45 protein-coding genes and 1 pseudogene (1 of these 46 running past the window's edge) are annotated in these 57,671 nt (G+C 71.8%); 39 read left to right on the top strand and 7 right to left on the bottom strand.

Going from position 1 to position 57,671, the window contains the following annotated elements; all coding sequences use genetic code 11:
• From KHA85_RS04475 to KHA85_RS04390, 18 genes and pseudogenes are all read left to right on the top strand, one after another.
• Positions 1-404 carry the 3' portion of an MCE family protein gene (locus KHA85_RS04475; protein WP_213184926.1) on the top strand. It extends 1,033 nt beyond the left edge of the window, so 404 of the gene's 1,437 nt are visible here — the last part of the coding sequence; its start codon lies off the left edge, out of view; its stop codon occupies positions 402-404.
• Positions 401-1,492: an MCE family protein gene (locus KHA85_RS04470; protein WP_131885318.1), complete on the top strand. Its 1,092-nt coding sequence runs from the start codon at positions 401-403 to the stop codon at positions 1,490-1,492. The genes KHA85_RS04475 and KHA85_RS04470 overlap by 4 nt, the downstream gene beginning before the upstream one ends.
• Positions 1,489-2,511, top strand: coding sequence for an MCE family protein (locus tag KHA85_RS04465; protein ID WP_131885317.1), 1,023 nt, complete (start codon positions 1,489-1,491; stop codon positions 2,509-2,511). Before KHA85_RS04470 ends, KHA85_RS04465 begins: the two co-directional genes overlap by 4 nt.
• Positions 2,511-3,740: an MCE family protein gene (locus KHA85_RS04460; RefSeq protein WP_131885335.1), complete on the top strand. Its 1,230-nt coding sequence runs from the start codon at positions 2,511-2,513 to the stop codon at positions 3,738-3,740. The genes KHA85_RS04465 and KHA85_RS04460 overlap by 1 nt, the downstream gene beginning before the upstream one ends.
• Positions 3,737-4,990 carry an MCE family protein gene (locus KHA85_RS04455; RefSeq protein WP_131885316.1) on the top strand — a complete coding sequence of 418 codons (1,254 nt, stop codon included), beginning with the start codon at positions 3,737-3,739 and terminating at the stop codon, positions 4,988-4,990. The genes KHA85_RS04460 and KHA85_RS04455 overlap by 4 nt, the downstream gene beginning before the upstream one ends.
• Positions 4,987-6,231 (top strand): MCE family protein, encoded by a 1,245-nt coding sequence (locus KHA85_RS04450; protein ID WP_131885315.1) that lies wholly within the window; start codon positions 4,987-4,989, stop codon positions 6,229-6,231. The genes KHA85_RS04455 and KHA85_RS04450 overlap by 4 nt, the downstream gene beginning before the upstream one ends.
• 53 nt (positions 6,232-6,284) lie before the next feature.
• Positions 6,285-7,034, top strand: coding sequence for an Rv1363c family protein (locus KHA85_RS04445; RefSeq protein WP_236885166.1), 750 nt, complete (start codon positions 6,285-6,287; stop codon positions 7,032-7,034).
• Positions 7,035-7,053: 19 nt separating this feature from the next.
• Positions 7,054-7,728 (top strand): hypothetical protein, encoded by a 675-nt coding sequence (locus KHA85_RS04440; RefSeq protein ID WP_131885314.1) that lies wholly within the window; start codon positions 7,054-7,056, stop codon positions 7,726-7,728.
• A 418-nt stretch (positions 7,729-8,146) separates the two neighbouring features.
• On the top strand, positions 8,147-11,653 hold the full coding sequence (gene rpoB, locus KHA85_RS04435) for a DNA-directed RNA polymerase subunit beta (RefSeq protein WP_070721832.1): 3,507 nt from the start codon (positions 8,147-8,149) through the stop codon (positions 11,651-11,653).
• Between the two features lie 123 nt (positions 11,654-11,776).
• Positions 11,777-15,736 (top strand): DNA-directed RNA polymerase subunit beta', encoded by a 3,960-nt coding sequence (locus tag KHA85_RS04430; RefSeq protein ID WP_070721834.1) that lies wholly within the window; start codon positions 11,777-11,779, stop codon positions 15,734-15,736.
• Positions 15,737-15,948: 212 nt separating this feature from the next.
• On the top strand, positions 15,949-17,322 hold the full coding sequence (locus KHA85_RS04425; RefSeq protein ID WP_213184925.1) for a glycosyltransferase family 4 protein: 1,374 nt from the start codon (positions 15,949-15,951) through the stop codon (positions 17,320-17,322).
• Positions 17,316-18,035 (top strand): class I SAM-dependent methyltransferase, encoded by a 720-nt coding sequence (locus KHA85_RS04420; RefSeq protein WP_213184924.1) that lies wholly within the window; start codon positions 17,316-17,318, stop codon positions 18,033-18,035. Before KHA85_RS04425 ends, KHA85_RS04420 begins: the two co-directional genes overlap by 7 nt.
• A gap of 57 nt (positions 18,036-18,092) precedes the next feature.
• Complete coding sequence (locus tag KHA85_RS04415) at positions 18,093-19,199, top strand: prenyltransferase (RefSeq protein ID WP_308936850.1); 1,107 nt, start codon at positions 18,093-18,095, stop codon at positions 19,197-19,199.
• An 88-nt stretch (positions 19,200-19,287) separates the two neighbouring features.
• A pseudogene (locus KHA85_RS04410) lies at positions 19,288-19,778 on the top strand (TIGR03619 family F420-dependent LLM class oxidoreductase); the annotation flags it as partial.
• A 72-nt stretch (positions 19,779-19,850) separates the two neighbouring features.
• Positions 19,851-20,207, top strand: coding sequence for a hypothetical protein (locus KHA85_RS04405; protein ID WP_213184922.1), 357 nt, complete (start codon positions 19,851-19,853; stop codon positions 20,205-20,207).
• Positions 20,204-21,232 (top strand): pirin family protein, encoded by a 1,029-nt coding sequence (locus KHA85_RS04400; protein ID WP_213184921.1) that lies wholly within the window; start codon positions 20,204-20,206, stop codon positions 21,230-21,232. The genes KHA85_RS04405 and KHA85_RS04400 overlap by 4 nt, the downstream gene beginning before the upstream one ends.
• A gap of 12 nt (positions 21,233-21,244) precedes the next feature.
• Positions 21,245-21,601, top strand: a complete 357-nt coding sequence (locus KHA85_RS04395; protein ID WP_213184920.1) for a GNAT family N-acetyltransferase — start codon at positions 21,245-21,247, stop codon at positions 21,599-21,601.
• 1 nt (position 21,602) lies between these two features.
• Positions 21,603-22,058 carry a carboxymuconolactone decarboxylase family protein gene (locus tag KHA85_RS04390; RefSeq protein ID WP_213184919.1) on the top strand — a complete coding sequence of 152 codons (456 nt, stop codon included), beginning with the start codon at positions 21,603-21,605 and terminating at the stop codon, positions 22,056-22,058.
• A 69-nt stretch (positions 22,059-22,127) separates the two neighbouring features.
• On the opposite strand, the gene KHA85_RS04385 is transcribed toward KHA85_RS04390, so the two are convergent.
• Positions 22,128-22,544: a YccF domain-containing protein gene (locus KHA85_RS04385; RefSeq protein WP_213184918.1), complete on the bottom strand. Its 417-nt coding sequence runs from the start codon at positions 22,542-22,544 to the stop codon at positions 22,128-22,130.
• A 46-nt stretch (positions 22,545-22,590) separates the two neighbouring features.
• On the opposite strand from KHA85_RS04385, the gene KHA85_RS04380 reads away from it, so the two are divergent.
• Complete coding sequence (locus KHA85_RS04380; RefSeq protein ID WP_213184917.1) at positions 22,591-23,997, top strand: sigma 54-interacting transcriptional regulator; 1,407 nt, start codon at positions 22,591-22,593, stop codon at positions 23,995-23,997.
• Positions 23,998-24,040: 43 nt separating this feature from the next.
• On the top strand, positions 24,041-26,059 hold the full coding sequence (locus tag KHA85_RS04375) for a vWA domain-containing protein (protein ID WP_213184916.1): 2,019 nt from the start codon (positions 24,041-24,043) through the stop codon (positions 26,057-26,059).
• Between the two features lie 6 nt (positions 26,060-26,065).
• On the opposite strand, the gene KHA85_RS04370 is transcribed toward KHA85_RS04375, so the two are convergent.
• Both KHA85_RS04370 and KHA85_RS04365 read right to left on the bottom strand, forming a co-directional pair.
• Complete coding sequence (locus KHA85_RS04370) at positions 26,066-26,725, bottom strand: class I SAM-dependent methyltransferase (RefSeq protein WP_007631668.1); 660 nt, start codon at positions 26,723-26,725, stop codon at positions 26,066-26,068.
• Positions 26,726-26,809: 84 nt separating this feature from the next.
• Positions 26,810-28,558 (bottom strand): AMP-binding protein, encoded by a 1,749-nt coding sequence (locus KHA85_RS04365; protein ID WP_213184915.1) that lies wholly within the window; start codon positions 28,556-28,558, stop codon positions 26,810-26,812.
• 215 nt (positions 28,559-28,773) lie between these two features.
• Between KHA85_RS04365 and KHA85_RS04360 the strand changes: the two genes are divergently transcribed.
• Genes KHA85_RS04360 through KHA85_RS04345 form a run of 4 tightly spaced genes read left to right on the top strand, consistent with a single transcriptional unit; the run spans position 28,774 to position 33,290 of the window.
• The gene (locus tag KHA85_RS04360) at positions 28,774-30,300 is read left to right on the top strand and encodes a CoA-acylating methylmalonate-semialdehyde dehydrogenase (RefSeq protein ID WP_213184914.1); all 1,527 of its coding nucleotides are present in this window, start codon (positions 28,774-28,776) and stop codon (positions 30,298-30,300) included.
• A 29-nt stretch (positions 30,301-30,329) separates the two neighbouring features.
• On the top strand, positions 30,330-31,493 hold the full coding sequence (locus tag KHA85_RS04355) for an acyl-CoA dehydrogenase family protein (RefSeq protein WP_213184913.1): 1,164 nt from the start codon (positions 30,330-30,332) through the stop codon (positions 31,491-31,493).
• A 3-nt stretch (positions 31,494-31,496) separates the two neighbouring features.
• Positions 31,497-32,402 carry a 3-hydroxyisobutyrate dehydrogenase gene (gene mmsB, locus KHA85_RS04350; protein WP_213184912.1) on the top strand — a complete coding sequence of 302 codons (906 nt, stop codon included), beginning with the start codon at positions 31,497-31,499 and terminating at the stop codon, positions 32,400-32,402.
• Between the two features lie 24 nt (positions 32,403-32,426).
• Positions 32,427-33,290, top strand: a complete 864-nt coding sequence (locus tag KHA85_RS04345; RefSeq protein ID WP_213184911.1) for a LuxR C-terminal-related transcriptional regulator — start codon at positions 32,427-32,429, stop codon at positions 33,288-33,290.
• A gap of 56 nt (positions 33,291-33,346) precedes the next feature.
• Here KHA85_RS04345 and KHA85_RS04340 read toward each other — a convergent pair whose 3' ends face one another.
• Entirely contained in the window at positions 33,347-34,654 is a 1,308-nt protein-coding gene (locus KHA85_RS04340) for a cytochrome P450 (protein WP_213184910.1), read from the bottom strand.
• 54 nt (positions 34,655-34,708) lie between these two features.
• A complete protein-coding gene (locus KHA85_RS04335; protein WP_213184909.1) occupies positions 34,709-35,680 on the bottom strand; it encodes a polysaccharide pyruvyl transferase family protein in 972 nt (323 codons plus the stop codon).
• Positions 35,681-35,745: 65 nt separating this feature from the next.
• Between KHA85_RS04335 and KHA85_RS04330 the strand changes: the two genes are divergently transcribed.
• The 11 genes from KHA85_RS04330 (at position 35,746) to KHA85_RS04280 (ending at position 49,730) form a co-directional block, all read left to right on the top strand.
• Positions 35,746-36,591, top strand: coding sequence for a glycosyltransferase family 2 protein (locus tag KHA85_RS04330; protein WP_213184908.1), 846 nt, complete (start codon positions 35,746-35,748; stop codon positions 36,589-36,591).
• A 73-nt stretch (positions 36,592-36,664) separates the two neighbouring features.
• Complete coding sequence (locus KHA85_RS04325) at positions 36,665-37,585, top strand: glycosyltransferase family 2 protein (protein ID WP_236885165.1); 921 nt, start codon at positions 36,665-36,667, stop codon at positions 37,583-37,585.
• Between the two features lie 52 nt (positions 37,586-37,637).
• Complete coding sequence (locus KHA85_RS04320) at positions 37,638-39,278, top strand: carbamoyltransferase family protein (RefSeq protein ID WP_213184907.1); 1,641 nt, start codon at positions 37,638-37,640, stop codon at positions 39,276-39,278.
• Positions 39,275-40,900 carry an HAD-IIIA family hydrolase gene (locus tag KHA85_RS04315; protein WP_213184906.1) on the top strand — a complete coding sequence of 542 codons (1,626 nt, stop codon included), beginning with the start codon at positions 39,275-39,277 and terminating at the stop codon, positions 40,898-40,900. The genes KHA85_RS04320 and KHA85_RS04315 overlap by 4 nt, the downstream gene beginning before the upstream one ends.
• Positions 40,900-41,961, top strand: a complete 1,062-nt coding sequence (locus tag KHA85_RS04310) for a glycosyltransferase family 9 protein (protein ID WP_213184905.1) — start codon at positions 40,900-40,902, stop codon at positions 41,959-41,961. Before KHA85_RS04315 ends, KHA85_RS04310 begins: the two co-directional genes overlap by 1 nt.
• Complete coding sequence (locus KHA85_RS04305) at positions 41,949-42,920, top strand: glycosyltransferase (protein WP_213184904.1); 972 nt, start codon at positions 41,949-41,951, stop codon at positions 42,918-42,920. The genes KHA85_RS04310 and KHA85_RS04305 overlap by 13 nt, the downstream gene beginning before the upstream one ends.
• Positions 42,917-44,746 carry a glycosyltransferase gene (locus tag KHA85_RS04300; RefSeq protein WP_213184903.1) on the top strand — a complete coding sequence of 610 codons (1,830 nt, stop codon included), beginning with the start codon at positions 42,917-42,919 and terminating at the stop codon, positions 44,744-44,746. The genes KHA85_RS04305 and KHA85_RS04300 overlap by 4 nt, the downstream gene beginning before the upstream one ends.
• A complete protein-coding gene (gene rfaE2, locus KHA85_RS04295) occupies positions 44,736-46,109 on the top strand; it encodes a D-glycero-beta-D-manno-heptose 1-phosphate adenylyltransferase (protein WP_213184902.1) in 1,374 nt (457 codons plus the stop codon). The genes KHA85_RS04300 and rfaE2 overlap by 11 nt, the downstream gene beginning before the upstream one ends.
• Positions 46,099-47,190 (top strand): glycosyltransferase family 9 protein, encoded by a 1,092-nt coding sequence (locus KHA85_RS04290; RefSeq protein ID WP_213184901.1) that lies wholly within the window; start codon positions 46,099-46,101, stop codon positions 47,188-47,190. The genes rfaE2 and KHA85_RS04290 overlap by 11 nt, the downstream gene beginning before the upstream one ends.
• The gene (locus KHA85_RS04285; RefSeq protein WP_213184900.1) at positions 47,187-48,158 is read left to right on the top strand and encodes an NAD-dependent epimerase/dehydratase family protein; all 972 of its coding nucleotides are present in this window, start codon (positions 47,187-47,189) and stop codon (positions 48,156-48,158) included. The genes KHA85_RS04290 and KHA85_RS04285 overlap by 4 nt, the downstream gene beginning before the upstream one ends.
• A 141-nt stretch (positions 48,159-48,299) precedes the next feature.
• Positions 48,300-49,730 (top strand): MFS transporter, encoded by a 1,431-nt coding sequence (locus tag KHA85_RS04280; protein ID WP_213184899.1) that lies wholly within the window; start codon positions 48,300-48,302, stop codon positions 49,728-49,730.
• A gap of 162 nt (positions 49,731-49,892) precedes the next feature.
• Here the strand turns inward: KHA85_RS04280 and KHA85_RS04275 are convergent, their stop codons facing one another.
• Positions 49,893-50,399, bottom strand: a complete 507-nt coding sequence (locus KHA85_RS04275) for a MarR family winged helix-turn-helix transcriptional regulator (protein WP_063971868.1) — start codon at positions 50,397-50,399, stop codon at positions 49,893-49,895.
• 187 nt (positions 50,400-50,586) lie between these two features.
• Between KHA85_RS04275 and scpC the strand changes: the two genes are divergently transcribed.
• Positions 50,587-52,137: a succinyl-CoA:acetate CoA-transferase ScpC gene (gene scpC / locus KHA85_RS04270; RefSeq protein ID WP_213184898.1), complete on the top strand. Its 1,551-nt coding sequence runs from the start codon at positions 50,587-50,589 to the stop codon at positions 52,135-52,137.
• A 36-nt stretch (positions 52,138-52,173) separates the two neighbouring features.
• Positions 52,174-53,661, top strand: coding sequence for an acyclic terpene utilization AtuA family protein (locus KHA85_RS04265; RefSeq protein WP_213184897.1), 1,488 nt, complete (start codon positions 52,174-52,176; stop codon positions 53,659-53,661).
• A gap of 21 nt (positions 53,662-53,682) precedes the next feature.
• Here the strand turns inward: KHA85_RS04265 and KHA85_RS04260 are convergent, their stop codons facing one another.
• Entirely contained in the window at positions 53,683-55,290 is a 1,608-nt protein-coding gene (locus tag KHA85_RS04260) for a class I adenylate-forming enzyme family protein (protein WP_213184896.1), read from the bottom strand.
• Between the two features lie 141 nt (positions 55,291-55,431).
• Here KHA85_RS04260 and KHA85_RS04255 point away from each other — a divergent pair, with 141 nt between their 5' ends.
• Both KHA85_RS04255 and KHA85_RS04250 read left to right on the top strand, forming a co-directional pair.
• Entirely contained in the window at positions 55,432-56,250 is an 819-nt protein-coding gene (locus tag KHA85_RS04255; RefSeq protein WP_213184895.1) for a TIGR03084 family metal-binding protein, read from the top strand.
• Positions 56,247-57,671 (top strand): acyclic terpene utilization AtuA family protein (locus tag KHA85_RS04250; protein WP_213184894.1); only part of this gene is annotated, 1,425 nt, incomplete at its 3' end. The genes KHA85_RS04255 and KHA85_RS04250, both read left to right, overlap by 4 nt.

The raw sequence follows: 57,671 nt of genomic DNA, 5'->3' as shown, positions 1-57,671 counted from the left end.
AACCGGCCCAGGAGCCCGACATCTTCCCCATGGCCCCCGGCGGGGCGATCGCCGACGGCTCCTTCCAGCCGCCGTCGCGTAACCCCGGCCCGCAGAGCATGCCGACGTTGCCCAACCCGCTCGACCTCGACGGTCCGGTCCCGTCGCTCCGGACCAGGGGCTCCGTCCCCGCGGCGCCCGGACGCGCGGTGCCCGAGCAGCCGAACCGGCCGTTCCCGTCGACCGTGACCGCCGGACGGGACGCGGACGTCATGGCCATGGCCTACGCCGGGTCCCCGCTGGAGACCGACACCGTCCGGACGGTCTACGGCGTCGCCTCCGCCCGTGACGCCGCCGAGATCCCGGGCTGGGTCGGTGCCCTCGGCGCCCCGGCGCTGCGCGGGACGGAGGTGGCGTTCGAGTGAAGACCAAACTCAGAGCGCTGTTCCGCGGGGGCCTGCTGTCCTCGTTCGTCAAGCTCGTCATCTTCATCGTGGTCACCGGACTGCTGTCGACGATCCTCGCCACGACCATCCGCGGCGGTACGCGCGAGGACGGCACCGAGTACTCGGCGATCTTCTCCGACGCGACCATGGTCGAGGAGGGCGACGACGTCCGGATCGCGGGCGTGGTGGTGGGTCACGTGACCGGCTTCGAGATCCACGAGCGCGACCAGGCCAAGGTGTACTTCACCCTCGCCGGTGACCGCACCCTGCCGGCGAACGTGCACCTCACCCTCCGGTTCCGCAACATGATCGGCCAGCGGTACATGAACATCTCGCGCGAACCGGGGCCGGTTCAGCCGACGCTTCCCGAGGGCACCACCATCCCCATCGAGAAGACCTCGCCCGCCGTCGACCTCACCGCCCTGTTCAACGGCTTCCGGCCGCTGTTCACCACCCTGCAGCCCGAGGACGTCAACGCCCTCGCCGACTCGCTGGTGCGCGTCCTGCAGGGCGAGGGCGGCACGGTGACGAACCTCGTCCGTCAGACCGGCCAGCTCACCAACCACCTGGCCGACCGCGATCAGGTGATCGGAGAGGTCATCGACAACCTCACCAGGGTCCTGGAGACGATCAACGAGCGCGACGTCCAGTTCCAGCAGCTCGTGGTGACCACCAGGCAGCTCGTCGAGGGACTGGCCGCCGAGCGGGACGCGATCGGCGGTTCGCTCGAGTCGATGGCCGATCTGACGTCCTCGGCCGAGAACGTCGTCACCGCGACGAGGCCGGCCGTCACCGAGTCGCTCGACCATCTCAAGCTGGTCACCGACGACCTCGCCGACAACGAGGACAAGCTCAGCGAGGTCCTCACGAACATGCCGCTCAATACCGACAACCTCATCCGGATGGGTTCGTTCGGTTCCTGGTTCCAGTTCTATCTGTGCGGCGCCGACCTCGTGCACGGCCCGGGAAACAACGTGCCGAACCTACTGCCCAGCGGAGGACCCACCCTCAACCACGTCCTGTACACCAACGTCGCACCGCGATGCCATGAAGGAGGGATCCCGTGAGCAGGCGCACGCCGGGCGAGCCCCGGTTCGGAAACGCCACCATCGGGGCGATCGGCGTGATCACGATCCTCGTGCTCACGCTCGGCTCCTTCCGACTGGACGCCCTGCCCATCGTCGGGGCGGGGCCCAAGTACGAGGCCTACTTCTCCGAGGCGGCGGGTCTCACCGGCGGCAACGAGGTCCGCGTCGCCGGCATTAAGGTGGGCGTGGTCACCGACGTCGAGCTCGAGGGCGACAAGGTGCTCGTGGGCTTCCGGGCGAAGGACGCGTGGCTCGGCGACGACACCCGGGCGAGCATCCAGGTCAAGACCGTCCTGGGGCAGAAGTTCCTCGCGCTCGACCCCGCGGGAACTGGCGAGCTGGACCGGTCCGAACCGATCCCGCTCGAGCGGACGGTGGCCCCGTACGACGTCGTCACGGCGTTCTCCTCCGCGGCCGAGACGCTCGACGAGATCGACGACGTGAAGCTGGCGGAGAGCCTGGACACCCTCACCGACGCGATGCAGGCCTCACCCGAGGAGTTCCGCGGCGCGGTCGACGGCGTCGCGCGGCTGTCCCAGACCATCTCGAGCCGGGATGCCGAACTGCGCCAGCTGCTCGAGGCGACGCGGACGAGCTCGCGGATCCTCGCCGAGCGCAACGACGACTTCCGCCGGCTCATCATCGGCACCGGTCAGCTGCTCGGCGAGCTCAACGAGCGCGCGGAGACCCTCAAGCTGGTCCTGGCGTCGACCCGGGGCCTGTCGAGCGAGCTGCGGCTGTTCGTGGCGGACAACGAGGCGAAGTTCGGCCCGACCCTCGACAGCCTCGACTCCGCGCTGGAGATCCTCACCGACCACGAGGAGGACCTCAAGAAGTCCATCCACAACCTCGCGCCCTTCTACCGGCTGTACGCCAACATGCTGGGCACCGGTCGGTGGTTCGACTCCGTGGTCACCAACCTCATCCCGCCGGGAGCGCCGGAGCCGCCCTTCTACCCGGGCGCCCGGACGCCGGCCCGACAGAGTGGGATCAAGTGATGCACAAGAAGCTGCCGTACTGGCTGGTGGCGCTGCTCCTCGTCGTCGTCGTCGCGGTCGTCGCCGTCACCTACCTCGCGGTGACCCGTCTCGGGCGCACCACCATCACCGCGACGTTCCCGTCCGCGGTGGGCGTCTCCGAGGGCACCGACGTCCGGATCCTCGGCGTGACCGTCGGATCGGTCGAGGAGGTGACCCCCATGGGTGACACCGTCGAGGTGCGACTCCACGTGCGCCGCGGTATCGACATCCCCGCCGACGCCAAGGCCGTCCAGGTCACCCCCTCGGTGATCCCGGACCGCAACATCCAGATCGTGCCCGCGTACTCGGGCGGCCCGACGATGGAATCGGGCGCGCACATCCCGATCGAACGGACGGCGACGCCCGTCGAGGTCGACAAGCTGTACGCGTCGGTCAAGGACCTCACCGAGGCCCTCGGCCCCGACGGTGCGAACCGCGACGGTGCCCTCGACCGCTTCGTCGCCACCTCCGCCGACACCCTCGCCGACAACGGCGCCGCCCTGGGGCGCTCGATCGACGAACTGTCCCGCGCCGCGACCACGCTGGCCGACTCGAGCCAGGACATCAGCGAGACCGTGGTCAACCTGCAGTCCTTCGTCACCATGCTGGCGGAGAACGACGCGCAGGTGCGCGAGTTCAACTCCCAGATGGCCTCCTTCAACCAGACGGTGGCCGGGCAGCGCGAGGATCTCCAGGGTGCGCTGGGCGAACTGAGCTACGCGTTGGCCGACGTCGCGCGGCTCGTGCGGGACAACCAGGACGTGATCCGCAGCAACGCCGACCGCCTGGTGACGATCAGCCAGATCACCGCCGACCAGCGGGACGACCTCGAGGAGATCCTCAAGACCGCGCCCCTGGCGCTGGCCAACCTCATCAACGCCTACGACGCGGAGTCCGGCACCCTGTCGATGCGGCCGAACATCCCCGAGAAGCAGAATCCGGCCGGGATCCTGTGCCAGATCATGAAGCTGGGCCGGCTCAACCCCGGCAACGAACTGTTCCAGGAGCTGGACAACCTCCGTCGCGCCGACATCCAGGCGTGTGAGGCGCTCGCACCCCAGCGCAACCAGGAACTGCGCACGTCCAACCCCGACCTGCCGCTGGGCATCCTCGCCGGCGAGATGAAGCAGTCCATCCCGGTGCCGGGAACGGTCGAGGGCAACCGCGGGTGGCCCATGACGCCCGCCTCGGAAGGAGGACGGGGATGAGGCGACACCTCACCTCGGCGGCCCGAGCGGGCCGCGCGCTGGGCGCGGCCGCCCTCGTCGCGGCCGTGGCCGCCGGCTGTTCCATGAACCTCGAGGACTACACGCTGCCCGGCGGCGCCGACGTCGGTGAGGACCCCATGGAGGTCTCCATCAGGTTCGACGACGTGCTCGATCTGGTGCTGCAGTCCACCGTCAAGGTCAACGGACTCGACGCCGGGCGCGTCACCGGGATCTCGCTGGCCGAGGACGGCTGGACGGCCCAGGTCGACATCGTCCTGCGGGACGACCTGGAGCTGCCCGCCAACACGGAGGCGTCCATCCAGCAGACCAACCTCCTGGGCGAGAAGTTCGTCCAGCTCACCCCGCCGGAGGACGAGCCGCCCACCGGTCAGCTCGCGGACGGGGACGTCATCTCCACGTCCAACACCCGGACCGCCACCGACATCGAGCAGGTCCTCGGCGCCCTGTCGCTGCTGCTCAACGGCGGCGGGGTCGACCAGCTGCAGCCGATCGTCGCCGAGCTGCGCAAGGCCACCGACGGCCGCGAGGACGGACTCACCGAGACGCTCCGGTCCGCCGACGAGCTCATCTCCGGGCTCAACCGGCAGCGCGACAGCATCACCGCCGCGCTCGAGGGCGTCAACCTCATGACCGCCCGGGCCAACGACCAGCGCGAACAGATCCAGGCCGCGCTCGACGAGCTCCCCGCCGGCGTCGCGGTCCTCGAGGAGCAGCGGCCGCAGCTGGTGGAGATGCTGCGCCGCATCGACGCCCTCGGCCAGGTCGGGTCCGACATCCTGCTCACCAGCCGCGAGGACCTCATCGCCGACCTGCGCGCCCTCCGGCCCGTGCTGCAGTACCTCGGCGAGTCCACGCCGGACCTCATCGAGCTCACCGGCTTCGTGCCCACGTTCCCGTTCCCCGACTCGTCGATCCGCTCGACCATCGGTGGCTCGGCCAACGTGTTCCTGTCGATCGACGCGACGATCTCCGAGACACTCCGCAACCTCGGGGCGAACCAGGGCGACCCGGTTCCGCTGCGTCCGACCACCACCCGCGGGCCGTACAACGTCGACCCCGGCAACCCGTGGGAGGGCGACAACGGCCCGGACCGGAGGACCACCATCGTGCTGCCGTTGTTGCCGGTACCGCCCGTCATGGACCGGGCCGTCGAGCCCAGGCCCGCGCCGGGGACCTCGGAGTTCTCCGAGAACTACCTGCCCGAACCAGGGGAGCCCGGATTCCGATGAGCAAGACACTGAGAACCCAGCTCATCGCCTTCTGCGTGATCGCAGCGGTGGGCATCGCCTACGTCGGCGCCAACTACGTCCGACTGCCGTCCCTGCTGGGGATCGGGCAGTACAAGGTCTACCTCGACCTGCCGGACACCGGCGGCGTGTTCACCAACGCGGCCGTCAACTACCGCGGGACCGCCGTCGGGCGCGTGGGAGAGCTGACTCTTACAGACGACGGGGTGCGCGTCGAACTCGACCTCGACTCCAGCGCCCCGGGGATCCCCGCCGACACGGTGGCCGTGGTCGCCAACCGCTCGGCGATCGGCGAGCAGTACGTGGACCTCAGGCCCAACAGCTACACCGAGCCGCACCTACAGGACGGCGACGTCATCTCGGCCGGGAGCGAGGCGCTGCCCGTGCGGGTCGAGGACCTCCTGGCCTCGGTCGACGACCTGTCCCGCTCGGTCCCGCTGGACGACCTCGAGGTGATGGTCGACGAACTCGGCGACGCCTTCGAGGGCCGCGGGCCACAGCTCCAGCGGCTGTCGGACTCGCTCATCCGCCTCTCCGAGGAGGGGATCCGCACGATGCCGCAGCTGCAGGCGCTCATCCGGGACGGGGCGACGGTGCTCGACACCCAGGCCGATCAGTCCGGGGAGATCATCTCCTTCTCGCGTGACCTGCGCACCGTGACCGAGGCCCTGCGGGACTCCGATTCGGACCTCGAGCGGCTCATCACCACCGCCCCCGAGTTCGCCGACGAGACGCGCGCACTGATCGACAACTCGGGCGAGCCACTCACCCGGGCGGTGGGCAACCTGTCCACGACCATGAAGACCGTCGACCCGCTGGCGCCGTCGTTCGTGGTGCTGCTGCAGTTGCTGCCCGCACTGTCCGCGGGCGGTCTGTCCGTGGCACCGGGCGACGGGACCATCCACTTCGGTCTGGTGCTGGAAATGGACAACCCCACACCCTGTACGCAGGGCTACGAAGGGACCTACGAGATCATCGAGCAACTCAAGGCGCAGGACCCGTCCTTCGACCCGCAGGAGCAGAACTTCCCGCCCAACTACGAGGCGCGCTGCACGGTGCCGTTCGGCAGCCCCACTGCTGTCCGCGGGGCCGACCGGGTGGAGTACGCACACCCCGATGTCCCGCAGCCCTGGGACAGTAAGCCGAAGATCGACCCGGACCGCCTCAACCTGTCCGTGGCCGCAGAGCAGCTCGCCGTCCTCCAGGGGCTGATCCCACGGTGACGGGGCGACCGGGCGATCACCCGTCAGGACGCCCGTCCGGTACCGTCGCCGCCATGAGTTCGCAGGAGACGAACGAGGACCCCACGCCCGCCGCGGCCGACCGCACGAGGGCCGGCGTCCCCGTCTGGATGGCCGTCGTGGCCGTCCTCGTGTTGGTGGCCGGGCTCGCGGTCCTCGGAGTCGGGGGGACGCGATACCTCCAGGCGCGGTCCGCGCACCAGGTGGCGCAGGAGCGCGAGGAGGTCGCCGAGACGGCCGCGCAGGTGATCATCAACGCGTTCAGCTTCGACCACCGCGACGTGGACCGGTCGCTCGAGCAACTCGCCGCCGCCTCGACGGGCGATTTCCTCGCCGAGCAGGAGCAGTGGGCGCAGGACGTGCGCACGCGCGTGGTGGAGCAGAAGGCGGTCACCACGGCCACCGTCTCCCACACCGCGGTCGCGACCCTCGACCGGGACGCCGGCGACGCCGCCGTGCTGGTCGTGTTCACCGCGCACTCCGAGCGCGAGGGCCAGGACGACATCACGGGCCGGCAGGCCATGCGCGTCGACCTCACCCGTGTGGACGGGCAGTGGAAGGCCGACGCGGTCAACCAGGTCGGCGTGACCGTCCCCGTCGGTCAGTCCAGCGCCTCGGTGCAGGACCTGGCGGTGCCCGAGGAGGGCGCCGGCGAGCAGGGAACCGACGGGCAGGGAGACGGCGAGCAGCCGGCCGACGAGGACGCGGGCGCGGCGAGGGAGACCGACGACGCGCCGGAGGCGGGGGAGACCACCCCGGCGCCGACGACCACCGCCGGCCGATGACGAAGGGCGGGAAGAACTGATGCCACCCATCAAGAGAACCCAGAAGCAGGCCACCCCGCAGGCCCGGCGACGCCTCGCCGGCCACTCCGGGCCGGTCCGGCCCGCGACCACCGCCGGGACCGCGGACCCGGCCACGGAGGACTCGCAGGACGCGGCGACGGGCGGCGACACGGGGGAGCGCACGCCTCGTCGTCGTCGTCCCTCCGGGGTCGTCCTCGCGTCCGCCGCCGTGGCGGTCGGCCTGGTCGCCGGCGCCACGGGGGCGTTCCTGGCGACCGAACCCGGCGTCTCGGTCGAGAACCGCGCGTTCGTGGACCAGCAGGCCACCGACGAGGTCCTCGCCGCCGCGACGACCAACGTGCAGCGGCTGGTGGCGATCGACCACGAGAAACTCGACGAGTACCACGCGTCGCTCGGCGAGTTCCTCACCCCGGGGCTCGTGGAGGAACTCGAGCGGAACTGGCCCGCGCTGAGGGACAGCTACGAGCAGACCGCGACCACCGTCGACGCGCTCGTCCGTGAGGCGGGCCTGTCCTACCTGCATGGTGACAAGGCCGAGGTCCTGCTGGTCCAGGACGTGTCCATGAGTCGCGACGGCGCGGCCGCGGGCAGCACCAGCGGCACGTACCTCGTCGGTCTCGACAAGGTCGACGGCGTGTGGAAGCTGTCCAGGATCCCCGACCTCCCCTCCTGACGGCGCCTGCGCGAGCACCGATCCGAGACCCGACCGAGTCTGATCCTTGACGAACGGGCTTTCACCCGTCACCCTTTAGGAGCGCCGGGCGTGATCCACACCGCCCGGGCGCGACGTCCCGACCGGGGGCCGATGAGGCGAGAGCCACGAGGGCAACCAGCGCAGAGACGGACGACGCGCCGTGTATATGAGCAGCCTCCGGGGCTTTCCCGTCGAAGGCTGGACTTCGTCGCCGCCTTCCGCTAGATTAGGTCGGTGCGCTGGCTGCTATTTGCCCACTCGTCCGTCCGTGACGGCTCGTCCCCGGTTTCCCCGGGCGATTTCCGAGCCTTCCATCCGGCCGCGGACCTGGGGGGATAACCGTCGGCGGACCGCTCGCAGATACATCTGTGGTCACCGCCCGTGGTGATCACGTGAGGTGCTGGAAGGACCCATCTTGGCAGTCTCCCGCCAGACCACGTCAGTCTCCACCGTTCCCGGTGCGCCCCGGAGAGTCTCGTTCGCGAAGCTCTCCGAGCCGTTGCCGGTCCCGGGGCTGCTCGACCTCCAGACGGAGTCGTTCGAGTGGTTCATCGGTTCGGAGGAGTGGCAGCAGAGGGCCGCCTCGCGCGGTACCACGAACCTCGAGGGAGGTCTGGAGTCCATCCTCAAGGAGATCTCCCCGATCGAGGACTTCTCCGGCTCCATGTCCCTCTCGTTCTCGGAGCCGTACTTCGAAGAGGTGAAGGCGTCCCTCGAGGACTGCCGCGAGAAGGACCGCACGTACGAGGCGCCCCTGTTCGTCACCGCGGAGTTCGAGAACACCGAGACCGGTGAGATCAAGTCGCAGACCGTCTTCATGGGCGACTTCCCCATGATGACCGACAAGGGCACGTTCATCATCAACGGCACCGAGCGGGTCGTCGTGTCCCAGCTCGTCCGGTCGCCGGGCGTGTACTTCGACCGTTCACGCGACAAGTCCACGGAGAAGGACGTCCACTCCGTCAAGGTCATCCCGTCGCGTGGCGCATGGCTCGAGTTCGACGTCGACAAGCGCGACACCGTCGGCGTGCGCATCGACCGCAAGCGCCGCCAGTCGGTCACCGTGCTGCTCAAGGCGCTCGGCTGGACCACCACCGAGATCAAGGAGCGCTACGGCTTCTCCGAGATCATGATGTCCACGCTCGAGAAGGACACGGTCGAGGACACCGACCAGGCCCTGCTGGAGATCTACCGCAAGCTGCGTCCGGGCGAGCCGCCGACCCGCGAGTCCGCCGAGGCCCTCCTGGAGAACCTCTTCTTCAAGGAGAAGCGCTACGACCTGGCCCGCGTCGGTCGCTACAAGGTCAACCGCAAGCTCGGCCTGCCGGATCCCGAGGGCGACGCCACCACCACGCTCACGCGTGAGGACATCGCCGCGACCATCGAGTACCTCGTGCGCCTCCACGCGGGCGAGACGAGCATGCAGGTCGCCGGTGGCCGCGAGGTGCCGGTCGAGGTCGACGACATCGACCACTTCGGCAACCGTCGTCTGCGTACCGTCGGCGAGCTCATCCAGAACCAGGTCCGCGTCGGTCTGTCCCGTATGGAGCGCGTCGTCCGCGAGCGCATGACCACGCAGGACTCCGAGGCGATCACCCCGCAGTCGCTGATCAACATCCGGCCCATCACCGCGGCACTCAAGGAGTTCTTCGGAACCTCCCAGATGTCGCAGTTCATGGACCAGAACAACCCGCTGTCGGGCCTGACGCACAAGCGTCGCCTCTCGGCGCTCGGGCCCGGCGGCCTCTCGCGTGAGCGCGCCGGCCTCGAGGTCCGCGACGTCCACGCCTCGCACTACGGCCGCATGTGCCCGATCGAGACCCCCGAGGGTCCCAACATCGGCCTCATCGGTTCGCTCTCGGTGTACGCCCGCGTCAACCCGTTCGGGTTCATCGAGACCCCGTACCGCCGTGTCGTCGACGGCGTCGTCACCGACCAGGTGGACTACCTGACCGCTGACGAGGAGGACCGCTACGTCGTGGCGCAGGCCAACTCCGAGATCGACGCCGAGGGCCGCTTCGTCGAGGACCGCATCCTCGTCCGTAAGAAGCACGGCGACGTCGAGGTCGTCGAGGCCGGCGACGTCGACTACATGGACGTCTCGCCGCGGCAGATGGTCTCCGTCGCCACCGCGATGATCCCGTTCCTCGAGCACGACGACGCGAACCGTGCCCTCATGGGTGCGAACATGCAGCGTCAGTCCGTCCCGCTCGTGCGTTCCGAGGCGCCGCTCGTCGGCACGGGCATGGAGCTGCGTGCGGCCGTCGACGCCGGCGACGTCGTCGTCAACACCAACCCGGGCATCGTGGAGGAGGTCTCGGCCGACTTCATCACCGTCATGGACGATGACGGCGGGCGCCAGACCTACCGGCTGTCCAAGTTCGCGCGCTCCAACCAGGGCACCTGCTCCAACCAGAAGCCGATCGTCGACGAGGGCGACCGCGTCGAGGCCGGCCAGGTCCTCGCCGACGGCCCCTGCACCGAGAACGGTGAGATGGCGCTCGGCAAGAACCTGCTCGTGGCGATCATGCCGTGGGAGGGCCACAACTACGAGGACGCGATCATCCTCTCGCAGCGCCTGGTGGAGGAGGACGTGCTCACGTCCATCCACATCGAGGAGCACGAGATCGACGCCCGCGACACCAAGCTGGGCGCAGAGGAGATCACCCGTGACATCCCCAACGTCTCCGACGAGGTCCTCGCCGACCTCGACGACCGCGGCATCGTGCGCATCGGCGCCGAGGTCCGCGACGGCGACGTGCTGGTCGGCAAGGTCACCCCGAAGGGCGAGACCGAGCTGACCCCGGAGGAGCGCCTGCTGCGCGCGATCTTCGGTGAGAAGGCGCGCGAGGTGCGCGACACCTCGCTCAAGGTGCCCCACGGTGAGTCCGGCAAGGTCATCGGCGTGCGCGTGTTCTCGCGTGACGACGACGACGATCTGCCCCCCGGCGTCAACGAGCTGGTGCGCGTGTACGTGGCGCAGAAGCGCAAGATCCAGGACGGCGACAAGCTCGCCGGCCGCCACGGCAACAAGGGCGTCATCGGCAAGATCCTCCCCGCCGAGGACATGCCGTTCATGCCCGACGGCACGCCGGTGGACATCATCCTCAACACGCACGGCGTCCCGCGCCGTATGAACATCGGTCAGATCATGGAGACCCACCTCGGCTGGCTGGCCAAGGCGGGCTGGGAGGTGCCGCGCGAGGCGGACGGCTCCCTGCCCGACTGGGCGACCAAGCTGCCGGAGGAGATCCACCACGTCGAGCCCGGAACCAACACCGCCACCCCCGTCTTCGACGGCGCGGCCGACACCGAGATCACCGGTCTGCTCGGCTGCACCCTGCCGAACCGTGACGGTGAGCGGATGGTCAAGGCCGACGGCAAGGCGACGCTGTTCGACGGCCGCTCCGGCGAGCCGTTCCCGTACCCCGTCGCAGTGGGTTACATGTACATCCTCAAGCTGCACCACCTGGTGGACGACAAGATCCACGCCCGCTCGACCGGTCCGTACTCGATGATCACCCAGCAGCCGCTCGGCGGTAAGGCTCAGTTCGGTGGCCAGCGCTTCGGTGAGATGGAGTGCTGGGCGATGCAGGCCTACGGCGCGGCGTACACGCTGCAGGAGCTGCTCACGATCAAGTCAGACGACGTCGTGGGCCGCGTGAAGGTCTACGAGGCGATCGTCAAGGGCGAGAACATCCCCGAGCCGGGCATCCCGGAGTCCTTCAAGGTCCTCCTCAAGGAGCTGCAGTCGCTGTGCCTCAACGTCGAGGTGCTCTCCAGCGACGGCCAGGCGGTCTCCCTGGGCGAGGGTGACGACGACGACCTCGACCGCACCGCCGCGAACCTCGGGATCAACCTCTCGCGTGACGAGTCCTCGGCGGCCGACGAGCTGGCCCAGTAGGCGGGAGGGCGGCAGCCGCCGCCCCGCCCCGCACCCGACAGATTCGAGTTCCACCACGGCGGGCCCCACCGGCCCCACCCCGCGAGGGGCCCGCCATCATCCCACCCGGGAAAGGACGCCTACGTGCAGGACGTCAACTACTTCGACGAGCTGGTCATCAGCCTCGCGACCGCCGAGGACATCCGTAACTGGTCCTACGGCGAGGTCAAGAAGCCGGAGACCATCAACTACCGCACCCTCAAGCCGGAGAAGGAGGGCCTGTTCTGCGAGAAGATCTTCGGCCCCACCCGGGACTGGGAGTGCTACTGCGGCAAGTACAAGCGCGTGCGCTTCAAGGGCATCATCTGTGAGCGCTGCGGCGTCGAGGTGACCCGCGCCAAGGTGCGTCGTGAGCGTATGGGCCACATCGAGCTGGCCGCGCCCGTCACCCACATCTGGTACTTCAAGGGCGTCCCGTCGCGTCTGGGTTACCTCCTGGACCTCGCGCCCAAGGACCTCGACAAGATCATCTACTTCGCCGCCTACGTCATCACGGGCGTCGACACCGAGCTGCGTCACAACGAGCTCAGCACCCTCGAGGCCCAGGTCCTCGAGGAGCGCAAGATCATCGAGGACGAGCGCGACTCCGACATTGAGGCCCGCGCGCGCAAGCTCGAGGCCGACCTCGCCGAGCTCGAGGCCGAGGGCGCCAAGGCCGACCAGCGCCGCAAGGTCAAGGACGGCGGCGAGAAGGAGATGAAGAAGATCCGCGAGGCCGCCCAGCGTGAGCTGGACCGCCTCGAGGAGATCTGGAACACCTTCGTCAAGCTCGACGTCAACCAGATCATCGTCGACGAGGGCATCTACCGCGAGCTCGAGGACCGCTTCGGTGAGTACTTCGAGGGCGGAATGGGCGCCGAGGCGATCCAGCAGCTGCTGCTCAACTTCGACCTCGAGGCCGAGGCGGAGTCGCTGCGCGAGATCATCCGCAACGGCAAGGGTCAGAAGAAGATCCGCGCCCTCAAGCGGCTCAAGGTCGTCTCCGCGTTCCTGCAGTCGGGCAACCACCCGGCCGCGATGGTGCTCGGTGCCGTCCCGGTGATCCCGCCGGAGCTGCGGCCGATGGTCCAGCTCGACGGTGGCCGCTTCGCCACCTCGGACCTCAACGACCTCTACCGTCGCGTGATCAACCGCAACAACCGTCTCAAGCGACTGATGGACCTCGGCGCGCCCGAGATCATCGTCAACAACGAGAAGCGGATGCTGCAGGAGTCCGTCGACGCGCTGTTCGACAACGGCCGCCGCGGCCGGCCGGTCACGGGGCCGGGCAACCGCCCGCTCAAGTCCCTGTCTGACCTCCTCAAGGGTAAGCAGGGCCGGTTCCGTCAGAACCTGCTCGGCAAGCGTGTCGACTACTCGGGCCGTTCGGTCATCGTCGTCGGTCCGCAGCTCCAGCTGCACCAGTGTGGTCTGCCCAAGCTCATGGCGCTCGAGCTGTTCAAGCCGTTCGTCATGAAGCGGCTCGTGGACCTCAACCACGCGCAGAACATCAAGTCCGCCAAGCGGATGGTCGAGCGTCAGCGCGACCAGGTGTGGGACGTGCTCGAAGAGGTCATCGCCGAGCACCCGGTGATGCTCAACCGTGCGCCCACGCTGCACCGTCTCGGCATCCAGGCGTTCGAGCCGCAGCTCGTCGAGGGTAAGGCCATCCAGCTGCACCCGCTCGTGTGTGAGGCCTTCAACGCCGACTTCGACGGTGACCAGATGGCCGTGCACCTCCCGCTGTCCGCGGAGGCGCAGGCCGAGGCGCGCATCCTCATGCTCGCGTCGAACAACATCCTGTCGCCGGCGTCGGGTCGTCCGCTCGCCATGCCGCGTCTGGACATGGTCACGGGCCTGTACTACCTGACCCGTCTGGACGAGGGTGCCGAGGGCGCCTACGAGCCCGCCACCGACGACGCGCCGGCGACCGGCGTGTACGCGACCCCGGCCGAGGCCATCATGGCCGTCGACCTGGGTGTGCTCGACATCCACGCCCCGATCCGGGTCCGGATGACGCAGCAGCGCCCCAGCGCCGAGATCGAGGCGGAGCAGTTCCCCGAGGGCTGGACCCCCGGGCAGGAGTGGCTGGCCGAGACCACGCTCGGCCGCGTCATGTTCAACGAGCTGCTCCCGGCGGACTACCCGTTCGTCAACGAGCAGATGCCGAAGAAGCGTCAGGCCGTCATCATCAACGACCTGGCCGAGCGCTACCCGATGATCGTCGTGGCGCAGACGGTGGACAAGCTCAAGGACACCGGCTTCTACTGGGCCACCCGGTCGGGTGTCACCATCGCCATGTCCGACGTGCTCGTGCCGCCGGCCAAGAAGGAGATCCTCGCCTCGTACGACACCAAGGCCGCGCGCCTGGAGTCGCAGTACGACCTCGGCAAGATCACCGACGAGGAGCGCAAGAGCGACCTGGTCAAGCTCTGGCAGGAGGCCACCGACGAGATCGGCCAGGCCATGGAGGCCAACTACCCGGACGACAACCCGATCCCGACGATCGTGAAGTCGGGCGCGGCGGGCAACATGACCCAGATCCGGTCGCTGGCCGGCATGAAGGGCCTGGTGACCCGTCCGAACGGCGAGTTCATCCCGCAGCCCATCAAGTCCTCGTTCCGCGAGGGCCTGACGGTGCTCGAGTACTTCATGAACACGCACGGTGCGCGTAAGGGCCTGGCCGACACCGCCCTGCGTACCGCCGACTCGGGCTACCTCACCCGTCGTCTCGTCGACGTCTCCCAGGACGTCATCGTCCGCGAGACCGACTGTGGCACCAGCAAGGGCGTGGAGACGACCATCGCCCGTCCGATCATGGACGCCCAGGGCAACTCCACGGGTGTCCTCGAGCGCGACGAGCACGTCGAGACCTCGACGTTCGCCCGGACGCTCGCCGAGGACGCGGTCGACGCGAACGGCACGGTCATCGTGTCGGCGGGCACCGACCTGGGTGACCCGACCATCGAGGCGCTCATCAACGCCGGCGTGGAGAAGGTCAAGGTCCGCTCGGTGCTGACCTGCACCACCGGCACCGGCGTCTGCGCGACCTGCTACGGCCGCTCGATGGCGACCGGCCAGCTGGTCGACATCGGCGAGGCCGTCGGCATCGTCGCCGCACAGTCGATCGGTGAGCCCGGTACCCAGCTCACGATGCGTACGTTCCACCAGGGTGGCGTCGGCGACGACATCACCGGTGGTCTGCCGCGTGTGCAGGAGCTGTTCGAGGCGCGCGTGCCCAAGGGCAAGGCGCCGATCGCCGAGGAGGCGGGCCGGATCCGCATCGACGAGGAGGAGCGCTTCTACACGATCACGATCGTGCCCGACAACGGTGCGGACGAGATCGTCTACGAGAAGCTCTCCAAGCGTCAGGGCCTCGCCCACATCACCCTCGACGACGGCTCCTCGCGGCCGATCGCCGACGGCGACCATCTCGAGCGCGGTCAGGCCCTCCTCGAGGGCCCGGCCGACCCGCACGAGGTGCTGGCGATCCTCGGCCCGAACGGTGTCCAGAAGCACCTCGTCGACGAGGTGCAGAAGGTCTACCGCTCGCAGGGCGTGTCGATCCACGACAAGCACATCGAGGTCATCGTCCGCCAGATGATGCGCCGCGTCGCGATCAACGAGTCCAACAGCACCGAGTTCCTGCCGGGTGCCCTGGTGGAGCGTGCCGAGCTCACGGCGGAGAACCGCCGCGTGCTCACCGAGGGCGGTTCGCCGGCCTCGGCGCGCCCGGTCCTCATGGGCATCACCAAGGCCTCGCTCGCCACCGACTCGTGGCTCTCGGCGGCCTCCTTCCAGGAGACCACCCGCGTCCTCACCGACGCCGCCATCAACAAGCGGTCGGACCGGCTCGTGGGCCTCAAGGAGAACGTCATCATCGGTAAGCTCATCCCGGCGGGCACCGGTATCAACCGCTACCGGAACTCGACGGTCGAGCCCACCGAGGAGGCCCGCGCCGCCGCCTACTCCATCCCGGACTACGGCGACGGCTTCTACGGCCCCGAGGACGGTTTCGGCGATGCCACCGGCGCGTCCGTCCGCCTCGACGACCTGGGCTACTGATCGGCTGGCGCGGCAGGATCGCCGCCGCGCCCAGCCCGTCTCACCGGACCCCCGAGCACCCCGCGTGCCGGGGGTCCGGTGTGTCGGCGGGTCGGCTGCCCGGCCGCGTCCTCGCTGCTGGGGAACGTGTTCTAGACTTGCCCGATGTGCCCGTCGCCACTCACGGCAGTCGCGACGGCGGGGCCGATGACCGTAGAAGGAGGCGATCGATCGTGCGGATCGCGTTGCTCTCGTACAGGAGCAAACCCCACGGCGGCGGGCAGGGTGTATACGTACGCCACCTGAGCCGTGAGCTGGCGGCACTCGGCCACACCGTCGAGGTGTTCTCCGGTCAGCCGTACCCCGAGCTGGACCCGGGGCCCACGCTGACGAAGGTGCCGAGCCTGGACCTGTACAACGACGCGAACCCGTTCCGTACGCCGCGTCCCCGCGAGATCCGGGATCTCATCGACGTGCTCGAGGTGGTCACGATGTGGACCGCCGGGTTCCCGGAACCGCGGACGTTCAGCCTGCGGGCCGCGCGCACGCTGAAGGACCGGCTGGACGACTTCGACGTGGTGCACGACAACCAGTGCCTGGGCTCGGGCCTGCTGGACCTGGAGAAGGCAGGCTTCCCCGTGGTGGCCACCGTGCACCATCCCATCACCCGCGATCGCGCGCTGGCCATGAAGGAGGCCCCGCTCCGCAAGAAGATCACGACGTGGCGATGGTTCGGCTTCCTCGGCATGCAGATCCGTGTGTCCCGCCGGCTGCAGGAGATCATCACGGTCTCCGGCAACTCGGCGGAGGACATCGCGGGGGACTTCGGGGTCGATCCGGACCGGATCGTCACGATCCCGCTGGGTGTGGACACCGACCGTTTCCACGACGGGCGGCGGCGCGAATCCGGCCGCCTGGTGTGCGTGGCGAGCGCCGACCAGCCGCTCAAGGGCGTGCCCGTCCTCCTGCGCGCGCTGGCGAAGGTGCGCGAGGAACACCCGGGAGTCCGCCTGACTCTGATCTCCAAGCTCAAGCCGAAGGGCGAGGCGTCGCGCCTGCTGGACAGGTTGAGGTTGCGCGATGCGGTGGACCTGGTGTCCGGGGTCGACGACGACGAGCTCGCCCAACTCGTGGGGTCCGCCGAGATCGCGGTGGTGCCGAGTATGTACGAGGGGTTCTCCCTCCCGGCGGTGGAGGCGATGTCCAGTGGCTGCGCCCTCGTGGCGACCCGGGCCGGCGCACTGCCGGAGGTGGTCGGGACGGACGACTCGGCGGCCCGCCTCGTCGAACCGGGGGACGTCGACGCGCTGGCCCGGGAGATCAGTGCGCTGCTGTCCGATCCCGCCGAACGGGACCGGCTGTCGAAGGGTGGCCGCGCGAGGGTGATGGAGCGTTACAGTTGGGCGGCCGTCGCCCGCCGGACCGTCGAGGTCTACGAGGCGGCGATCGCCCGGGTCCGCGGCGAGGCGCTGCCGGACCTGTCGGCGGGGCCGGTCCTCGGGCCGGATCAGGCCGAGATCGACGAGCACGTCACCGACGACGCGCCCGAGGTGCTCCCGGAATCCGGTGAGTACGACATCCGTGAGCAGGAGGACGCCGCATGCTGACCGCTGACTTCGACCGTCTGGGGGTCACCCCGGGCATGCGAGCCATCGACGTGGGGGCCGGCCTCGGCCGCCACACGTTCGAGCTCTACAGGCGTGGGGCGGACGTCACCGCGTTCGACCAGAACGCCGACGAGATGCAGCAGGTCTCGGACATGCTGGCGGCCATGGAGGCCGAGGGTGAGGGTCTGCCCACCTCGAAGGGCGAGGCCGTCACCGGCGACGCGCTCGACATGCCGTATGAGGACGCGACGTTCGACCTGGTGCTCATCTCCGAGGTGCTCGAGCACGTGCCGGAGGACACCAGGGCGATCGCCGAGCTCGTGCGCATCCTCAAGCCCGGCGGGGTCGCCGCGGTGACCGTGCCGCGGGAGTGGCCGGAGAAGCTGTGCTGGAAGCTGTCGGACGCCTACCACTCCAACCCGGGCGGCCACTGCCGGATCTACACGGCCGAGGAGCTGGGCTACAAGCTCCGTGCCGCGGGCCTCGAGGTCACGGGTACCGGTTACGCGCACGCCCTGCACGCACCGTACTGGTGGCTCAAGTGTGCGGTGGGCACGGAGAACGAGGATCATCCGCTGCCCAAGGCGTACCACAAGCTCCTCGTGTGGGACCTCATGAAGGGCCCGTGGATCACGCGCACCGCCGAGAAGGTGCTCAACCCGGTGATGGGCAAGTCCATCGTGTTCTACCTGCGCAAGCCCGCGGAGGCCTGATCGTCCGTGCAGTCACACAACAACGGCGTGTCCCGCCCGGGGCCGGTGACCGTGGGGATCGGTGACCGGCCGGTGCCCAGCGTGCCGGGCGTCCTCGACGCCGACGCGGTCCGGGCCACCGGCGAGTGGATCGCCTCGGTCCAGAAGCCCAACGGCGAGATCCCGTGGTTCACCGGTGGGCACACCGACCCGTGGGATCACGTCGAGTCGGCGATGGGCCTGTCCGTCGCCGGGCAGTGGGAGGCCGCGGAGCGGGCCTACGGGTTCCTCCGTGACACCCAGCGGGCCGACGGGTCGTGGCCGGTGAAGTGGGAGGACGGCCGGGTGGTGGACTCCGACGTCGACTCCAACTTCTGCGCCTACGTCGCGGTGGGCGTCTGGCACCACCACCTGGTCACCGGGGCCCCGGGTTTCCTCGAGTCGATGTGGCCGACCGTGCGGCGCGCGCTCGACCTGGTGCTGACGTTCCAGGGACCGGAGGGGCAGATGTGGTGGGGCGCCGGCCCCGAGGGTTTCTGCGAGGAGGCCCTGGTCACCGGGTCGTCGAGCGTCCACCACTCACTGCGCTGCGGTGTCGCGATCGCGGAGGAACTGGGGGAGACGGCGCCTGACTGGGACGCGGCAGCCGACCGGCTGGGCCACGCCCTGCGCGCGCACCCGGAGCTGTTCACGCCCAAGGACGAGTTCTCCATGGACTGGTACTACCCGGTGCTGGCCGGCGTCATGGTGGGGGAGCAGGCGCAGGCCCGGCTCGACTCCCGCTGGGACGACTTCGTGGTGGACGGCCTCGGCATCCGCTGCGTCGACCACCGTCCGTGGGTCACGGGGGCGGAGACCTGCGAGCTGGTGCTCGCTCTCGAGGCCGCGGGTCGGCACGAGCAGGCGCTGCAGCAGTTCACCCACATGCAGCACCTGCGGGACGACGACGGTTCGTACTGGACGGGCCTCGTCTTCGCCGACGGCAAACGGTGGCCCGTCGAGCTGAGCACGTGGACCGCCGCGGTGGTGCTGCTGGCCGCTGACGCGTTGTCGCGCACCACGCCGGGCAACGAGATCTTCCGGTACGTCTCGGACCACACCATGGAGCGCCTGCGGTCGCAGCCGGGTGACCCCGCGGACTGTGCGCCGGGCGAGGCCTGCCCGACCGCCGTCGTCGCGCGTTAGTCTGTCGCCACGCCGCCGCTGGACACCTGTCTGGTCAGGTGTCGGCGTGGGTGGGGGTGGCGACGCAGACCGGGGAGTGCGCATGGAAGTGACCTCGACCATCCGGCTGGGCACGGCCGTGTCCATCCCGGTGGAGAGCGATCCCATCACGCTGGCCAAGACCATCGCCTCCGTCGACAACCTCTCCGACGGCCGGGCCGTCCTGGGCGTGGGCTACGGCTGGAACCTCGACGAGATGGCGGCCACAACGTCCCGCCGAAGCGCCGTCGCACAATGCTGCGCGAGTACCTCGAGGCGATGCGCGAGCTCTGGACCCACGACGAGGCCGAGTACCACGGCGAGTTCGTCGACTTCGGGCCCAGCTGGGCCTGGCCCAAGCCCGCCCGGACGCCCGGCCCGCTCACTCTGGTGGGCGCGGCAGGGAACGAGAAGAACCTGAAGTGGATCTGCCGCAGCGCCGACGGCTGGATGACCACACCCATCTCCCGGGACATCTCCGGCAGCGTGCGCAGGTTGCGCGAGCTGTGGGCGGAGGCCGGCCGCGAGGGCGAGCCGTACATCGTCGTCCTCGACGGCAAGCTCGGCCTCGGGGCACGGTCTTAGCCGCCGGTAGCGCCCCACCCGGGCCGGTTCCGCCGGTACCGTCGTGGTATGGACCACAGTGACCCGGTCGCTCCCGTCGTCGTCATCACCGGGGCCGGCGGGACGGGGATCACGCCGGTAGCCGCGGACGTCACCGACCCCGACTCCCTCTCCACTCTGGCCGACCGCGTGCGGGCCGACTTCGGTCGACTCGACCTCGTCGTCACCTTCGCGGGGGTCCTGGGGATCGGCCCGCTCGCCGCCCTGCGCCGCGGACTGACCCGTCGCCTGCTGGACCATCTACCGGTACCGTTGGTCGACAGGGCGCTCGTCCTCGCGCTGGGCGGGACGATCAACGCCCGGAAGCTCGAGATGCGGCGACAGGAAGCCGGCGCCCGCGAACAGATGAGCGAGGTGGCCGAATGACCAACCTCGACCCCCGGCCCGAGGAGATCGAGTGCGAGGCCGGCGGCGCGCCCGACGGGCCACGGCCTGGCGGCGCCGCCGTGGAGATCATCACGGCCCGCGACGTCCCCCTGGGCGGACCGCGAGCGATGACCGTCCGCCGGACCCTCCCGCAGCGGCAGCGGTCCCTCATCGGCGCCTTCTGCTTTGTGGACCACTACGGGCCCGACGACGTCTCCCTCAGCGGCGGCATGGACGTCCCCTCGCACCCGCACACCGGCCTGCAGACCGTGAGCTGGCTGTTCGAGGGCAACATCACCCACCACGACTCCGGCGACAACCACGCCGTCGTGAGGCCCGGGGAGGTCAACCTCATGACCGCCGGGTCGGGCATCTGCCATACCGAGGTGTCGACCCAGGACACCACCATGCTGCACGGAGTGCAGCTCTGGACGGTGCTCCCCGAGTCGCACCGCGAGGTGGGCGGCCGCGGGTTCGACCACTTCGGGCCCGACACGGTCCATCTCGAGGGCGGATCGATGCAGGTCTTCATGGGGTCACTGATGGGCTCGTCGTCGTCGGTCTCCACCTACACGCCCCTCGTCGCGGCGGAGATCCGGCTCGACCCCGGCGCCGAGCTGACCCTCGACGTGGACCCGGAGTTCGAACACGGCCTGCTCGCGGGCAGCGGCGACCTCACGCTCGAGGGGGTGCGCGTCGCGGTGACCGAACTCGCCTACACGGGCGTCGGTGAGACCACGCTGACCATCCGCAACACCGGGTCGACGCCCGGACGCGCGGTCCTCATCGGTGGCACGCCGTTCTCCGAGGAGATCATCATGTGGTGGAACTTCATCGGGCGGACGCACGACGAGATCGCCCATTACCGCGAGCTGTGGGAGGCCGGCTCCGACCGCTTCGGCCGCGTGGACGGCTATATCGGCCACGACCCGCAGGGTCTGACCCGGCTGCCCGCGCCCGCACTGCCCAACACCACGCTCAGGCCGCGGGTCAATCCTGACCCGCGTGCACGGACCACCGAGTAGAGGAGGACACCGATGACCGAGTACACCGACAAGAACGGCACCACCGTGACCGTGGAGCGCTCCGACTCGCGCGAGGCGTTCGAGATCCGGGACGCCTCCGGCGAGGTCGCCGGCCACGCCGACTTCCGCGAGATCGGCGGCGAGCGCATCTTCCACCACACCGTGGTCGGCGAGGAGTTCGGAGGCCGGGGTCTCGGTACCGCGCTCGTCCGCGGAGCGGTCGAGGCGACCCGCGACGAGGGGGTGACGATCGTCCCCGTGTGCTCGATGGTGGAGGGGTTCCTCGGCAAGAACGCCGACGAGTTCGCGGGGGCGTACCGTGACGCCACCGACGACGACCGCGCCCGGGTCGGCGCGGAGGACGGCTGACGTGGGGGTCCCGCAGCTGGACCGGACCCAGCGCGAGGTCTACAAACAGCTCGTCCGCACCGCCGTCGCGTCCCGGCAGGCGTCCCGCGAGGCCGGGCTGGAGGAGGCGCTGCTCGAACTGGTCAACGTGCGCGTCTCGCAGATCAACGGCTGCGCGGCCTGCCTGGCCACCCACGTCCCCGCCGCCCGCGAGGCCGGGGTGTCGCAGGGGCGGCTCGACCTGCTGTCCGCATGGCGCGAACTCGACGCCTTCGGCGACGCCGAGCGGGCGGCGTTGCGCCTGGCCGAGACGTTGACACGCCTGGACGACGTCGACGAACGCGCTGCCGCGACGGCGGCCGCCGCCGACCACTTCTCCGACGAACAGCTCTCGGCGCTGGAGTGGACGATCGTGCTCATCAACGCCTTCAACCGGGTGTCGATCGCCAGTCACCACCAGCCGGGTATCGAGGACTGAGCCGGCCGCCGGCCCCGGGCACGGAGACCGCCGCCGCCCGGGGACGGCGCCGCAGGCCCGGGCGGGTGGTCAGCGAGAGGCGACCGGCACCATCGCCGCCCGGTCGGAGCGCACGATCTCCTTGCCGAACGGGAAACACGTCACCGGGATGAGCTTGAGGTTCGCCCACGCCAGCGGCAGCCCGATGATCGTCACCGCCTGGGCGAGCGCCGTGGCGACGTGGCCGATCGCCAGCCACAGTCCGGCAACCAGGAACCAGATGACGTTGCCGACCGTGCTCGCCCCACCGGGCCGGCCCCGGTCGACGACCTCGCGGCCGAACGGCCACAGGACATAGGCGGCGATCCGGAAGCTCGCGACCCCGAACGGGATCGTGATGACGAGGATGCACGCCAGGATCCCGGCGAGCACATAACCCAGGAACAACCACACGCCCGCGGTCGCCAGCCAGATGATGTTGAGGATCACGGTCAGCACGGAACGCATACCGGCCACTGTAGGTCGGAAGCGGAAGTCGCGTCACAGGGTTACGGTGGGCCTTGTGAGCGACAAGCCGGACGTCAGGACCCTCGGCGAGCTGCGCGCCGCCGGTTACACCAGCCGCACCCTCCGCGAGGAGCTGCGCGAGAACCTGCTCGCGGCCCTGGCCGCCGGGCGCGACCCGTGGCCCGGGATGCACGGGTTCGACACCACCGTGATCCCGCAGGTCGAACGCGCCCTCATCGCCGGGCACGACATCGTGCTGCTCGGTGAGCGAGGGCAGGGCAAGACCCGACTCCTGCGCACCCTCGTCGGGCTGCTCGACGAGTGGTCTCCCGTGGTGGCCGGCTCCGAACTGGGGGAGGACCCGCTCGCCCCCATCACCGACCCGACCCGCGAGCGGATCGCCCGCGAGGGCGACGCGCTGCCCGTCGAGTGGCGCCACCGCACCGAGCGGTACGTGGAGAAGCTCTCCACCCCGGACACGTCCGTGGCCGACATGATCGGCGACGTCGACCCGATGCGCGTGGCGGAAGGTCGCCGTCTGGGCGACCCGGAGACCATCCACTACGGACTCGTACCCCGCGCGAATCGCGGGATCGTGGCGCTCAACGAGCTGCCCGACCTGGCCGAGCGTATCCAGGTGGCGCTGCTCAACGTCATGGAGGAGCGGGACGTCCAGATCCGCGGCTATGTGCTCCGTCTGCCGCTGGACGTGCTGGTCGTGGCGTCGGCGAACCCGGAGGACTACACCAACCGCGGGCGGATCATCACCCCCCTCAAGGACCGGTTCGGCGCGGAGATCCGCACCCACTACCCGCTCGATCTGGCCGACGAGATCGAGGTCGTGCGGCAGGAGGCCGAACTCACCGCCGAGGTGCCCGACGCTCTCATGGAGCTGCTCGCCCGCTTCACCCGCGAACTGCGCACCTCCGACTCGATCAACCAGGCCTCTGGGGTGTCGGCGCGTTTCGCCATCGCCGGCGCGGAGACCGTCGCCGCGGCGGCCCGCCGGCGGGCCGCCGTCCGCGGGGCCGACGACCCCGGCGAGGCGGTGGCCCGGCTCGTGGACCTCGACGCCGCCGTGGAGGTCCTGCGCGGCAAGATCGAGTTCGAACCCGGCGAGGAGGGGCGCGAATCCGAGATCCTGCGGTACCTGCTCCGCACCGCGACCGTGGACGTGGTGCGCGGGCTCTTCCGCGGCATCGACATGGCCCCGCTCGTCGAGGCGTTCGACGGCTCGGTGACCCTGACCACGGGGGCGAGCGTCACGGCCGCCGAGTTCCTGGCCGCACTGCCCGAGCTGTCCGTACCGGGGCTGTACGACGAGATCGCCGACCGGGTCGGCGCCACCAACGCCGGCCAGCGGGCCGGTGCGATCGAGCTGGCGCTGGAGGGGCTGTACCTCTCGCGGCGCCTGTCCAAGGAGACCGGGGACGGCGCCGCCGTCTACGGCTGACACGTCCCGGTGGCCACGCGGCCGCCGGAGCAGGAGGTGCGCGATGTCGCGACCAGAACCCCGCGCCCGCTACGGACGCTACGTCGGCGGGCCGGACCCGCTCGCGCCCCCGCTCGACCTGTCCGAGGCACTCGACGCGGTGTCCGAGGGCGTCATGGCCGGCTACTCGCCCGAGCAGTCGATGCGCGAGTTCCTGCGCTCCGGCGGCCGCGACCACACCGGGCTCGACGAGCTCGCCGGGCGCGTCCACCGCCGGCGGCGTGAACTGCTGAAGCGCCACCGACTGGGCGGCACCCTCGACGAGGTGTCCAAGCTGCTCGACGAGGCGCTGCTCGCCGAACGCGGGCAGCTCGCCCGCGACACCGAGATGGACCCCATGGACCGCACCCTGCGGGAGATGACCATCGAGAACCTCCCCGACAGCCCGGCGGCCGCGGTGGGGGAACTCAAAGACTATGACTGGGCCTCGCCCGACGCCCGCGAGGCGTACAAGCGGATCCAGGACCTGCTGGGTGCCGAGGCCCTCGACGCGCGGTTCGCCGGCATGAAGCAGGCGCTGGAGAACACCACCGACGCCGACCGGGCGGCGGTGTCCGAGATGCTCTCCGACCTCACCGACCTGCTGGACAAGCACGCCCGCGGGGAGGACACCGACGAGGACTTCCGCGAGTTCATGGACAAACACGGTGATGCGTTCCCCGAGCAGCCGCAGAACGTCGACGAGCTCATCGACACCCTCGCCAAGCGCTCGGCCGCAGCGCAGCGGATGATGCGCTCGATGACCCCGGAGCAGCGGGAGGAGCTCATGGCCCTGTCGCAGCAGGCGTTCGGCTCCCCCGAGCTCTCCGAACAGCTCGGCAGACTCGACGGATTGCTGCAGACACTGCGACCCGGGGAGAACTGGGACGGCTCCGAGGACTTCGAGGGCTCCGAGGGGCTGGGCATGTCCGAGGGGACGGCCGCGATGACCGAACTCGGCGACCTCGACCGCCTGGCCGAGCAGCTGTCCCGCAGCGACCGGTCGCCGCTGTCCGAACTGGATCTGGAGGCCGTCGCCCGCACCCTCGGCCGCGAGGCGGCGGTGTCCGTTCAGACCCTGGCCCGTCTCGAGCAGGCCATGCGGGACTCGGGCTACCTCAGCCGCCGGTCGGACGGCGACCTGCGACTGTCCCCGGCCGCGCTCCGCAAACTGGGCAGGTCGCTGCTGCGGGACGCCGCCCGCCGGCTGTCCGGCCGCTCGGGCGCGCGGGAGACCCGCGCATCGGGGGCGGCGGGCGACCAGACGGGGTCGAGCCGGGCATGGGAGTTCGGCGACGTCGAGTCGTGGGACGTGCCGCGGACGATCGGTAACGCGATCTCCCGCATCGCCGCCGAGGGCGGTGACCCCGCCGGCGGGGTCCGGCTCCTGCCCGAGGACATCGAGGTCCGCGAGACCGAGGCCCGGACGCAGGCCGCGGTCGCGCTGCTCGTGGACACCTCGTTCTCCATGGCGATGGAGGGCCGCTGGGTGCCGATGAAACGCACCGCGCTCGCCCTGCATCATCTGGTGAGCACCCGCTTCCGGCAGGACCGGCTCCAGCTCATCTCGTTCGGGCGGTTCGCCCAGTCCCGCACGATCGAGTCACTGTTGTCACTGGACGCCCAGTACGAGGCCGGGACGAACCTGCACCACGCGCTGCTCCTGGCGGGGCGCTTCTTCCGCGAGCACCCGACCATGCAACCGGTCCTGCTCATCGTCACCGACGGCGAACCCACCGCGCACCTGCTCAGTGGCGGCGAACCCTGGTTCGCCTACCCGCCGGACCCGGACACCATCCGCACGACCGTCGACGAACTCGACAGGGTCGCCCGGTTCGGCGCGCAGACCACGTTCTTCCGCCTGGGCGCGGACCCCGGCCTCTCGCGGTTCCTCGACGCGCTGGCCCGGCGGGTCGAGGGCACCGTGGTGGCGCCGGAAGTCGACGACCTCGGGGCCGCCGTGGTGGGGCGGTTCCTGCACACACGCCGCGGCCGCCCGGGCTCCGGTGACGCGTGGAACGCGGGCGGCCGCTGGGCCGTGTGACCCCTCTCAGGGCATCGGCGCGCCGACCTCGCCGGAGTCCCGGCGCAGGACACGCAGCGAGTCCACGGCGGCCACCTCGGTGAACTGCCCGGACTCCAGGGCACGGCAGTAGATCTCGTACGGCGGGCGACCGCCGTCCTCGGGGTTCGGGAACACGTCGTGGATGAGCAGCGCTCCGCCGATCTTCACCCACGGGGCCCAGCCGGAGTAGTCGGCCTGCGCGGCCTCGGAGGAGTGGCCGCCGTCGATGAAGACGAACGACGCGGGAGTGCCCCACACCCGGGCGACCTGCCGGGAGCTGCCCACCGCGGCGGTCACCACCTCGTCCAGACCCGCGTCCCACATGGTGTGACGGAAGGCGACCAGGGTCTCCAGGCGCCCGGTGTGCGGGTCGACGAGCGAGGTGTCGTGGTACTCCCAGCCCGGCTGGTGCTCCTCGGACCCGCGGTGGTGGTCGACGGTGACGATGCTGCCGCCGGTCACGCGCGCGGCGGCGCCGAGGAACACCGTCGAGCGGCCACAGTAGGTGCCGATCTCCACGCCCACGCCGTCGCCCAGGTACTCGCAGGCGATCTCGTAGAGAGTCGTGCCCTCCTCCAGTGGCATGAAGCCCGGGGCCGCGAGTGCGACGGCGAGCAGCGAGGGTTCGATCTCGGGTGCGGTCATGACTGTCAACCTAGCGCCCACCCCTCAGCCCTCGGCGCGGCGGGCGGCCTTGCGGGCGCCGCGCTCACGCCGTTGTCGTCGCCGTCAGCGCAGCGCCTCCTCGCGGAACTCGCCCGGGAAGTCCACCGACGGGCCGTTGTCGACCTCGGCCCTGCGCAGCTCGACGCGCCGGATCTTGCCCGAGATCGTCTTGGGCAGGTCCGTGAACTGCAGCCGGCGGATCCGCTTGTAGCCGGACAGGTGGGTGCGCGAGTACTCGAAGATCTCCCGCGCGGTGTCCTCGTTCGGCTCCCAGTCCCCGGCCAGGACGACGAACGCCTTGGGCACGTTCAACCGCACCGGGTCGGGGGAGGGAACGACTGCCGCCTCGGCCACGGCCGGGTGCTCGAGCAGCACCGACTCGAGCTCGAAGGGCGAGATCCGGTAGTCCGAGGACTTGAAGACGTCGTCGGTGCGGCCCACGTAGGTGATGTAGCCGTCCGTGTCCCGGGAGCCCACGTCGCCCGTGTGGTAAAAACCGTCGGCGTACGCGGCGGCGGTCCGCTCGGGGTCGCCGTGGTAGCCGACCATCAGGCCGAGCGGCCGCGGGTCGAGGCGCAGGCAGATCTCGCCCTCGGCCCCGTCGCCGGTGACCTCCTGCCCCGTGGCCGGGTCCACCAGCGCCACCTCGAAGCCCGGGCACGGCCGGCCCATGGAGCCGTCCTTGATGGGCTGGCCGGGGGTGTTGGCGATCTGCACGGTGGTCTCGGTCTGGCCGAAGCCGTCGCGGATGGTCACGCCCCACGCGTCGCGGACGCGACCGATGACCTCCGGGTTGAGCGGCTCACCGGCGCCCACCGCGAGGCGGGGCGGGACCTGCAGCTGGGTGAGGTCGGCCTGGATGAGCATGCGCCACACGGTCGGCGGGCAGCACAGGCTGGTCACTCCGCAGCGGTCCATCTCGCGCATCATCGCCGTCGCGTCGAAGCGGGAGTAGTTGTAGATGAACACGCACGAGCCGGCGATCCACGGGGTGAAGACGTTGGACCAGGCGTGCTTGGCCCAGCCGGGCGAGGAGACGTTGAGGTGGACGTCGCCGGGCTGCAGGCCGATCCAGTACATGGTCGACAGGTGGCCGGCGGGGTACGAGGCGTGCGTGTGCTCGACGAGCTTGGGCTTGCTGGTGGTGCCGGAGGTGAAGTAGAGCAGCAGGGTGTCGTCGGCGTGCGTGGTGTGGCTGGGTTCGAAGTCGGGGGAGGCGTCCATCGCACCGGCCAGATCGATCCAGCCCTCGGGTGCGCCGCCGGCGGCGCCACTCACGTCGGCCCCGCCGACGGAGATGCGCTGGTAGTCGCCGGAGATGGCGGAGAACCGGTCGGCCAGTTCGGCGCGGGCGATCACGTGCTTGATGCCACCGCGGGCGATCCGGTCGCGCAGGTCACCCTCGGCCAGCAGGGTGGTCGCGGGGATGACGACGGCGCCGAGCTTGATCACGGCGAGCATGACGTCCCACAGCTCCACCTGGTTGGCCAGCATGAGCAGGATGCGGTCGCCGGGCTCCACCCCGTGGTCGCGGAGCCAGTTGGCGGTGCGGTCGGAACGGATGCGCATCTCGTCGAACGAGTACTTGGCCTCGGTGGGTGCACCGCCACCGTCGTGCTCCTCGACGATCCACAGCGCGGGATCGTCGTTGCCCTCGGCCTGGACGTCGAACCAGTTCAGCGCCCAGTTCCACTCGTCCAGCTCGGGCCAGGCGAAACCGTCCCGGGCCCCCTCGTAGTCCTGCGCGTGGGCCTGGAGGAAGTCGCGGGCGGCGCGGAACCGGACGGTGGCCTCGGTGGGCAGCGGGGACATGGGTACTCCTGTCGACGGACGTGCCAGTTGTGTAGTGAGTCAGCTCACAGTAGGTCCGTCGTCCGCGGTGGCGGTACACCCGAAAGGGGAGGGTGCGAGCGCGGGTGGCGCCCCGATATGGATTACTAGGAGTTGCAAGTATAGGGTGATGGACATCACGGGAGAGGGGCGCTCGGCAACCCGGCCCAGGCGACCCCGCTGACGAAGGGACGGTCATGTCGGATCTCAGGCAGGTCGAGCACTACATCAACGGCGCGCGCGTCGCGGCCACGGGCGGCCGCACCCAGGACGTGCTCAACCCGAGCACGGGGAAGGCGCAGGCGGTCGTGCCGCTGGCCACGACGGCCGAGGTCGACGACGTCATCGCCAAGGCCGCCGCCGCGCAGAAGGCGTGGGCCGCGCAGAACCCGCAGAAGCGCGCCCGCGTGCTCATGCGGTTCGTCGACCTGGTCAACCAGAACATGCAGGAGCTCGCGGAGCTCCTGGCGATCGAGCACGGCAAGACGACCCCGGACGCGAAGGGCGACATCCAGCGCGGCCTCGAGGTCATCGAGTTCGCGATCGGCATTCCGCACCTGCTCAAGGGCGAGTACACCGAGAACGCCGGCACCGGCGTGGACGTCTACTCGATGCGCCAGCCGCTCGGCGTGGTCGCCGGCATCACGCCGTTCAACTTCCCGGCCATGATCCCGCTGTGGAAGGCCGGCCCGGCCATCGCGTGCGGCAACGCGTTCGTCCTCAAGCCCTCCGAGCGCGACCCGTCGGTGCCGGTCCGCCTGGCGGAGCTGTTCACCGAGGCCGGTCTGCCGGACGGCATCTTCCAGGTGGTGCACGGCGACAAGGAGGCCGTGGACGCCATCCTGAACAACGACACGATCCAGGCGGTGGGCTTCGTCGGCTCGACCCCGATCGCGCAGTACATCTACGAGAACGCGGCCCGCACGGGCAAGCGCGCGCAGTGCTTCGGTGGCGCCAAGAACCACGCGATCATCATGCCGGACGCGGACATGGACCAGGTCGCGGACGCCCTCGTCGGGGCCGGTTTCGGCTCGGCGGGCGAGCGCTGCATGGCCATCTCGGTGGCCGTGCCGGTCGGCGAGGGCACCGCCGAGAAGCTGATCGAGAAGCTCCTGCCCAAGGTCAAGGAGCTGAAGGTCGGCCACAGCCACGACCCGCAGTCCGACTACGGCCCGCTGGTGACCCCGGAGTCCAGGGAGCGCGTGCTCGACTACATCTCGCAGGGTGCGGACGCGGGCGCGGAGGTGCTCGTCGACGGCCGCGGTGTGGGCGCGTACACGGACTCCTTCAACGGCGAGGACATCTCGGGCGGCTACTTCGTCGGGCCGACCCTGCTGGACAAGGTCACGACCGACATGAGCGTGTACACCGACGAGATCTTCGGCCCGGTGCTCTCCATCGTCCACGCCAAGGACTTCGAGGAGGCCCTCGCGCTTCCCAGCGACCACGAGTACGGCAACGGCGTGGCCATCTTCACCCGTGACGGTGACGCGGCTCGCGAGTTCGTCTCCCGCGTCGAGGTGGGCATGGTCGGCGTGAACGTCCCGATCCCGGTGCCGATCGCGTACCACACGTTCGGCGGCTGGAAGAAGTCCGGCTTCGGCGACCTCAACCAGCACGGCCCGGAGTCGATCAAGTTCTACTCCAAGGTCAAGACGGTCACGCAGCGGTGGCCCTCGGGGATCAAGGACGGCGCCGAGTTCGTCATCCCCACGATGGACTGACGCCTTCCGGGCGTAGGAGAGGAACTTCGATGTTCACGCTTGATGACGACGACAAGGTCATCGTCGACGCCGCACGCGAATTCTCGGACAAGCGGGTCGGGCCCATGGCGCAGGAGTGGGACGAGACCCACCACTTCCCGAAGGACGTCCTGCGCGAGGCCGCCGGGATGGGCATGGGCGCGATCTATGTCTCGGAGGACGTCGGGGGCAGCGGGATGCGTCGCCTGGACGGTGTCCGCGTCTTCGAGCAGCTCGCGCGGGGGTGTCCGTCGGTGGCGGCGTACCTGTCGATCCACAACATGTGCGTGTGGATGGTCGACGAGTTCGGCACGGACGAGCAGCGGCAGGAGTGGATCCCGCGGCTGGCCTCGATGGAGCTGTTCGCGAGCTACTGCCTGACCGAGCCGGGCGCCGGTTCGGACGCGGCGGCGCTGCGGACGAAGGCGGTGCGGGACGGCGACCACTACGTGCTCACCGGGACCAAGCAGTTCATCTCCGGTGGCGGGCAGTCGGACGTCTACCTCGTCATGGCGCGGACCGGGGACGCCGGCCCCAAGGGCATCTCGGCGTTCCTGGTCCCTGCGGACTCCGAGGGGCTGAGCTTCGGCGCGGACGAGCGGAAGATGGGCTGGAACGCGCAGCCCACCGCGCAGGTGATCATGGAGGGCGTGCGCGTGCCGACCGCCAACCTCATCGGCGGTGCGGATTCCGGCGGGGAGGGGCTGGGCTTCACCATCGCCATGCGCGGTCTCAACGGCGGCCGCATCAACATCGCGGCCTGTTCGCTGGGCGGCGCGCAGGAGGCCTATGCGCGGGCGGTGGCCCATGTGCGGGACCGTGAGGCGTTCGGTGGGGCGCTCATCGACGAGCCGACCATCCGTTTCACCCTCGCGGAGCTGGCCACCGAGCTGGAGGCCAGCCGGCTGATGTTGTGGCGGGCGGCGGCGGCGCTGGACGCCAAGGAGCCCGACCACGTCGAACTGTGCGCCATGGCCAAGCTGTTCGTCACCGACCGCTGCTTCGACATCGCGGACCGGTCGCTGCAGCTGTTCGGCGGCTACGGATATCTATCCGAGTACGGAATCGAGAAGATCGTGCGGGATCTGCGGGTCCACCGCATCCTTGAGGGCACGAACGAGATCATGCGTGTCGTCGTCGGCCGGGCCGTCGCCGCTCGCGGACTGGGAGCGTAGTAGATGAGCAACGTGGACACGAGCAAGCCGACCGTGGCGTTCCTCGGGCTGGGCAACATGGGCGGGCCGATGGCCGCCAATCTGGTCGGGGCCGGTCACGAGGTCCGCGGCTTCGATCCGGTCGAGGCCGCGCAGCAGACCGCCCGTGAGGCCGGGGTGACGGTGTGCGGGTCGCCGGCCGAGGCGGTGCGAGGCGCCGCCGTGGTCATCACGATGCTGCCCAACGGTGAGCTGGTGACCTCGACCTACGCTGACGTGCTCAGTTTCGCCGAGGCGGGCACGCTGTTCATCGACTCGTCCACCATCTCGGTCGACGACGCCCGCGCGGTCCACGAGCAGGCGGTGTCGGCCGGGATGCTGCAGGTGGACGCCCCCGTCTCGGGCGGGGTCAAGGGCGCCACCGCCGGCACCCTGGCGTTCATGGTCGGTGGCGAGGACGAGGCGTTCGCGGCCGCGCAGCCGGTCCTCGAGCCGATGGCGGGCAAGGTCATCCACTGCGGCGGCGCCGGCGCGGGCCAGGCCGCGAAGGTCTGCAACAACATGGTCCTGGCCGTGCACCAGATCGCGATCGGTGAGGCGTTCGTCCTGGCCGAGCGGCTGGGGCTCGAGCACCAGGCGCTGTTCGACGTCGTCACCGGCGCGACCGGCAACAGCTGGGCGCTGCACACCAACTGCCCGGTGCCCGGCCCGGTCCCGACCTCGCCGGCGAACAACGAGTTCAAGCCCGGGTTCGCCACCGCACTGATGAACAAGGACCTGGGCCTGGCGCTGGCCGCGCTGGAGAGCACCGGGACCGTGGCGCCGCTCGGCGCGGCGGCCGCGGCACTGTATGACGAGTTCGCGCAGGACAACGGCGACAAGGACTTCAGTGCGATCATCACCAGCATCCGCGACTCCGCGCGGAGCTGACCCGTCAGTACGAGGAGAGTTGCCATGACCACCCTCCGGCCGAGTGATTCGGACGCCGTCCTGGGCGCACTGCGCAGGGCCCGACAGGAGTCCGGGCTCCCGATCGTCTTCGCGGGGGAGGGGAACGGCGAGACCGCCCAGCTCAGCCGGTTCATCGGCGCCCGGACCACCTCGATGCAGGGTCTGCAGGTGGCCAAGGGGCGCGGGCTCGGCGGTCACGTCATGGCGTCCGGGCGACCGGCGACGGTCCGCGACTACGAGGACTGCTCCGGGATCACCCGGCACTACGCCGAGGCGGTGGGCCAGGAGGGCCTGCGGGCCATCATCTCGGTTCCGGTGATGGTCTCCGGCGTCGCGCGCACGATCCTCTACGGCTCGGCGCGCGTGGCCACCCAGCTCGGCGACCACGTCACCCGGACGTTCAACTCGGTGGCCGCCGAGCTGGCCTCGGAGTTCCGGGTCCGCGACGAGGTCGACCGTCGACTGCGCATGGCCGATGTCGCCGCCGCCGAGCACACGGTCGGCCTGGAGGCCTCGGATCGTGAGCAGCTGCGGGTGCTGCACGGTGAGCTGCGCGCGATCGCCGCGGAGCTGGGCGACCCGGCGCTGCGTGACAGGCTGCTGGCCGCCGGGTCGGCCCTCGCCGGGGTGGGGCGCGCCCCTGTCGACGGGGACGCGCCCGCGCCGGCCAAGTCGGTGCTCTCGCCCCGGGAGATCGACGTCCTCGCGCAGGTGGCGCTCGGGTTGTCCAACGCGGAGGTGGGCGCGCGGTTGTCGCTCTCGCCGGAGACGATCAAGGCGTACCTGCGCAACATCGGCACCAAGCTCGGGACGCGGTCGCGAATGGAGTCGGTGGCCCGGGCGAGGCTGCTCGGCCTCCTGCCCTGACCCGCCCCGCAGCACCGCCTTCCGCCCCGCCGTCGCGACGGCGGGGCGGCGCGGCTCTACGTCGTCGCGGTCTGCGGCTCCTGCCACGTCACCCGCACGCCGGTAGCGGGTCGGGTGAGCATGTGGGTCCACGGGAACGTCATGTCGTCGGGATCCCGACTGATGCGCACCTCGGGCCGGCACAGCGCGGCCACGGTGGCGGACAGCGCGGTCACGGCGATCTTCTCGCCGGGGCAGCGATGGCCCGTGCGCACCCCGGCCCCGCCGTGGGGGATGAACGCCTCGAGCGCCTCGGCGTCGTCGACACCCATGAAGCGCCCGGGGTCGAAGGTGGTGGCGTCGGGCCAGTGGTTGGGGTCGGTGTCCGTGCCGAGGAGATCGAGCAGAACGAGCTGGTCCTTGCGGACCGGGCAGCCCTGGACCTCGAAGTCCTTCGTGGCCAGGGCGGGCAGCATGGGAACGAACGGATAGACCCGGCGGACCTCCTGGGCGAACGCCACGGCCTCCGGGATGTCCGTGAGCCGATCGGTCGTTGACGCCGCCTCCCGGATCCGGTCCGCCCACCGCGGATGCTCGGCGAGGGCGACCGCCGCGAACGCGGCGAACCGGGCCACCGCCACGGTGGGTCGGGTCAGGTTCTGCAGCTCAACCGCCGCGGTGCGGTCGTCGACGAACGCACCGTCCTCGTCGCGCAGGTCCGCCATGGCCGCCAGGACGGAGCCGGGCTCTGCCCGTAGGCCGCCCGAGCGCACCGCGCGGATCAGTCCCGTGGCCCAACGGTCCAGTCGCACGCGCTCGAACTCCGCGACCGGATTGGTCGCCACCCGCCCGAACGTGTCGAGCAGCCGGCTCATCTGCCGTGCGCGACGGTCGGCCTCCGGCGGTGTGAGCGGCAACCCGGCCCACCGGAACGCCGCCCGGCCGAACGCGGTCGAGGCGTCGTCGTAGACGGTGCCGCCGCCGCTGCGCGCCCACCGGTCGAGCATCTCCTCGAGCTCGTCGGCCACCAGCCCGGCGAACCGGGCGACCCGGTCGTCGTCGTAGGCCATGTCCGCGAGCGCGTTCTTGCGAGCCGCGTGCGCGCGGCCGTCGAGCTTGTGGACTGAGCCGGGGCCGAACAGTGGCAGCCGGATGAACGACGGCATGGCCCCGTCTCGCTTGACCTTGTCGGCGTCGTAGAAGGCGCGGACGCCGTCGATGCCCCGCAGCAGCACCGTGCTGCGGCCCATCAGCCGGAGGCGGACCGGGGTCTGCGACTCGGGGGAGACGCCCGCCCGCTGACGCACCCGGGAGGCGAAGAGATAGCCGGAGCGGAGGAAGTCGAGGGACTGGTCACCCATCACTCGGGCGGCGGGTCGGGTCATCGGGCGCTCTCCTTCGTGCTCGGGTGGGAACTCGCGGTCGGCGTCCCGGCCACACTAGAGCGACTCGCGCCGACGCGCTTCCGGTCGCGACCGCAGCGCCTCCATCAGGTCGTCGAGCATGCCGTCGGACGGCCGGTCGTCGGCGCGTCGGTGGGCGGTGGCGCGTCCGTCGGGGGACAGGCACCAGCGCCACCAGTGGTCGAGAACGGTCTCACCGGGGCCGGGGGCGCCCAGGCCGTCGGCGGTGAACGCGTCCGCGCCGGGGGCGCCCGCGCCGAGGTCGTCGGCGCCGACGACCGCCGGCCAGTTCCACGCGGCGGCCTGCGCGGACACCTTGCCTCCGCCGCTGATCGGGTCGATCGCCAGCGCGGGCACGCCGGCCTGCAGGGCCAGCACGAGTCCGTGCATCCGCATCGTCACCACGGCGTCCACCCGGGCGATCACCGAGCTCACCTGACCGGGCGTCGAGGGCAGTCGCCAGTCGCGGGGGTCGAGTCGGGTCTCCAGCGGGAGCAGCGCCGCGTCCAGGCCACCCAGCCAGTCGGTGAGCGCGCCGATCACGGCCTCGTGGCGCCGCCGGTCGCCGTACTCCTGTTGGCCACCGGTCAGGTACACCCCGACGACGGGCACCGCCGGTGGCGGGACGTGTGCGGCCAGGTCGGGTCGCGCGGTCGAACCGGGGGCGTCGCGGGCGATCACGGCGTCGAGCCGGTCGAGCAGGGGATCGGCGTGGTCCACGACGCTGACGCCGACAGCGATCCGTCGGCAGCGGGGGAAGCGGTCCAGCATCTCGACCGCGGCGTCGCCGCTGGCGGGGCCGCACACGAAGACCACGTGGGTGTAGCGGGAGGGGTCGACGTCGTCGAGGCGCAGACCGCCGGGCGGGCACATCACCGCGCTCCAGGCGGTGTCGTGACCGATCCCGTCGGCGGTGAGGCGACGGGCCACCGCCTCCATCGCCAGGACGTCGCCGGCCGTGGCCTCGCCGTGCAGGGGACTGGACCAACCGACGATGAGTACGCGCACGCCCCGAGCCTGCCCGACCCGGCGCCGCCCCGCCAGCCCCGGCTCGTCGGACTAGCCTCGGGCCGGTGAACACCAACGTGACCGTCGTGGTGGCCTCGAGGAACCGGCGAGAGGACCTCCGGGCCACCCTGCCCCGCCATGACGCGCCCGTGATCGTCGTGGACAACGCCTCGGACGACGACTCGGTGGAGGTGTGCCGCGCGGCGGGCGACCACGTGAGCGTCATCGCGTCTCCCGAGAACCTCGCCGCGAGGGCCCGCACCGTCGGCGCGCGGGCGGCGCGGACCGAGCTCGTCGCGTTCGCCGACGACGACTCGTGGTGGGAACCGGACTCCCTCGAGCAGGCGGTGCGGCTCTTCGCCGAATATCCGCGCCTCGGCCTGGCCGCCGGAACCATCCTCGTGGGGCCGGAGAACGAGCCGGACCCGATCAACGCGGTCCTCGCCGACTCGCCCCTGGGTACCGCGCCGGACGCCCCGGGGCCGGCCCTGCTGGGTTTCGTCGGGTGCGGTGCGATCGTCCGCCGCGACGCGTTCCTCGGGGTGGGTGGGTTCGACGACGTCATCCGGTTCCCCGGCGAGGAGGAACGGGTCGCCCTCGACCTGCGCGACGCGGGCTGGCAGATCTGCCACGTCCCGGACCTCGTGGCCCACCACCACCCGTCACCGGTGCGGGACGCCCCGGGGATCCGCCGGGCCGGCCTCACCCGCAGCCGGCTCCTCACCGCGGTCCTCCGGTTGCCGGCGGGCGCGGTCGCGGGTGAGGTCGTGGACGGGATGCGCACCGCGGACGGACGGAGAGGACTCCTCAGCGCGGTGCCGCGGATCCCCGCCGCGCTCGCCGCGCGACGGGTGGTGGGGGAGCCCACCCTGCGCGCGCGGGAGCGGCTCCGCGCCGCGGACGACAGGTAGAAGGCCCGCGCCGCGGACGACGGACAGAGGCCCCGCAGGGGGCGGGTGGACGCACACGGGAGAGGAGAGTCGGATGAGCAGCGCACCGGAACCGGACGGTCGGGATCCCAGGGTGAGCGTGGTGATGATCACCTGGAACCGCCGCGAGGAGGCGCTCGCCGCTCTGGACCGGCTGGCGGAGCTGCCCGAGCGCCCGGAGGTCATCGTCGTCGACAACGGCTCCACCGACGGCACCGCCGACGCCGTCACCCGCCATCACCCGGGCGTGCGGCTCATCGCCAGCCCCACGAACCTCGGCGCGGTCGGCCGCAACCTCGGCGTGGACGCGGCGACCACCCCCTACGTCGCGTTCTGCGACGACGACACGTGGTGGGACCCGGGTTCGCTGCGCGCCGGTGCGGACGCCCTCGACGCGCATCCGCGGCTGGGCGTGGTCACGGCGCGGATCGTCGTGGAGCCGGGCGGCGAGGACGACCCGATCGTGCCGGAGCTGGAGAACTCGCCGGTGCGCGGCCCGGACTGGCTCCCCGGGCCGGCGCTGGGCAGCTTCCTCGCGGGGGCGAGCATCGTCCGGGCCGAGGCGTACCGGGAGGCCGGCGGCTTCCACGAGCGTCTGTGGCTGGGGGGCGAGGAGGAGCTGCTCGCGGCCGACCTCGCCGCCGCCGGCTGGGAGCTGTGCTATCTGCCCGAGATGACCGTGCACCACCAGGCGTCGGTGCTGCGCGATCCGCATCTGCGCCGCCGTCACGGCATCCGGAACACCCTGTGGTTCACGTGGCTGCGCCGGCCGCTGCCCGCCGCGCTCCGGCGCACGCGGGATGTCCTCGCGGGCGCGCCGCGGGATCGGATCACCGCGGCGGGGGTGCTCGACGCCCTCCGGGGCACGGCCTGGGTGGCGAGGGATCGGCGGGTGCTGCCACCGCACGTCGAGGCGCGTTTCCTGGCCCTCGAGGAGAGCCAGAGGTCCAGCGCGGCACGGCGCTACGACAGTTGAGAGCCGGCGCGAGCGGTAGCCACTTCCCCCCGATCGTGCCTAAGTTGGCGCCATGATCGTCTTGGGAGTCAATGCCACCTTCCACGATTCGTCCGCCGCGCTGGTCGTCGACGGACGCGTGGTCGCCGCGGCCGAGGAGGAACGCTTCTCCCGGCGCAAGCACGCCAAGCGGCCGGTGCCGTTCTCGGCGTGGGAGCTGCCGGAGTTGTCGATGCGCTGGTGCCTCGAGGAGGCCGGCATCACCGCGGCCGATCTGGACGCGGTGGGGTACGCCTTCGATCCCGAGCTGGCGGCGCTGCAGCCCGACGACCCCTTCGACTCGGTACGGATCGACTACGTGCGGCGCGCGCCCGAGTTCCTCGCCGAGTCGCTGCCCGGGCTGGACCCCGACCGGGTGCGGTTCGTCGAGCACCACGTCGCGCACGCCGCCTCCGCCGCCCTGGCCGGGCCGCACCGCACGTGCGCGGTGTTGGTCAACGACGGCCGCGGGGAGCGGCACTCCCAGCTCGCGGGCCATTACCGCGACGGGGAGCTGGAGATCTGTCACCGCCAGGATCTGCCCGATTCGCTGGGTCTGTACTACGAGTCGCTCACCGAGCACCTGGGCTTCCTGCGCTCGAGCGACGAGTTCAAGGTGATGGCGCTGGCCTCCTACGGCGAGCCGCGGTTCCTGCCGGAGCTGCGTGAGAGCCTGCACGCGAACCCGGACGGGGGGTTCACCGCGCGTGCCCCGGAGTGGGAGCGGTTCGCGCCCCGCCGCGTCGACGACGGGACGTGGGGAGGCGTGCACGCCGACCTCGCCGCCTCGGTGCAGGCCGGGGTGGAGGAGGTGTTGGTCGCCAACGCCGAGTGGCTGCACCGGCAGACGGGCGAGACCGTCCTCACCATGGCGGGCGGGACCGCGCTGAACTGCGTGGCCAACACGCGGATCTGGCGCGACGGGCCGTTCGACGAGGTGTGGGTCCAGCCGGCGTCCGGCGACTCCGGCACCGCCCTGGGGGCGGCGCTGCACCTGGCGCGCGAGCAGGACGAGCTCGCCCCGGGTGCCGTGGACCCCGCGGCGGGGCGTGGATGGGACGACGACGAGCTGGCGCAGTGGCTCACCGCGGCCCGCGTGCCCTTCACCACCCCGGATGATCTGGTGGGCGAGGTGGCCGATCTGCTCGCCGACGACGGTGTCATCGCGTGGTTCGACGGGCGTAGTGAGTTCGGTCCCCGGGCGCTGGGCCGCCGGTCCCTGCTGGCCAACCCGACGCGGGCCGCGAACGTCGAGCGGCTCAACGACGTCAAGGGGCGCGAGCAGTTCCGGCCCGTGGCCCCGATGATCCTCGCCGAGCGCGCCGCCGACATCGTCACCGACGGCCCGCTGCCGAGTCCGTACATGCTCTTCGTGCACACGGTGCGCCCCGAATGGCGGGACAGGCTGCCCGCGGTGGTGCACACCGACGGCACCGCGCGGGTCCAGACCGTCTCCGACGCGGACACGCCCAGGGTCGCCGACCTGCTGCGCGCCTTCGAGGCGCGGACCGGCGTCCCGGTACTGGTCAACACGAGTCTGAACACGGCCGGCCGACCCATGGTCGACGATCCCCGCGACGCCCTCGAACTGTTCGGGTCGGCGCCGGTCGCCGCGCTCGTGCTCGGCCCGCACCTCGTGCGCCGCGCGGACTTCGTGGTCGGCGGTGACGCATGAGCCGAGCCCCCCGCTGGGCGATCGTCGTGCCCACCATCGGTCGACCGTGCCTGCAGGCGATGCTCGACTCCCTGGCCGCGCAGCGGACCGACGACGCCCACCCGGCACCCGTGGAGGTCGTGCTCGTCGATGACCGGCCGGGACGGGTCGATCCGCTGACGGCGAGCCTGCCGGGAGTCGACTGGCCGCTGCGGGTCGTCCGCGGCTACGGGCGAGGGCCCGCCGCCGCCCGCAACCGTGGCTGGCGGGCCACGCATGAGTCGGCCCCGGAGTGGATCTCCTTCCTCGACGACGACGTGATCCTGCCCGACGGGTGGCTCTCCGGGCTCGTGGACGACCTCGCGGCGTGCGGCCCGGACACGGGCGCCACGCAGGCCTCGATCCGCGTGCCGCGTCCGACGGATCGCCCGCCGACGGACTGGGAGCGCAACGTCGCCGCGCTCGAGGGCGCGGACTGGGCGACCGCGGACATGGCGTACCGCCGCGCGGCCCTCGAGCAGGTGGCGGGCTTCGACGAGCGGTTCCCCCGGGCCTTCCGCGAGGACGCCGATCTCGCGCTGCGGGTCCGCCGCGCGGGTTGGTCGCTCGCCCGCGGTGCGCGGCACATCATCCATCCCGTGCGCCCGGCCGACGACGGGGTGAGCCTGCGCCTGCAGGCCGGCAACGCCGACGACGCGCTCATGCGGAGGCTGCACGGGCCGCGCTGGCGGCAGGCGGCGCAGGCCCCGGGCGGCGGATTCGGCTATCACGTGGCCACCGTGGCCGGGGCGCTGGTCGCGGTGGGGGGTGCGGCCACGGCGGTGGCGGCGGGCGCGTGGGCGCGCACCGCCCCCGCCGCGAGCCTCGCGACCGGGGCCGATGCCGGCACCGCCCGCGTGGCCGGTGCCGCCCGCGCGGCCGGCGCGGCGGCGGGCGTCGGCGCGCTGGCCTGGACCGGCCTCACCGCCCGCTTCCTGGCGATCCGGCTCGGTCCCGGGCCCCGACCCGGCCACCCGGAGTTCCGCGCCGAGGTGCGCCGGATGGTGCCGACGTCTCTCACGATCCCGTTCGCGGCGGTCCGCCACCGGATCGACGGGTGGCGGCGCCACCGCGGGGCGACACCGTGGCCGCCGAGGCCCCGCGCGGTGCTGTTCGACCGCGACGGCACCCTCGTGCGGGACGTGCCCTACAACGGGGACCCGGCGAAGGTCGAGCTCATGCCCGGCGCCCGCGAGGCCGTCGACCGGGCCCGCGCCGCCGGCCTGGCGGTCGGCGTGGTCTCCAACCAGTCCGGCATCGCCCGGGGACTGCTCGACGAGGCGGCGGTCCGCGCGGTCAACGCCCGGGTCGACGAGCTCCTCGGCGGGATGGACACCTGGCGGTACTGCCCGCACGGACCGGAGGACGGGTGCGGCTGCCGCAAGCCCGAACCCGGTCTCGTCACCGGCGCCGCCGCCGACCTCGGCGTCGACCCGCGTGAGTGCGTGGTCATCGGGGACATCGGCGCCGACGTCGAGGCCGCCCTGGCCGCACGCGCCCGACCGGTCCTCGTGCCGACCCCGGTGACCCGGCCCGAGGAGGTCCGCGACGCCCCGTGCGTCGCCCCCGACCTGCTCACGGCGGTGGGGGAGGTGCTGCGCTGATGGGACGCACCCTGGCCGTCCGGCTCGACTCCGACGGCGACGTGCTGCTCTGCGGCCCCGCCCTGACCCTGCTCGCCGAGGCGGGCGACGAGGTGGACCTGCTGGTCTCCTCCCAGGGCCTCGCGGCCGCGGGGCTCCTCCCGGCGGTCTCCGAGGTGCTGGTGTACGACGCCCCGTGGTCGGGCTTCCGCCCGCCGCCGGTCGACCGCGCCGCCACCGCGGACCTGGTCGAGCGGATCGCGTCCGGCGGCTACGACCGGGCGGTGGTGTTCACCTCGTTCCACCAGAGCCCCCTGCCGATGGCGCTGCTGCTGCGACTGGCCGGGGTGCCGTTCATCGCCGCCGCCAGCGTCGACTACCCCGGTTCTCTGCTCGACGTACGCGTCCGCCGCGACGACCCGCCCGGCGGCGGGCACGAGGTCGAGGCCGCGGTCGAGATCGCCGTCGCGGCCGGCGCCCGGCGGCCTGACCGGATCCCCGGCCTCGCCGTGCGACACCCGCTCCCCGACGTGACCGATCTGCTCCCGGGCGACGGGCGCGACCTCGTCGTCGTCCACCCCGGTGCCTCCGTCCCCGCCCGGTCGCTCACGCCCGCCCACGCCGGCCGCATCGTCGCGGCGCTCCGCGACGCCGGGTACCTCGTCGCGGTCACCGGCGGCCCCGGTGAGCGCGACCTGGTCGCACGGACCCTCGCCGCGTGCCCCGGCGGCACCGGCGGCGACGTCCTCGACCTCGCCGGTCGCACCGACCTCGCGCAACTGGCCGCGGTGCTCGAGCGCGCGGCCGTCGTCGTCGTCGGCAACACCGGCCCCGCCCACCTGGCCGCCGCCGTCGGCACCCCCGTCGTCTCGCTGTTCTCCCCGGTGGTCCCCGCCGACCGCTGGGCGCCCTGGGGCGTCCCCGTGCGGCTCCTCGGCGACCAACATGCGCCGTGCCGCGACACCCGCGCCCGCGAGTGCCCCGTCGACGGGCACCCGTGCCTGACCGGCGTCCCGCCGGACGAGGTGGTCGCCGCCGTCACCGGACTCGCCACGGAGAGGAGGACCCGATGCGCATCCTGATCTGGCACGTCCACGGCTCCTGGACCACGTCCTTCGTCCAGGGGGACCACGAGTACCTCGTGCCCGTCCTGCCGGACCGGGGCCCCGACGGCCGCGGCCGCGCGCAGACGTGGGACTGGCCCGCCTCGGTGTCCGAACTCGACCCCGGGCAGCTGCGCGAGCAGGCCACGGACGGCGGGATCGACGTGGTCATCCTCCAACGCGCCCACGAGGTCGACCTGCTGCGCGAGTGGACGGGACTGCGGGCCGGCGTCGACGTGCCGGCCGTCTACGTCGAGCACGACACCCCCCGCGAGCACGCGGCCGGGTCCCGGCACCCGATGGCCGACCAGGACCGGGTGCCCGTCATCCACGTGACCCGCTTCAACCGCATGATGTGGGACTGCGGATCCGCGCGCACCGGCGTGGTCGAGCACGGCATCGTCGACCCGGGGCGGTCGTGGACGGGGGAGGACGCCAGCCTCGCCGTCGTCGTCAACGAACCGGTACGCCGTGGCCGCATCGCCGGCACCGACCTCGTCGTGGACCTGGGACGTCAGGTCCCCCTCCACGTCTACGGCATGGGGATGGACGAGCTCGCCGAGCTCGCGCCGCACCTCGCGCCGACGCTGCACGAGAACCCGCCCCAGGCAGAACTGCACCGCACGCTCGGCCGGCACCGCGCCTATTTCCACCCGTACCGGTGGACCAGCCTCGGCCTGGCCCTGCTCGAGGCCATGACGCTCGGCATGCCGGTCCTGGCGCTGAGCACCACCGAGGCGCCCCACGCGGTGCCGCCCGAGGCCGGCCTGCTCAGCAACGACCCCGACGAACTGCTCGCGCGCGCCCGGGACTGGCTCCACGACCGCGACGCCGCCGCGGCGGCCGGCGCCGCCGCCCGGGACCACGCGCTGCGCCACTACGGACTCGGCCGCTTCCTCGCGGACTGGGACACCGTCCTGCAGGAGGTGACGACATGAGGATCGCCCTGGTCTCGGAACACGCGAGCCCCCTGGCCGCACTCGGGGGGGAGGACGCCGGAGGGCAGAACGTCTACGTCGCCGAGCTGGCGACCGGCCTCGGCGCGCGGGGCCACGACGTCACCGTCTACACCCGCAGAGAATCGGCCTCGGCGCCCGAGACGATCCGGCTCGCCGAGCGGGTGCGGCTGGTCCACGTCACCGCCGGCCCCCCGGCGCCGCTGCCCAAGGACGAGCTCGCCCCCTACATGGACGAGTTTGGGCGCGCGCTGGCGCGTCACTGGCTCTCCGACGGCGTCCCCGACGTCGCCCACGCCCATTTCTGGATGTCCGGGCTGGCCGTGCAGCGCGCCCGGCAGACGGTCGACGTGCCCTTCCTCCAGACGTTCCACGCCCTCGGCGTGGTCAAGCGGCGCCACCAGGGCAGCGCCGACACCAGCCCGCCCGGCCGCCTCGCCGACGAGGTCGCGCTCGCGACCGGAGCCGACGCCGTCACGGCCAGCTGCCGCGACGAACGCCGCGAGCTCGTCGACCTCGGCGCCGACCCCGACCGTATCCACGTCATCCCCTGCGGGGTCGACCTCGAGCTGTTCCACCCCGACGCCCACCGGACGCGTGCGGACCACCTGCCGCCGCGCCGCGACGGCCACCGACGGATCGTCTCCCTCGGCCGGATGGTGCCCCGTAAGGGCATCGACCACGCCATCCGCACGCTCACCTCCATCCCCGACGCAGACCTCGTCGTGGCCGGCGGGCCCGACCGTGCGGAACTCGACCGCGATCCCGAGGCCGTGCGGCTGCAGGCGCTCGCGCGCGAACTCGGGGTCGACGACCGGGTGACCTTCACCGGGCGGCTCGACCGCCCGGACGCCGCCGCTCTCCTCGCCTCCGCCGATGTCGTGGTGGTGACCCCGTGGTACGAACCCTTCGGCATGGTCCCGCTCGAGGCCATGGCGTGCGGCCGCCCCCTCGTCGGCACGGCCGTGGGCGGGCTGCTCGACTCCGTCGACGACGGCGTCACCGGGCTACTCGTACCACCCGGCGACCAGGCCGCCGTCACCCGCGCGGTGACCGAGCTGCTCGACGACCGCGACCGCGCGGAGGCCATGGGCGTCGCAGCGCGCCGCCGGGTCGAGGCGCTCTTCTCCTGGGACGGCGTCGTGGACGCGACCCTCACCGCCTACGCGGACGCCGCGCGGACGGCCGCCCCCCGCACGGCAGGGGACGCGGCCCCCGCCAGCGGGTGGCTCGAGTCGCACCTCGGGGGACTGCGCGCGGCCCTCGACGACGTCGCCCGACACGGGCCCACCCTCGACCGGTGGGCGGGCCGGCTCACCTCGCGCCTGCTCGCGGGCGGGAGGCTCCTGGCCGCCGGCAACGGCGGCAGTGCGGCCGAGGCCCAACACTTCACGGCCGAGTTCGTCGGACGGTTCATCGAGGACCGGCGTCCCGTCTCCGCGATAGCCCTGACCTCCGACCTGTCCGGACTCACCGCGATCAGCAACGACTACGGCTACGCGGAGGTCTTCGCCCGCCAGGTCGAGGCGCACGCCTCGCCGGGTGACATCCTCGTACTGCTGTCCACGAGCGGCACCAGCGAGAACGTCATCGCCGCCGCCCGCCGGGCGCGCGAGCGCGGCGTCACCACATGGGCCCTCACCGGAGGCGGACCCAACCCGCTCGAGGAGGAATGCGACGAGTCGATACGGGTCGCCTCCTGCAACACGGCGGTGATCCAGGAGTGCCACCTGGTGCTCCTGCACGCCCTCGCGGCCGCCGTGGACACGCGGCTGCCCCGGAGCCGAGAGGTGGACAATGCACGCTGATCCCGTGGCCGTCGTCGGAGACGTCGTCCTCGACCGTGACCTCGAGGGCACGTCGACCAGGCTGTGCCCTGACGCCCCCGTCCCCGTCGTGGACGCCGATCACACGCGCGTGAGTCCCGGCGGCGCCGGGTTGGCGGCGCTCATGTGCGCGCGCATCGACCGCGTGCCCCGCGTCCGGCTCGTCGCGCCCCTGGCCGACGACGCCGCCGGGGAGACGCTGCGCTCCGAGCTCGCCGACATCGACGTCCGTGCGCTCGGGCACGAGGGCGGCACCCGCACCAAGACCCGTATCCGGGCCGGCGGCCAGACGCTGCTCCGCGTGGACGACGGCGGGCCGGCCACCCCGCGCGACGTCGACCTCGCCGGGTTGGCCGACGCGCTGGCCGGGGCGGTCGTGCTCGTCAGTGACTACGGCGCGGGGACCACCCGCGACCCGGCGGTGCGCGCGGGGCTCGAACAGGCCGCGCGGGACGGCGACGTGATCTGGGACCCGCACCCCCGGGGCGGGCCGCCCGTGCCCGGGTGCGCGGTCGTCACCCCGAACCTGGCGGAGGCCCTCGACGCGGCGGGCGCCCTCGGCCTCGACGCCGACCCGGAACGGCCGGGCGACCTCGCCCGTGCGCTCCGCCGCGCGTGGGAGGCCCGTGCCGTGGTCGTCACCGTCGGCTCCGAGGGCGCCTGGCTGGCCGAGGGGGACGACCTGAGGCAAATCCCGTCCGGCGGGCGCGAGGCCGGCGACCCGTGCGGCGCCGGTGACCGCGTCGCGGCGTCGATCGCCGCGTCGTTGAGCCGGCGGGAGTCGGCGGCCACCGCGGCGGCCCGGGCCGTGGCCGACGCCTCCAGGTGGGTGGCGGAGGGTGGCGCCGCGGGGTTCCGCGGCCGGGGCAACCAGACCGCCCCGAGCACCCTCGACGGCTTCGCCCACCGCATCGCCCGCACCCGCGAGGCGGGCGGGGTGATCGTCGCGACCGGCGGCTGCTTCGACGTCCTGCACGCCGGACACGCGCAGTACCTGCGCGCCGCCCGTGAGCTGGGCGACCTGCTGGTGGTCCTGCTCAACTCCGACACCTCCGTACGCAGGCTCAAGGGGCCCGGCCGGCCGGTCAACCCGGTCGCCGACCGGCGCGCGCTGCTCGAGGCGCTGGCCAGCGTCGACGCCGTGGTGGTGTTCGACGAGGACGACCCGCGTGAGGCACTGGACACACTGCGGCCCGACGTCTGGGTCAAGGGCGGTGACTACCGCGTGGCCGACCTGCCGGAGGCGCCGCTCGTCCACAGCTGGGGCGGCCGGGTCGAGATCCTCCCGCTCCTGTCCGGTCGGTCCACGACCTCGATCCTCGATCGGATCAGCGATGCCGGTTGAGCCGTACACCGCCGAGGCGCTCCGGGCGGCCGGGGTGCCCACGCACGTCGACGTCGCCCGCGAGGAGCCGTGGGCGGTGCGGCCGGAGGACATCGGATCCGGAGACGTGCTCGCCCTCCGTGCCCTCGGGATGGGGGACGCCCTCACCGGCATCGCCCCGCTGCGGGGCCTGCGACGTCTGGCACCGGGGTCCCGGCTCGTGCTGGCGGCCCCCGCAGGGGTCGGCGGGTGGCTGGCGCGCCTGGGCGTCGTCGACGCGGTACTGCCGACCCCCGGCCTGGTCCCGCTCGGGCCGATCCGCGGGGGACAGATCGCCGTGGACCTGCACGGCAACGGCCCGGCCAGTCGCGGCCTCCTCACCGCCACGGACCCCGGCCGCCTCATCGGGTTCGACTGCCCGGAGGTGGGGCACGCCGGCCCGCCCTGGCACCGTGACGAACACGAGGTCCACCGGTGGTGCCGCCTGGTGAGCGACGCCGGCGGACCGTGCGGCCCCGAGGACCTCCGCCTCACCGACCCCGCCCCCGACCGCGCCGACCGCTCGGCCGGCGGATCATCCGGCCGGGCACCCGGGGGGCCGGTCGTCGTCCACCCCGGCGCCGCCGCGCCCGCACGCCGCTGGCCGGTCGGGCGGTGGGCGGCCGTCGCGCGCGTGCTGGCCGAGGACGGTCACCGCGTGGTGGTCACCGGCTCGGCCGACGAGGCGGAGTTGACGGCCGAGGTCGCCGGGCCGACCCCCGGCGCGACCGACGTCGGGGGAGCACTCGACCTCGACGCCCTGACCGACCTCGTCCGCGGGGCCGCACTCGTCCTCAGCGGGGACACCGGCATCGCGCACCTCGCGACGGCGCTGGCCACCCCGTCGGTGGTCCTCTTCGGCCCCGTCCCGCCCCGCTGGTGGGGCCCGCTCATCGACCCTCATCTGCACCACGTCCTGTGGCACGGCGACCCGGACGCCGACTCGTGGGGCGACCCCCACGGTGACGTCGTCGATCCACGACTGGACGCCGTGCGGACCGACGAGGTGCTCAGATCCGCCTTCGACCTACTCAGCCACGACACGGGGAGGACCACATCATGACCCGAACCATCACACGGGCCGTCGTCACCGGAGGCGCCGGTTTCCTCGGCAGCCACCTGTGCACCGAACTCCGCCGCCGCGGCGTCGAGGTCGTCGCCCTGGACAACTTCCTCACCGGCACACCGGACAACCTCGCGCACCTCGCCGCGGATACCGGGTTCCAGTTGATGAAGCGTGACGTCACCGACTACGTCCACGTCCCGGGCCCGGTCGACCTCGTCCTGCACTTCGCGTCCCCGGCCTCGCCGATCGACTATCTCAAGCTGCCCATCCACACCCTCCGGGTGGGGTCGCAGGGGACACACAACGCCCTGGGCCTCGCCCGCGACAAGGGCGCCCGGTTCGTCCTGGCCTCGACCTCCGAGGTGTACGGCGACCCGCTCGTGCACCCGCAGCCCGAGACGTACTGGGGCAACGTCAACCCGGTCGGCCCCCGCGGGGTGTACGACGAGGCCAAGCGGTACGCCGAGGCGCTCACCGAGGCCTACCGCACCACCCACGGCGTCGACACGGCGATCGTGCGCATCTTCAACACCTTCGGCCCCCGCATGCGCCCGCACGACGGGCGGGCGATCCCGACCTTCATCCGGCAGGCGCTGCGCGGAGAGGAACTCACCGTGGCCGGCGACGGGTCCCAGACCCGGTCGGTGTGCTTTGTCGACGATCTCGTGCGCGGGATCCTCGCGTTGGCCGAGTCGGGCCACGCGGGGCCGATGAACATCGGCAACCCCAACGAGCTCGAGGTGCTGCGTATCGCCCGCGACGTCATCGAGGCGGTCGGCTCGTCCTCGCGGATCCGGTACATCGACCGTCCCGTCGACGACCCGCAGGTCCGGCGCCCGGACACCGCACTGGCGACCGAGGCGCTGGGCTGGGAGCCGGCCGTGTCGTGGGCGGACGGTCTCGCGCGCACTGTCGAGTGGTTCCGGACCAGGACACCGCAGGAGCTCGCCGCGCCCACCGCGTGAGCCAGATCACCCACCCTCCACTTTCGGGTGTATGAGGGTGTGGCAGTCATCACATACCTTGTCCGTCAATCGACGTTCACGCGTCGGGGACCACAGCGCCGGGGCTCCACCCGGCGGCCCCTCACAGGACTTGGAGTTGTCTTGACTGCCACGAACCTCCCCGCGGGCGATCCGGCGCCGTCGCCGGATCAGCCCCCGGCCACCCAGAAGACCTCGCTCGCGAAGGTCGCCGCGGCCTCCTCGATCGGCACCACCATCGAGTGGTACGACTTCTTCATCTACGGCACCGCCGCGGCCCTCGTCTTCCCGACCCTGTTCTTCCCGGATCAGAACCCCGCCACGGCGACCCTGTCGTCCTTCGCCACGTTCGCCGTCGCGTTCTTCGCGCGGCCCGTCGGCGCGGCGGTCTTCGGGCACTTCGGTGACCGGATCGGTCGCAAGCGCACGCTGGTCTGGACGCTCATGATCATGGGCGTCGCGACCGTGTTCATCGGCCTGCTGCCCGGCTACGACACCGGGGCCTTCGGGGCGTTCGAGAACGGCATCGGCCTCCTCGCGCCGACCCTGCTCGTGGCGTGCCGCTTCTTCCAGGGCTTCGCCGTCGGCGGTGAATGGGCCGGTGCGACGCTGCTCACCGCCGAGTACGCGCCCAAGGGCAAGCGCGGGCTGATGGGCATGTGGCCCCAGCTCGGCGTGGCCTTCGCCTTCTTCCTCTCCTCGGGCACCTTCCTGCTGTTCTCCCTCATCGCCGGCGACGGCGCGGACATCAACAGCCCGTTCATGCAGTACGGCTGGCGCATCCCGTTCCTGCTGTCCGCCGTCCTGGTCCTCATCGGCCTGTGGATCCGCATCTCGGTCGAGGAGACCCCCGTCTTCAAGCAGGACCGCGCGCGTGCCGCCACGGAGACCGCGCCCCGGACGCTGCCCTTCGCCGATGCGATCCGCTTCCAGTGGAAGGAGATCCTCATCGCCGGTGGCGCGCTCACCTCGCTGTTCTCGCTCTTCTACATGGGCACCTCGTTCCTGACGAACTACGCCACCAAGAACCTCGAGCACTCGCGGCCGTTCGTCCTGGGCATGGGCATGCTCGCCGCGCTGATCTTCGGTGCCGCCATCGCGGTCTCCGCCATCTACTCCGACCGGATCGGACGCAAGAAGGTCATCGGTACCTCGGTCGCACTGGCCGTGATCTGGACGCTGTTCGTGTTCCCGATCCTCGACACCGGTTCGCCGATCGCGTTCGCCCTGGTCCTGTTCGTCACCCTCATCATCTTCGGCATCGCCTACGGCCCGGCCGGCGCCCTGCTGCCCGAGCTGTTCCAGGCCCGCTACCGCTACACCGGCGCCGGGCTCGGCTACAACCTCGCCGGCATCCTCGGCGGTGCGCTGCCGCCGCTGGCCGCCGCCGCGATGGTCGCCGATGGCAACACGCTCGGGGTGGGCATCATGCTCTCGCTGCTGTCGGTCATGTCGATGCTGTGCGTGTGGCGCATGACCGAGTCGAGCAAGAACGACATGGACGTCGACGCGGAGATCACCGCCGACCGCGTCCTCGCCGCCGAGGTGCCGTGATCCGCGCCCGGTGAGAGGGGCTCCGCACCCGGAGGACCCCGTCACGATCAGCCGCGCCCGGCCCCACCCGAGAGGGGGCCGGGCGCGGTGTCGTGTGTCCGGCCGTACTCGCGGGGCGCGGACGCGTGTGGTTCGTCCCGGCCACCCGCGCGGGCCCCGGGGTCAGAAGTCGCCGGCGGACCGGCGCAGGGAGGCGATCGCGTCGATGAGGGCCACCTGCTCGTCGGGGCTCATCCCCGGGTCGGCGAACACGCCGGCGTTGAGCGCCGCGGTCGCCTCGGCCACCACGCGCCGACCGTCGTCGGTGATCTCGACCAGCGTGGTGCGGCCGTCGGTCGGGTGCGGGCGACGTTCGACCAGGCCCGCGTCGAGCAGCCGCTTCATCGCACTGGTGACGCTGGTGACGTGTACCTGGAGGCGCTCCGACGCCTTGGTGATGGGCAGCGCCCCGGAACGCGAGAAGGCGAGCAGCCGCAGGAGCTCGTAGCGGGGGAACGACAGGTTCCAGGGCCTGAGGGTCTCCTCGACCCGGGCGAGCAGGATCTGGTGCGCGCGCATCACCGACGTCACGACGGTCATGCCCTGCGCGGCGTCTGCCCATCCCTCGCGTTCCCAGTTGGCGCGTGCCTGGTCGATGCGATCGGGGATCGGGGTGGTCCTGGGGGGCAAGAGCACACTCCTGGAGGGCACGACGGTCGGGCGGTCAGGAGAGTCTATCCGCCCGACGGGCCCGCGCAGGGAGGACCCGGCACCGCCGCGTCAGCCGGGTCCGGCGCACGCGCGCCCCACCATGTTGGGGGGACCGCGGCGATCCGGCGACGCGGGTACGCGGTGTGACCGACGCTATGGTCACCGCATGAGATCTGCTGTCCAGCAGTCGGGAACGACTTTCGACCCGGCGCGTATCCGTCATCCGCACTTCCGGGACCTCGTCACCGACGCCGCTACGGCCGTCTCCCGCATCGAGGACGGCGACACCGTCGCGATCAGCGGGTTCGCCAGTGCTGGCACCCCCAAGGCGTTCGCGCCGGCGCTCGCCGAGCGGATGCGGGCCGTCCGCGCGGCGGGCGGCCGGCTCCGCGTCAACCTGCTCACCGGCGCCTCGGTGAGCAACGAGGCCGAGGCGATGCTCGCGGAGGTCGACGGCGTCGACCTCCGGATGCCGTACCAGAGCGAGCCCACCGCGCGGCGGGCGATCAACGAGGGCCGCGTGGACTACGTGGACATCCACCTCTCGCACGTCGCGCAGCAGGTGTGGGAGGGCTACTACGGGAACGTGGACGTCGCCGTGGTCGAGGTGGCCGCGGTGACGGACGACGGCAAGCTCGTCCCGGCGATGTCCGTGGGTAACAACAAGACCTGGCTCGATGTCGCGGACAAGGTGATCCTCGAGGTGAACTCGTGGGTGCCGCTGGGCGTCGAGGGCATGCACGACGTCTACTACGGCACCGCGCTGCCGCCCGAGCGTCGGCCGATCATGCTCACCCGTCCCGACGACCGGATCGGACAGGCCCATCTGGAGGTCGACCCGGCCAAGGTGATCGCCGTGGTGCCCACCGACCGGCAGGACTCCGCGAGCGCGCTCACCGAGCCCGACGAGATCAGCCGGGCCATCGCCGGGCACGTCGTGGAGTTCTTCCGTCACGAGGTCGAGCGCGGGCGTATGCCCGCGGGCAGCCTCCTCCCGCTGCAGGCCGGGATCGGCAACGTCGCCAACGCCGTGCTCTCCGGATTGGAGGCCGGGCCGTTCGAGAATCTGACCTGCTACTCGGAGGTCATCCAGGACTCCATGCTGCGGCTCATCCGCGAGGGCAAGGTCGCGCACGCCTCGGCCACCTCGCTGGCCCTGTCGCAGGCGGGTCTCGAGGAGCTGGTCGACAACATCGATCTCTACCGCGATCACATCACGCTGCGCCCGCAGGAGATCAGCAACCACCCGGAGATCGTCCGGCGGCTGGGCATCATCGGGATGAACGGCATGCTCGAGGCGGACGTGTACGGCAACGTCAACTCGACCCACGTGTGCGGCACCCGGATCATGAACGGGATCGGCGGTTCCGGCGACTTCACCCGTAACGGGTACGTCTCCATGTTCCTGAGCCCGTCCACCGCGAAGGGCGGCGCGGTCTCGGCGATCGTGCCGATGATCCCGCACGTCGACCACACCGAGCACGACGTCCAGGTGATCGTCACCGAGCACGGCCTGGCCGACCTGCGCGGGCTCAGCCCCCGCAAGCGGGCCCGCCTCGTCGTGGACAGCTGCGCCGACCCGGCGTTCCGGCCGCTGCTCCACGACTACCTCGACAGGGCGAACGCCCGGCCCGACGCCGGCAACACGCCGCATATGCTCGAGGAGGCGTTCTCCTTCCACACCCGTTTCGCCGCGACGGGAAGCATGCTGGAGTAGAGGAGCACCATCCCGACAGACGCACCCGGAGGATCGATGACGACCAGCCCGAGGCCCCTACGCATCGGCAACGTCTCCGCGTCGCGGACGGATCGTTCCAGCGCGACTGCCGAGTTCCTCGCGGCGGCGTCCCTCGACGTCCTCGCTCTGGACATGCTCTCCGACGAGGCCATGCTCGACCTGGCCGAGCAGCGGGCGACGGGCGGCCCGGGGTACGAGCGCGCCGCCCTCGTGCAGATCGGCGAGTGCCTCGACCGCCTCGGAGCGGGCCGGGCCGGCGAGGGCGGTGCCGGCGAGAACGGTGCCGGCGGGAACCGCGCCGGCGGGAACCGTGCCGGCGGGGTCCGGATCGTCACCAACGCGGGCGCGCTCGACCCGGCCGGCCTCGCCCGCGAGCTGCGGGCCCTGGCGGCGGACAAGGGCGTGGAGCTCGCCGTGGCCCACCTCGATCCCGGTGAGGTGACGGACCGGGCGCCCGCGCTCGGACTCGGTGACGTCGACGTGGCCACCGTCCGACACGGTGCGTTCGGGATCGCCCGCGCGCTGGCGGCCGGCGCCGTCGTCGTCGTCACCGGGCGCGTCAGTCGCGAGGCCCTCGTCGCCGGCGCCGCGGCGGCACACCACGGCTGGACGCCGTCCGCCCTCGACGCCCTCGCCGGCTCCGTCGCGGTGGGGCACGTGCTCTCCGGTGGCCCCGGCGCGACGGGGGTCGTCGACTCCACCACCGACGTCACCCGCACCACCGACCCCGTCACCGGCGGGTACCCGATCGCCGAGATCGCCGACGACGGCTGCTCGGTCATCACGAGGCACCCGTCGGCGTTCGGCTCGGTCACCGTCGGCACCGTCACCGACCAGCTCCTCGACGGCGTCGCCGGCGCAAGGTACGCGGCGCCCGACGTCGTCCTGCGGCTCGACTCCCTCCGCCTGGCGCAGGAGGGCACGGACCGCGTCCGCATCAGCGGCGCCCGCGGCGAGCAGGCTCCGCCGGTCGTCGCGGTGGTGGGCATGAGCCGGGGCGGCCAGGGCGGCGCGGACGGCCGGCGCCCCGCCCGGGTGGCCCGCCCGCTGCCGCAGGACGAGTCCGGGCACACGGTCGTCCTGCCCGACGGCGCGCGCGTCCGTGTTCCCGTGCCGCGCGAGACCGCGCCGATCGGCCCGGGGGAGCTGCCGGTCCCGTGGTCGGCCGGCGCCGTCCCGGGCGGAGAGCCCGTCACCGCGACCCTGGGGTCGGTGGCCGGCGTCCGCCGCGGAGTCGTCGGGCGCGGGGTGAACATCGCGGTGTGGACGTGGGACGACTCGGCCTTCGCCTGGCTCGCCGGCGAGCTCACCGCGGAGCGCTTCCGCGAGCTGATCCCCGGGCTGGAGGGCATGGACACCAGGCTGTACCTGCTGCCCAACCTCCGTGCGGTCAACCTCGTGGCGCGTCCGCCGCGCGGTGAGGCGCTGCGGCCGGGGCTGGGTGCCGACCTCGCCGCGGCGCGGCTGGAGATCCCCGGCGAGCTGCTCGAGGTCGTCCCCTAGGAACCGGCGCCGCCCCGGCCGTCAGGCGAGCGCGCGCAGCTCGACCTTGCGGATCTTGCCGGTCGCGGTGCGGGGGATCGAGTCCACCACCACGACGTCGCGCGGCCGGTGCGACGAGGGGAGCCGCTCGGCACCGAACTCCCTCACCGAGGCCTTGAGCTCGTCCTCGCCCGGAGCGCCCTCGGAGGGCACGATCACCGCCACGACCAGCTCGCCCCACGTCGGGTCGGGGCGCCCGACGCAGGCCACCTCCGCGACGTGCGGATGGTCCATGAGAACGCGCTCGACGTGCAGCGACGAGACGTTCTCGCCGCCGGACTTGACGATGTCCTTGACGCGGTCGGAGAACCACACCACGCCCTCGTCGTCGATGCGCCCCAGATCGCCCGAGTGCAGGCGCCCGCCCACGAACGCCTCGGCGTTGGCCTGCGGGTTGTTCCAGTAGCCCTCCATAACGGTCGGGCCGCGGCAGACGATCTCGCCGTCGGCGCCGGGCGGCAGCAGCTCGTCGGAGCCGGGTTCGGCGATCCGGTTCTCGGCGATCGGGGTGGGGTAGCCCCACGAGTCGGACTTGTCCGGGTTGAGCTCGGGCCACTGCATGACGGCGGCCGGCGTGCACTCGCTCATCCCCGAGGCCAGCACCATCCGCGCGTCGGGGAGCGCGGCCTCGAGGCGTCGGCGCATCTCCTCCGACATCGGGGCCATGGCGTAGAGGAGGAACCGGACCGAGGTCAGGTCGAGTCCCCGGTCGGTGCCGTCGGCGAGCGCCTCCAGCATGAGGGGCAGGCCCACGAGGTGCGTGGCGCGGACGCGGGCGACGGTGTCGGCGTACCCGACGGGGTCGAAGCCCGGCAGGAGGTGGACCGTCGCGCCCATGGTCACCGCGGACAGCAGGACGCCGTTGAGGCCGGCGGTGTGGAACAGGGGGAGCGGGCACACCGTGACGGACGGCTCCGCGCCCCAGTTCAGGCCGAACACCGCGCCGTTGCCCAGGGCGGCGACGGTCACCGCGAGGTGGGACGTGAGGACGCCCTTGGGGCGGGAGGTGGTCCCGGACGAGTAGAGGCACTGCACGACCTGGCGGTCCGCGATCACGGTATCCGGGTTGGAGTCGTCGTCGGCCAGCAGGTCGTCCCAGCCGATCAGCGTGGGTCCGTCGGGCGCGGCCTCGAGTCCGTCCGGGACCCCGCCGACGACGACGAGGGTCTCGACGCCGGGAATGGCGGCGGTCGCTCCGAGGACGAGCTCCACGAGTGAGCCGTGGACGACGACGATGCGCGTCCCCGAGTCGGTCAGGGCGTGTGCGATGTTCTCGAGCCCGGACAGCAGGTTGACGGGCAACGGGACCATCCCGGCCTTGGCGGTCCCGAAGTAGGTGGCGACGAACTCCCGGCAGTTCGTCGAGAGGATCGCGACGGGTTCGGACTCGCGGATGCCGTGCCCGACCAGCCCGTGGGCGAACCGGTTGGCGGCGGACTCGAGCTCGAGATACGTCCACGAACCGGTCTCGTCGGTGAGGGCGGTGCGGTGAGAGAACGTGGCGGCCGCGCGGGTGGGGATGTCCACCACGGAGCAGCGGCGGGCGAGGGCGTGGTCGGTCGGGTCGATGCCGGTGGGGTCGAGTCGCACGGTGTCTCCAGGGGCTCGGGGGAGGGTGAGGGGAACGCGTCGCTGTGACACGCGTCACCGTATGCTCAGGCTGGCAGAGGGCCGACCGGAAAGCAAACAATCATGCTTGCTTTCTTTGCGGCGCGGTGTCATCGTGATCACATGACGAACCCCGAGACCTCCGTCACAGAGGACCCGCACGCGGCCCTCGCCGCGCTCAACACCCGACTGGACGAGCTCGTCGAGTGCGCGGGCGCCGACGGCTGGAACACCGACACGCCGGCCGCGGGCTGGGATATCGGCATGCAGATCGCCCACCTGGCCTGGACCGACGAGGTCTCGGTCACCGCGATCCGCGACCCGGACGCCTTCCGGTCGGTCGTCGAGAAGGCCGAGGCCGACCCGACCGGGTTCGTCGACGTCGGCGCCGCCGAGATCGCGGCCACCGGCCGAGACGAGGTCCTCGCGCGCTGGCGCCTGGCCCGCGGCGAGCTCGCCGACGCTCTCGAGGCCGCGGACCCGGGGGAGAAGATCCCGTGGTTCGGTCCGCCGATGCGCCCCAGGTCGATGACCACCGCGCGGATCATGGAGACCTGGGCCCACGGGGTCGACGTGGCCGACGCGCTCGGCGTCCCGGTCGACTCCGACCCGGCGTTCGTGGGAGCCCTCCCGCACGTCGCCCGGCTGGGGTGGAAGACCCGCGCCTTCGCCTACATGATGAACGGCCTCGAGGCCCCCGCCTCCGAGGTGTACGTCGAGCTCACGCGCGCCGACGGCACCGTCGTCGAGTTCGGCCCCGCCGACGCCGAGCAGCGCGTCACCGGGCCGATCCTCGACTTCTGCCTGCTGGTCACCCAGCGCGTCCACCGCGAGGACACCGCCCTCGAGGCGGTCGGCGCGGACGCCGAGGAGTGGCTGCGCATCGCCCAGGCCTTCGCCGGCCTCCCCGGCGGCGGCCGCGAGAAGGGGGCGCGGGCATGACCGGGTCACTCACGCCGGCGCCCCTGCGCGTCGGCCCTGAGTCGACGGTGCCTCCGCTGCGCGTCGGCAACATGTCGGGGTTCTACGGCGACCGCATCTCCGCGATGCGCGAGATGCTCTCCGGCGGCGAGCTCGACGTCCTCACCGGCGACTACCTGGCCGAGCTGACCATGCTCATCCTGGGACGCGACCGGCTGAAGAGCGCCGAGCTCGGCTACGCCAAGACGTTCCTCCACCAGCTCGAGGACTGCCTCGGGCTCGCGCTCGAGAAGAACGTGAAGATCGTCGCCAACGCGGGCGGCCTCAACCCGGCCGGACTGGCCGACGCCATCCGCGAGCTGGGTACGCGCCTCGGACTGTCACCGGTCGTCGCGTACGTCGAGGGTGACGACCTCATGTCCAGGGTCTCCGAACTCGACATCCCGGCCGACGCCGGCGTCCCCGTCACCGCCAACGCCTACCTCGGAGCGTTCGGCATCGCGCGCTGCCTCGACGCGGACGCGGACATCGTCGTCACCGGTCGCGTCACCGACGCCTCGGTCATCGTGGGGCCGGCCATCAGCCACTTCGGGTGGGACCGCGACGACCTCGACGCGCTGGCCGGCGCCACGGCGGCGGGCCACGTCATCGAGTGCGGCACCCAGGCCACCGGAGGCAACTACGCCTTCTTCAACCGCGGCGAGATCACCGACCCGGTGACCCCCGGGTTCCCGATCGCGGAGATCTCCGCCGACGGCACCTCGATCATCACCAAACACGCCGGCACGGGCGGCGCCGTCACCGTCGGCACCGTCACCTCGCAACTGCTGTACGAGGTCACGGGTGCGCGCTACGGCGGTCCCGACGTCGTCACCCGCCTCGACACCGCCGTCGTGGAGCAGGAGAGTACCGACCGCGTCCGCATCTCCGGAGTCGTCGGCGAGCCCGCCCCGCCCTCCACCAAGGTGTCCGTGACGTGCCTCGGCGGGTTCCGCAACGAGGTCACGTTCCTGCTCACCGGCCTCGACATCGCCGACAAGGCCGCCCTGGTCGAACGGCAGTTCCGCGCCGGCCTCGAGCGCCAACCCGCTCAGCTCGACTTCCGCCTGCACCGGACCGACCACCCCGACGCCGACACCCAGGCCGCCGCGACCGCCATGATGACCATCGTCGCCTGGGACCCGGACGCCGACGTGGTCGGCCGGGCGTTCTCCGACGCCGCCGTCGCGATGACGCTGTCCAGCTACCCCGGGGCCACCCCGAGCGGACCGCCCGGCCGCGGCGGACCGTACGGCGTCTACATCCCCGCCTACCTCCCGCAGACCGAGGTGCCGCACGTCGCCGTGTTGCCCGACGGCACCCGCGTCGACATCGAGCCGCCGGCGCGGACTCAGGAGATGCGCGACGGTCACGCCTCCGACGGACTCGGCGCCGACGGGGCC

It is taken from the genome of Dietzia massiliensis, assembly GCF_018390595.1.
Lineage (GTDB): Bacteria > Actinomycetota > Actinomycetes > Mycobacteriales > Mycobacteriaceae > Dietzia > Dietzia massiliensis.
This window is presented reverse-complemented; position numbering and strand designations above follow the sequence as displayed.

Coding starts and splice junctions, on each gene's coding strand:
- KHA85_RS04460 (WP_131885335.1), top strand. CDS start 2,511: ATGCACAAGAAGCTGCCGTACTGGCTGGTGGCGCTGCTCCTCGTCGTC.
- KHA85_RS04455 (WP_131885316.1), top strand. CDS start 3,737: ATGAGGCGACACCTCACCTCGGCGGCCCGAGCGGGCCGCGCGCTGGGC.
- KHA85_RS04450 (WP_131885315.1), top strand. CDS start 4,987: ATGAGCAAGACACTGAGAACCCAGCTCATCGCCTTCTGCGTGATCGCA.
- KHA85_RS04445 (WP_236885166.1), top strand. CDS start 6,285: ATGAGTTCGCAGGAGACGAACGAGGACCCCACGCCCGCCGCGGCCGAC.
- KHA85_RS04440 (WP_131885314.1), top strand. CDS start 7,054: ATGCCACCCATCAAGAGAACCCAGAAGCAGGCCACCCCGCAGGCCCGG.
- KHA85_RS04420 (WP_213184924.1), top strand. CDS start 17,316: ATGCTGACCGCTGACTTCGACCGTCTGGGGGTCACCCCGGGCATGCGA.
- KHA85_RS04405 (WP_213184922.1), top strand. CDS start 19,851: ATGGACCACAGTGACCCGGTCGCTCCCGTCGTCGTCATCACCGGGGCC.
- KHA85_RS04400 (WP_213184921.1), top strand. CDS start 20,204: ATGACCAACCTCGACCCCCGGCCCGAGGAGATCGAGTGCGAGGCCGGC.
- KHA85_RS04395 (WP_213184920.1), top strand. CDS start 21,245: ATGACCGAGTACACCGACAAGAACGGCACCACCGTGACCGTGGAGCGC.
- KHA85_RS04385 (WP_213184918.1), bottom strand. CDS start 22,544: ATGCGTTCCGTGCTGACCGTGATCCTCAACATCATCTGGCTGGCGACC.
- KHA85_RS04375 (WP_213184916.1), top strand. CDS start 24,041: ATGTCGCGACCAGAACCCCGCGCCCGCTACGGACGCTACGTCGGCGGG.
- KHA85_RS04370 (WP_007631668.1), bottom strand. CDS start 26,725: ATGACCGCACCCGAGATCGAACCCTCGCTGCTCGCCGTCGCACTCGCG.
- KHA85_RS04365 (WP_213184915.1), bottom strand. CDS start 28,558: ATGTCCCCGCTGCCCACCGAGGCCACCGTCCGGTTCCGCGCCGCCCGC.
- KHA85_RS04360 (WP_213184914.1), top strand. CDS start 28,774: ATGTCGGATCTCAGGCAGGTCGAGCACTACATCAACGGCGCGCGCGTC.
- KHA85_RS04355 (WP_213184913.1), top strand. CDS start 30,330: ATGTTCACGCTTGATGACGACGACAAGGTCATCGTCGACGCCGCACGC.
- mmsB (WP_213184912.1), top strand. CDS start 31,497: ATGAGCAACGTGGACACGAGCAAGCCGACCGTGGCGTTCCTCGGGCTG.
- KHA85_RS04345 (WP_213184911.1), top strand. CDS start 32,427: ATGACCACCCTCCGGCCGAGTGATTCGGACGCCGTCCTGGGCGCACTG.
- KHA85_RS04340 (WP_213184910.1), bottom strand. CDS start 34,654: ATGACCCGACCCGCCGCCCGAGTGATGGGTGACCAGTCCCTCGACTTC.
- KHA85_RS04325 (WP_236885165.1), top strand. CDS start 36,665: ATGAGCAGCGCACCGGAACCGGACGGTCGGGATCCCAGGGTGAGCGTG.
- KHA85_RS04320 (WP_213184907.1), top strand. CDS start 37,638: ATGATCGTCTTGGGAGTCAATGCCACCTTCCACGATTCGTCCGCCGCG.
- KHA85_RS04315 (WP_213184906.1), top strand. CDS start 39,275: ATGAGCCGAGCCCCCCGCTGGGCGATCGTCGTGCCCACCATCGGTCGA.
- KHA85_RS04310 (WP_213184905.1), top strand. CDS start 40,900: ATGGGACGCACCCTGGCCGTCCGGCTCGACTCCGACGGCGACGTGCTG.
- KHA85_RS04305 (WP_213184904.1), top strand. CDS start 41,949: ATGCGCATCCTGATCTGGCACGTCCACGGCTCCTGGACCACGTCCTTC.
- KHA85_RS04300 (WP_213184903.1), top strand. CDS start 42,917: ATGAGGATCGCCCTGGTCTCGGAACACGCGAGCCCCCTGGCCGCACTC.
- rfaE2 (WP_213184902.1), top strand. CDS start 44,736: ATGCACGCTGATCCCGTGGCCGTCGTCGGAGACGTCGTCCTCGACCGT.
- KHA85_RS04290 (WP_213184901.1), top strand. CDS start 46,099: ATGCCGGTTGAGCCGTACACCGCCGAGGCGCTCCGGGCGGCCGGGGTG.
- KHA85_RS04285 (WP_213184900.1), top strand. CDS start 47,187: ATGACCCGAACCATCACACGGGCCGTCGTCACCGGAGGCGCCGGTTTC.
- scpC (WP_213184898.1), top strand. CDS start 50,587: ATGAGATCTGCTGTCCAGCAGTCGGGAACGACTTTCGACCCGGCGCGT.
- KHA85_RS04265 (WP_213184897.1), top strand. CDS start 52,174: ATGACGACCAGCCCGAGGCCCCTACGCATCGGCAACGTCTCCGCGTCG.
- KHA85_RS04255 (WP_213184895.1), top strand. CDS start 55,432: ATGACGAACCCCGAGACCTCCGTCACAGAGGACCCGCACGCGGCCCTC.